Origin of the sequence: Streptomyces sp. NPDC005202 (assembly GCF_040608235.1) — a bacterium.
Taxonomy (GTDB): domain Bacteria; phylum Actinomycetota; class Actinomycetes; order Streptomycetales; family Streptomycetaceae; genus Streptomyces.
Genome location: NZ_JBEXHW010000043.1, coordinates 1 through 47,599, shown reverse-complemented (window position 1 = coordinate 47,599; position 47,599 = coordinate 1). Strand labels below are relative to the sequence as shown.

The window sequence follows — 47,599 nt, the reverse complement described above, 5'->3', positions numbered from 1 at the left end:
GGGTAGGCCGGACGCGTCCTTGGCACGATGAACTCCTCCTTGCGGGGACCAGTGTCCCCAAGCGGGTAGGTGTCCACCAAACCGGAGCAACATCAGTCGACTACGTCTACGTGTGGGCCGACGGCATCCACCTCAGCGTCCGAATGGAGGAGTCCAAAGCCTGTGTCCTGGTCCTCGTCGGCGTCCGCGCCGACGGCTCCAAGGAGCTGATCGCCCTCAAGTACGGCTACCGCGAATCCGCCGAGTCCTGGGCCGACCTGCTGCGCGACTGCGCCCGCCGCGGCATGCGCGCCCCAGTCCTCGCCGTCGGCGACGGCGCCTTGGGCTTCTGGAAGGCCATGGCCGAGGTGTTCCCCGACACCCGCGAACAAAGGTGCTGGGTTCACAAAACCGAGGCTCCCCGACGGAAGAGTTGAGACGTCAGACATCTCGCTCAACCGCCCGGGAACCTTGTCCGTTCTGCACTGATCTCCGCCCACCCGACCGTCACCCGATCGGTGGCCGCCCTGAAAAAGGCTCAATGACTCGCCAAGGGGCGACTGCTATCTGCGGGGACTGATGCTGGACGGTCGCCGCAAGTCCATCCGGGCGATGGCCTCGCGGCTGCCGGACGGCAACGAGCAGAACCTGCAGCAGTTCGTGAACCAGTCCACGTGGGATCCCATGCCGGTGCAGCGGCGGATCGCCGAACGGATGCTTGCGTTGATCACGCCGACGGCCGGGGTGATCAACGATGTGTCGGTGGCCAAGAACGGGCGAACCACTGCCCATTGCTGCCGGGTAAGAGAGTGCCTACTCCCTGAAGCCGGCGTTTACAGTCGGCAGCTCAAGGGCTACGCCCTTACGGGCACTACCACCGGTGAGCCCGAAGCCGCGGGCACTTGACGGCCGCATTGCGGTGCCCGTAAGTTGTCGCCCGAAGGACCGGACAACCGAATACTCTGCTGACGATTCTGCGCGGGAGAGTCCACGTTTTGTAACGGCGTGGCGCCGAAGGAGCAAATCCTCCCCGGAAACTCTCAGGCCTCGTTACCGCGCAGCGGAGGCGGACTCTGGAAAGCAGGCGTTCACGCGCCTCGCCCACGGTGCAAGCCGCGGATCCCCGCGGCGAAGCTCTCAGGCCACATGACAGAGGGGGAGGCTCACTCGGCCGCACAGGCTTCTGCCTGTGCTCGACACTCGAGGAAGCCCCCATGGTTTGTTGTATCCCCGTCGACGTTCGGTGCCTTCGAGCATGGTCTTTCGGAGCCCGGAACACCTAGCCGCTCCGATCTATGACCACGCCGAGATCACCCGTGTCGCTGCAGTCACCGTGGTGTTCGACCTGGTCACGCTCATGACGAAGAACCACTCGCCATCCTTGTGCTCGCGTCCGAGGACCACGCCTGATTGCGGGCGTGACCCAGCAGTCACCAGGTGCCGTCAGGGTGCTGCCCCGCCTTGACGGCAGCACCACCTGACCACTTGGCCAGGCTCGACAACTCGACATCGCGCTGTTCGAACCGAAGCGGGAGAGTCCTCGCCCACCCTTGGCGAGGCGCCGAAGGAGCAACCCTCCCCGGAATCTCTCAGGCCCAACTACCGCTTCGGCGAGGCTCCTCTGGAAAGTCAGGACGCCACGTCCTGCGCCCACGGTGCAAACCGCCGGACCCGGTGGTGAAGCTCTCAGGTACCGATGACAGAGCGGGGAGGTCACCCGTCCACGGTGCCGCGTCCGCGGTGCCTTCAACAGGGAGCCTCCCGCCATGACCTCACCCGCATCCTCCGCGTCCGGCGCGTTCGCCACCCGTCACATCGGCGTCAGCGACGCCGACCGCGCCAAGATGCTGGCCGAAGTCGGCTATCCGACGCTGGCCGGCCTCATCGACGCCGCCGTTCCGAGCGGCATCCGGAGCACCTCCGACCTGAACCTGCCCGCCGCCGCCACTGAGTCCGAGGCGCGCGCCGAGCTGCAGGAGCTCGCGAGCAGGAACACCGTGGCTGTCCCGATGATCGGCCTTGGCTACCACGCGACCACCACGCCCGCGGTGATCCGGCGCAACGTGCTGGAGGACCCGTCGTGGTACACCGCCTACACGCCGTACCAGCCGGAGATCAGCCAGGGCCGGCTCGAGGCGCTGATCAACTTCCAGACCATGGTCGGCGACCTCACCGGGCTGCCGACTGCCAACGCGTCGTTGCTCGACGAGGGTACGGCGGTCGCCGAGGCCGTCACGGTCATGCGCCGCGTCGCAGGCAAGAGCCACCCCCGCGTCCTGGTCGACCGTGACACTCTGCCGCAGACCCTCGACGTCCTGCGCACGCGTGCAGCGGCGGTCGGCATCGAGGTCGTCGAGATCGACGTCGCCAAGCCGCTGCCGGAGGGCGACTTCTTCGGGGTGGTGCTGTCCTACCCCGGCTGCTCGGGCGCGGTCCGCGACCTGCGCGAGGTGACTGCTGCGGCGCAGGCTCGCGGGGCGCTGGTCACCGTGACCGCCGACCTGCTGGCGCTCACCCTGCTGGTGCCACCGGGTGAGTACGGCGCCGACATCGTCGTGGGCTCGTCCCAGCGCTTCGGTGTCCCCCTGTTCTACGGCGGGCCGCACGCCGGCTACATCGCGGTCCGCGCAGGGCTCGAACGCCATCTGCCCGGCCGGCTCGTGGGCATGTCCGTGGATGACGCCGGCCGACCGGCGTACCGCCTCGCTCTGCAGACCCGCGAGCAGCACATCCGGCGCGACAAGGCGACCTCCAACATCTGCACGGCGCAGGTTCTGCTCGCCGTGGTCGCGTCGATGTACGCCGTCTACCACGGCCCCGACGGTCTGACCGAGATCGCCCGACGGACGCACCGGCACGCCACGCTCATCGCCGCGGGTCTGCGGGCGAGTGGGATCACGGTGGTGCACCGTGAGTTCTTCGACACCCTGCTGGTGCGGGTCCCTGGCCGTGCCGAGGAGGTCGTCGCGGCCGCGCACGACAAGGGCCTGCGGCTGCGGCTGGTGGACGGCGACCACGTCGGCATCTCCTGCTCCGAGGGCACGACGGAGGACCACGTCCGCCTCGTGCTCGACGCCTTCGGCTGGGCCGGCGACGACCTGGACGGGCTGGCGGCCGGCGCTCCGGCGGCGCTTCCGCCGGGACTGCGCCGTACCTCCCCCTTCCTCACCCACCCGGTCTTCCACCAGCACCGGTCGGAGACCGCGATGCTGCGTTACCTGCGCAAGCTCTCCGACCGTGACTTCGCGCTGGACCGCGGCATGATCCCGCTCGGGTCCTGCACGATGAAGCTCAACGCAACCACGGAGATGGAGCCGGTCAGCTGGCCCGGGTTCGTGGACCTGCACCCGTTCGCGCCCCTCACGGACGCGGCTGGGTACCTGGCCCTGGTCGAGCAGCTCGAGACGTGGCTGGCCGAGGTCACCGGTTACGCCAAGGTCTCCATCCAGCCGAACGCCGGATCGCAGGGCGAGCTCGCGGGCCTGCTGGCGATTCGCGCGTACCACCGGAGCAACGGCCAGCCCGGACGCGACGTGTGCCTGATCCCGGCCAGCGCGCATGGCACCAACGCCGCCTCGGCCGTGATGGCCGGGATGCGCGTCGTCGTGGTGGCGTCGCGGCCCGACGGCACGGTCGACCTCGACGACCTCGAGGCCAAGTGCGCGAAGCACTCCGACGACCTGGCCGCGATCATGGTGACGTACCCCTCGACGCACGGCGTCTACGAGGAGAGCATCACCCGGCTGTGCGAGTTGGTGCACGAGCACGGTGGGCAGGTGTACGTCGACGGCGCCAACCTCAACGCGCTGCTCGGGATCGCCAAGCCCGGTGAGTTCGGTGGCGACGTGTCACACCTCAACCTGCACAAGACGTTCTGCATCCCGCACGGCGGCGGTGGGCCGGGCGTCGGCCCGGTCGCGGTGGCCGAGCACCTCGCGCCGTACCTGCCCACCCACCCGCTGCACCCCGATACCGGGCGTCGCGACGGGATCGGGGCGGTCAGCGCAGCGCCGTTCGGCAGTGCCGGCATCCTGCCGATCCCGTGGGCCTACATCCGGATGATGGGTGCGGAGGGGCTGACCGAGGCGACCCGGACGGCCGTGTTGAGTGCCAACTACGTCGCCCGCCGGCTCGCGCCGCACTTCCCCGTCCTGTACGCCGGGGAGGCCGGCCTCGTCGCGCACGAGTGCATCCTCGACGTACGCCCGATCACCGCCGCCACGGGTGTGACGGTCGACGACATCGCCAAACGGCTCATCGACTACGGCTTCCACGCCCCGACGATGAGCTTCCCGGTCGCCGGCACGCTGATGGTCGAGCCGACGGAGAGCGAGAGCCTGCAGGAGTTGGACCGCTTCTGCGAGGCGATGATCGCGATCCGCGCGGAGATCGACTTGGTGGACAAGGGCGTCTGGGCCGTCGAGGAGAGCCCGCTGCGACGGGCGCCACACACCGCAGCCGCGATCGCCGGCGAGTGGACCCGGGCCTACTCGCGTGAACGGGCCGTGTTCCCGGCGGGCGTCACGTCCGACAAGTACTGGCCGCCTGTCGGCCGGATCGACCAGGCGCACGGTGACCGGAACCTGGTCTGTTCCTGCCCGCATCCCGAGTCGTTCGCGTCGTGACCCGGCCCGCCATGGTCCGAAGAGGAACCATCATGTCGAAGAAGACACCCCTGCACGACATCCACATGGAGCTCGGTGCGTCGTTCACCGACTTCGCCGGCTGGTCCATGCCACTGCGCTACACCTCCGAGCTGGTCGAGCACCACGCCGTACGGACCACCGCCGGAATCTTCGACCTCACCCATATGGGAGAGATCGAGCTGTCCGGTCCCGAGGCGGGCCGGGCTCTCGACCACGCCCTGGTCGGGCGGCCGTCGAAGATCGCCGTCGGCCGCGCGCGCTACTCCATGCTGGTCCACGAGACCGGCGGAGTGCTCGACGACCTCGTCGTCTACCGCCTGGCCGAGGAGAGGTACCTCGTCGTGGCCAACGCCGGCAACACGCTGGTCGTGCTCTCCCAGCTGCGTGATCGGATCGACGGCTACGTCACCACGATCCGGGACACCTCAGGCGAGTGGGCGTTGATCGCGGTCCAGGGCCCGACGTCACCGGCGATCGTCAGCGAACTGGTCGACGTCGAGGTGCCGTTGCTGAAGTACTACGCGATCGACCGGGCGCGGTTGGCGGACCGCGAGGTGCTGCTCGCGCGCACCGGCTACACCGGCGAGGACGGCTTCGAGATCTACTGCCGTCCCGAGGATGCGACGGCCGTCTGGCGGTCCGTCAGCGCGGTGGGCGCGCGGCACGGGCTGGTCCCGTGCGGCCTGGCCTGCCGTGACACGCTGCGCCTCGAGGCCGGTATGCCGTTGTACGGCCAGGAGCTCACCGTCGGCACCACGCCGTTCGACGCGGGACTGGGCCGAGTCGTGGTGTTCGGGAAGCCCGGCGGGTTCGTCGGCGAGGCGGCCCTGGCTGCCCGTCGTGACGAGGGGCCCACCCGCGTGCTGGTCGGGCTGGCCTCGACCGGTCGACGAGCTCCGCGCACCGGCTACGCCGTACTCGACCCGGACACCGGCGAGCGCATCGGCGAGGTCACCTCGGGCGCTCTGTCGCCCACCCTCGGCCACCCCGTGGCGATGGCATACCTGCCGACCGACCGGAGCGAACCCGGCACCAAGGTGCTCGTCGACATCCGGGGCAGTCAGGAGTACGCCGAGGTCGTTCCGCTGCCCTTCTACCGCCGCCGAGCCTGACCACCTCCCGAGGAGAACAGATCATGAGCCTGCCCACCGACCTGATGTACACCAGCGACCACGAGTGGATTGCCAGCGAGGGAGACCTGTCGACCGTCGGTGTCACCGCCCACGCAGCAGACGCGCTCGGCGACGTCGTCTACCTGGACCTGCCTGCCGTCGGCGCGACGATCAAGGCTGGCGAAGCGTGCGGAGAGATCGAATCGACCAAGTCCGTGAGCGACCTGTTCGCTCCTGCGGACGGCGAGGTCGTCGATATCAACGAAGCTGCGGTGGCCGACCCCGGCCTGGTCAACACTGACCCGTTCGGAGCGGGCTGGCTGTTCCGGATGCGGATCACCGGTACGCCGGATCTGCTGGACGCCACCGCCTACGCGGCTCTCACGGCAGGAGCCTGAGATGTCTGTGCTGGACCGTCGGCTCGCCGACTTCGACCCCACCGTGTACACCGCCGTACGTGCCGAGTTGGAGCGTCAGCAGAGCACGCTGGAGATGATCGCGAGCGAGAACTTCGCACCGGTCTCGGTGATGGAGGCGCAGGGCTCCGTCCTGACGAACAAGTACGCCGAGGGCTACCCGGGCCGTCGCTACTACGGCGGGTGTGAGCACATCGATGTCATCGAGCAGCTCGCCATCGAACGGGTGAAGGCATTGTTCGGTGCGGCCTTCGCCAATGTGCAGCCGCACTCGGGAGCCCAGGCGAACGCCGCCGCGATGACGGCGCTCCTCCAACCGGGAGACAGCATCCTGGGCCTGGACCTCGCGCACGGCGGGCACCTCACCCACGGCATGCGCATCAACTTCTCCGGCAAGCTCTACAATGTCGTCGCCTACCACGTCTCCGCGGAGGACAACCGCGTCGACATGGCGGAGGTGCAGCGACTTGCCGATGAGCACCGGCCGCAGCTGATCATCGCGGGCTGGTCGGCGTACCCCCGGCAGCTGGACTTCGCCGCCTTCCGGCGGGTCGCGGACCAGGTCGGCGCGTACCTGATGGTGGACATGGCGCACTTCGCCGGCCTGGTGGCCGCGGGCCTGCACCCGAACCCGGTGCCGTACGCCGACGTGGTGACCACGACCACGCACAAGACACTCGGCGGCCCGCGCGGCGGAGTGGTGCTGACCAACCGTGAGGACGTGGCGAAGAAGGTCAATAGTGCGGTCTTCCCCGGCCAGCAGGGCGGACCGCTGGAGCACGTGATCGCGGCCAAGGCGGTCGCGTTCAAGATGGCGTCCGAGCCGGAGTTCCGTGAGCGCCAGGAGCGCACCCTCGCGGGCGCTCGACTCCTCGCGGAACGGCTGAGTGCTCCCGATGTCACGGACGCGGGGGTGTCCGTGCTGTCGGGTGGTACGGACGTCCACCTGGTGCTGGTCGACCTGCGTGAGTCGGAGCTCGACGGGCAGCGGGCGGAGGACCGCCTGCACGACATCGGCATCACGGTGAACCGCAACGCTGTGCCGTTCGACCCCCGCCCGCCGATGGTGACCTCGGGACTGCGGATCGGTACGCCGGCGCTGGCCAGCCGCGGCTTTGGGGAGGCCGAATTCGCGGAGGTCGCCGACATCATCGCGGAGGCCCTCAATCCGGCGTACGCCCCGAGTCTCGCCGCGAAGCTGCGGGCCCGTGTGGCCGCGCTCGCCGATGCACACCCGTTGTACCCGGAGCTGTGAGATGAGCGGCGCCCTCACACCTTCCGCCTCGCCTGACGGCCGCAGGTTGCTGCGGCTGGAGGTGCGGAACAGCCAGACCCCGATCGAGCGCAAGCCCGAGTGGATCAAGATTCGGGCGCGGATGGGGCCGGAATACAACGCGTTGCGCTCGCAGATGAAGGCCGAAGGGCTGCACACGGTGTGCCAGGAGGCGGGCTGTCCGAACATCTTCGAGTGTTGGGAGGACCGTGAAGCCACCTTCCTCATCGGCGGCGACCAGTGCACCCGGCGCTGCGACTTCTGCCAGATCGACACCGGCAAGCCCCGGCCTCTGGACCGGGAGGAGCCGCGCCGGGTGGCGGAGTCGGTGGCGAAGATGGGGCTGCGGTACGCCACCATCACCGGGGTGGCCCGCGACGACCTGCCCGACCGTGGTGCCTGGCTGTACGCCGAGACGGTCCGACAGATCCACGCCCTGAACCCGGACACCCGTGTGGAGAACCTGGTCCCGGACTTCAACGGTGTCCCCGAGTTGCTGGCCCAGGTGCTCGAATCGCGCCCGGAAGTATTGGCGCACAACGTGGAGACGGTGCCGCGGATCTTCAAACGGATCCGGCCCGCGTTCCGCTACGACCGGTCGCTCGGTGTGCTTACCGCGGCGCGGGAGTTCGGGCTGGTCACCAAGTCGAACCTGATCTTGGGCATGGGGGAGACCCGGGCGGAGATCTCGGCCGCGCTGAAGGACCTGCACGCTGCCGGGTGCGACCTGGTCACCATCACCCAGTACCTGCGGCCCTCGGTGCGGCACCACCCGGTGCACCGGTGGGTCAGGCCCGAGGAGTTCATCGAGCTCAAGGAAGAGGCCGAGGAGATCGGCTTCGCCGGAGTGATGTCCGGACCCCTGGTCCGGTCCTCCTATCGCGCCGGACAGCTCTATCAGCAAGCACTCGACAAGAGGCCTCGGCAAGAACCGAACAACTGAATACACCGCTGACGATTCTGCGCGGGAGAGTCCACACTCCCCAAAGGTGTGGCGCCGAAGGAGCAAATCCTCCCCGGAAACTCTCAGGCTTCGTTACTGCGCGGTGGAGGCGGACTCTGGAAAGCAGGCGCTCACGCGTCTCGCCCACGGTGCAAGCCGCGCACAGCTGCGCGTGGTGAAGCTCTCAGGCCAATGACAGAGGGGGAGGCTCAATCAGCCGCGCGGGTCCGTGCCCGCGCTCGACTTTCGAGGAGCCCCTCGTGTCCATGACGGTGCATCCCCTCCGGACGCAAGTGATTGCGCCTGGGGGGCCGGAACAGTCAGACCCCCATCGAGCGCAAGCCCGAGTGGGTGAGGCCCCAGGCGAAGATGGGCCTGGAGTACAACCAACTGCAGAGCCTGGTCACGGCGGAGAATGTCATGTCCCCTCGTCCGCGCCCCGGCCGCGAGTTCGTCCTCACCCCTTTGACTGGCATCGGCGCGGGCGTGACCGTGACGAGCAGTACGCACTCAGGGGGCTCCCTGGAAGCCGTCCCCGGCCCGAGATCGAGCCGGGCGCGTGCCAACGCAGGGTGCAGCGCAGCAGGTCAGCCGGGGGGCGGGGCAGCGCGGTGGGAAGGGGGCCCGTGCGGGCGCGCGGGGGAGTGTGGCGACTACCTGTGTGCCATTGTCAGACGCCCGAACGTGAAGATCTGGGCCCGGACTTCCGGACCTGCTCCGCAGTTACGTCACGGAGGAGATAGCACCTTGAGCAGTACCGAACAGACCGCCGCGTCGGCCGGATCCCGCCTCCCGTACCACGGCGCGGCGGCCCCGGTCGGCGACGCCCTGACCCGGGAGGCTGCCGCCGCGGGCCGGATCTGGTCCGTGTCCGAGCACCTCGACGACATACTCGCGCACATCCGCCCGCTGGAGCCCCGCGAGCTGCGCCTCCTCGACGCCCAGGGCTGTGTCCTCGCCGAGGATGTCACGGTCCCGGTCGCGCTGCCGCCGTTCGACAACAGCTCCATGGACGGCTACGCGGTGCGTACCGCCGATGTGCAGGGCGCCTCCGAGGAGTACCCGGCCGTCCTCACCGTCATCGGAGACCTCGCCGCGGGCAGCGGCGAGCTGCCGACCGTCGGCCCCGGCGAGGCCGCCCGCATCATGACGGGCGCCCCGCTGCCGCCCGGCGCCGAGGCCGTCGTTCCGGTCGAGTGGACCGACGGCGGTACGGGCCGAGGGCCCGCCACCACCATGCGCGCCCACTCCTCCGCTCCCGAGGGCGCCGGCGGCGAGGTCCGGGTCCACCGCGCCGCCGAGGCCGGGCAGCACATCCGCCTCCGCGGCAGCGACGTGCAGGCCGGAGACCTCGCCCTGGAAGCCGGTACGGTCCTCGGCCCGCCCCAGATCGGACTGCTCGCGGCCATCGGCCGCAGTACCGTCAGGGCCCGTCCGCGCCCGCGCGTGGTCGTCATGTCCACCGGCAGCGAGCTCGTCCAGCCCGGCGAGGAGCTGACCCCCGGCAGCATCTACGACTCCAACAGCTTCGCGCTCACCGCCGCCGCCCGGGACGCCGGAGCCATCGCCTACCGCGTCGGAGCCGTCGCCGACGACGCCGAGACGCTGCGCACCACCCTCGAGGACCAGCTGACCCGCGCCGACCTCGTCGTCACCAGCGGCGGTGTCAGCGTCGGCGCGTACGACGTGGTGAAGGAGACGCTCTCGGAGTTCGGCGGGCGTGCGGACGAGGGCTCCTCCGCCGCGGAGGGCCGGGTCGAGTTCCGCAAGATCGCCATGCAGCCGGGCAAGCCGCAGGGCTTCGGCCGCATCGGCCCCGACCGCACCCCGTTGCTAGCCCTCCCCGGCAACCCGGTCAGCTCCTACGTCTCCTTCGAGCTGTTCGTCCGCCCCGCGATCCGCGCCCTCATGGGGCTCGAACCGCGTGAGCGCAGGGTGGTCCGGGCCCGCCTCGAGATCGGCGAGCCGCTCACTTCGCCGGCCGGTAAGCGGCAGTTCCTGCGCGGCAGGAACGAGCCGCCCGCGCAGGGCGAGGCGGTCGGCCGCGTCACTCCCGTCGGGGGAGCCGGGTCGCACCTGGTCGCCGCCCTGGCGCGCGCGGACGCACTGATCGTGATCCCGGAGGACACCACGGCGGTCGAGCCCGGTGTCGAACTGGACGTCGTCCTCCTCGGCTGAGCTTCCTCGGCTGGGGGCTGGTGAAGGCGATGCCCGAATCCTGGGGCGACGATCTGGCCATTGCCGGTGATCCCGACGAGTGCGCGGAAAAGCTGGGCCGCCTTCTTGCCGCAGGGTCTGACTCCGGCGACGTCTTGCCCGGCTCAGAAAGCAAGGACTCTGATGACACACCGCGTCTTCTTCCTCACGTCGGATCGAGCACACCCGAAAAGACGGCTGCGTCCATCGCTGCGGAAATCATCCAGATGCGCCAAGGCGGAAAGGCGGAACGGGCCGGCGCCGGCACCACCATGCTCGGGCCATGGGACGTGGCAGCCGGGCGGGAGCGCGCCAGGTGAGGAGCCCGTGGTGTGGCCGCCGCCGTGTCCTGTGGCGGGGCAGCTTTTCCTTCCGGAAACAGCGTCCGCCGTCGGGGCACGGCTGCCGTGCACGCCGCCCGAATGTCGGCGGATCCCCGACCACCACGACGTCCCGCAATGCGGCCCAAAGACGCGCCGCGCTCCCAGCCATTGCGGCCGTGCCCCGCGTAACCCTGTTGCATCCACGAGGAGTTATCGATGACCACCCCTTCGCCCGCGACCGCGCTGGCCGAGACCATCGCGTCGCTGATGCCGCGCGCCAGGACTGAGCTCGCCGAACTGGTTGCATTCCAGTCCGTGGCCGACCCCGCCCAGTTCCCGAAGAGCGAGTGCGAGGCCGCCGCGAAGTGGGTCGCCGACCTGCTCCGCGCGGAGGGGTTCAGGGACGTCGCGCTGTTGGACACCCCGGACGGTACTCAGTCCGTATACGGGTATCTTCGCGGCCCTGCGGATGCCCCGACCGTGCTGCTTTACGCCCACTACGATGTGCAGCCACCACTTGACGAGTCCGCCTGGCTCTCGCCCCCGTTCGAGCTTACCGAGCGCGACGGGCGCTGGTACGGGCGTGGTGCGGCCGACTGCAAGGGCGGCCTGATCATGCACATGCTCGCGCTGCGTGCACTCAAGGCCAACGGCGGGATACCGGTCGGTGTCAAGGTTGTCGTAGAAGGCTCGGAGGAGCAGGGCACCGGAGGCCTGCAGCAGTACGCCGAGCAGCACCCGGAACTGCTTTCGGCCGACACGATCGTCATCGGTGACGCCGGCAACCTCCGTGCCGGGCTGCCGACAGTCACCGCGACTCTGCGCGGCATGGCGTTGATGCGCGTGGAGGTGAACACCCTTGAGGACAACCTCCACTCAGGCCAGTTCGGTGGAGCCGCGCCCGACGCGCTCGCCGCGCTGATCCGCGTCCTTGACTCGCTGCGGGACGAGGACGGCTCGACGACCGTGGAAGGACTGGCCGCGGACGGAGTGTGGGAGGGGCTGCAGTACCAGGAGGAGAACTTCCGGCGGGACGCCGGGGTTCTCGAAGGGGTGGCACTGACGGGTAGCGGAACGATCGCGGACCGTCTATGGGCGCGGCCGTCCGTCACTGTGCTCGGCATCGACTGCCCGCCGGTGACCGGCGCCACGGCGTCCATTCAGGCGTCCGCATGCGCACTGGTCAGCCTGAGGGTCCCGCCAGGGACGGAAGTGGCTGAGGCCGCCGCACTGCTGACCGCGCACCTCGAGGCCAAGGTCCCCTGGGGTGCGCGGGTCGCGGTGGAGCAGGTTGGCCAGGGGCAGCCGTTCCAGGTGGACACCACCAGCCCGGCATACACGTCGATGGCGGAGGCCATGCGGGTCGCCTACCCGGGAGAGGAGATGCAAGTCGCAGGACAAGGCTTCTCAATCCCGCTGTGCAACACACTGGCCTCGCTTTACCCGAAGGCAGAGATCCTATTGATCGGCCTGAGCGAGCCGAAGGCGCAGATCCACGGAGTGAACGAGAGCGTGTCGCCTCAGGAGCTGGAGCGGCTCTCGCTCACCGAGGCGCTGTTCCTGATCGGCTACGCGGATTCGAAGAGGAGTTGTCCGGATCAGTCGGACGAGGGTCAACACCGCTAACCTCGCGCTTTCGCGAGGTGGGCTGTCCGGTCCTTGAGCAAACAAGCGAGCGGTGCGTTTGACTTGCAATGCCGGTGAGTCAGGAAGTTTCCGCACGTGAAGGGCATGTTGATGCCCGTTTTGAGTGTGAAAGGACCCTCGGCGCGGTCGGGTGCTCACCACGATCTGATGATTCGCCGGACTGCTGCCGGCCCGGGCGGTGGTGTACTTCGTTCTGGCGCTGTGTCTGTTCAGCAGCTCGGACAGTGCCGGTCCTCCGGGATACCGGGTGGTCCTGCGGTCCTTGACCGAGAAGCTGCGGCACCTGCCGGGCGGATTCGTGCAGCGGCAGCCCACCAGCTCGGCGCTCACCAGGGCCCGTCAGCGTCTGGGCGGCAAACCGCTGCAGGCGCTCTTCGAGCGCCGATGCGGCCCGCTGGCGCCGCCTGCCTGCCCGGCGCACCGGCCCCAGGACCGGCCGGCGCAGGCGGAGAAGTTTCGCCTGGCGACCAGTCCCCTGGATCACCGGCACGCGCCCGCACGGCAGTTGGCCCAGCTCTACCACCAACGCCGGGAGATCGAGAACGGCTTCGCCGAGCTCAAAAACCGCCTGCGGGGCGCCGGCTTCATCCTGCGCTCCAAGACCCCCGAGCTCGTCTGCCAGGAGATCTACGCACTCCTCACCGTCTATCAAGCCGTGTGCGCACTCAAGGCTCACGCCGCCGAACAAGGCGAGGTCGATCCCGAGCGGTCTCGGTCACCACCACGGTCCAGCTCGCCCGGCTCAAGAGCTCACACGTCCCGGTCTCCAGGTGTCCACGATCAAGGGGAAGCTTCACCACGCCGATCCTCCTGGCCTCCCCACGCACAGACCGTTCCTCCGTCCCCATCCCACCCCGAGAACCCGTACGTCAGCCCGTAGCATCGGGCGACAGAGCCACCGGGGCGGCGATGAACCACCGGCCGGACCCACCTGCGGACTCACCAGCAGTTGACCGGCCTGCGCAGACCGGTCAACTGCTGGTGAAGTACCAGCCCAGGAATGCCAGGAGGACGATGAGCAGTGCCGCGCCGGCAACCCTGGGCACGATCCGCCTCGCCACGGGACCGACCGCATCGAGCAGATCCAAGTGGTCGTCCGCGGCACGGAGGTGAGTCCCAGAGGCGGCGGGAGCCGTGAGCTTGGTCGCAACGCCGCTGCCGTTGGACACCGGTGTGGGGGTCTGCGACACACCACCCTGGTGGGAGTCTGTCTGGCCTTGCGAGTCTGTCTGGCCTTGCGGCCCAGAGGTAGCGAGCTCGGCGGACAGGGCCTGGGCGAACCGGTCGATGAGCGTTGACGACACATCCTGTATGGCGCCGCGACCGAACTGCGCCGGCTTCCCGGTCAGCTTGAGCACGGTGACTACACGGACCTCGGTCTCGTTGCCGCGGTCGTACAGGGACGTCTGCACCGTCGCACTCACGGTCCCGGCGCCCTTGCTGTCCTTTCCGGACGCCTCGATGACGACGCGGCGAGCGGCCTCGTCCCTCTCCACGAAACGGGCCCGGCCCCGGTAAGTCATCATGATCGGACCGAGCTTCACACGCATCCGGGCCGTGATGTCATCGCCGTCGACTGAGTCCAGCGTCGCCCCGGGTACGCACGCCACCACCCGCTCGACATCGAGCAGAACCGGCCAGGCCTGGTCAGCGGGCAGGGGTACGGTGAACGTGTTTTCGAGCTGCATGGATTACTCCCTGAGATCTGCCTCTGCCAGTGATGCGGTCGGTCGGGCACTTGCGCGGTGAATGGGGCCGTCGGTCCTCGACAGTCGCTCGCCGGTTCCACCCGTGCGGGTCTGGATGATCTCCGCCGCGATGGATATCGCGGTTTCCTCCGGGGTGTGCGAACCGATGTCCAGACCGATCGGCGATGCGAGCCGCTGCAACTCGTCGTCGGTGACCCCTTGCTCCCGGAGCCGGTCGATCCGGTCGCGGTGGGTCCGTCTGCTGCCCATCACACCGATGTAGGCGGCTCGCGTCCCGAGGGCGACCTGGAGCAGCGGTACGTCGAACTTGGGGTCGTGGGTGAGCACGCAGATCACTGTGCGCTCATCGACAGCCGTCCGGGCCAGGTACCGGTGCGGCCACTCGCAGACCACCTCATGAGCCTCGGGGAACCGCCTGCGCGTGGCGAACACCGGTCTGGCGTCGCACACGGTGACGTGGTAACCGAGGAAGACTCCGATCCTGGCCACCGCGGAGGCGAAGTCGATCGCGCCGAACACCAGCATCCTGGGAGCGGGCGTGTAGGACTGCACGAACACCGACACTTCGTCGTGACGCCGCTCCCCGTGCAGCCCGTAGTGCCGAATGCCGGTCTGCGCCTGGGCCAGCATGGCGCGGGCGTCCTCGGTGACCGCGTGGTCGAGCCGCTCGTCGCCGAGTGATCCGGAAGCGTGGTCCGGCCACAGTACGCGACGGGCGCCGATCCGGCCGTGACCGTCGACCACGGTCGCCACCGCGACCGGCTCGCTCCGCTCGATCGACGCGACGACCTCCCCGAACTGCGGGAACGTCGTCCGGTCGACCGGCTCCACGAAGACGTGGATGATCCCGCCGCAGGTGAGGCCGACAGCGAAGGCCTCGTCGTCGCTCACTCCGTACTTCTCGAGCGCCGGTTCTCCGGTCTGGACGGCGAGTTGGGCGGCTTCGTACACGGCGCCCTCGACGCAGCCGCCCGACACGCTGCCCACCACCTCGCCGCTGCCGGAGACGGCCATGGCCGCTCCGGGGCCGCGGGGCGCGCTGCGGGAGGTATGAACCACGGTGCCGAGTGCGAACCGCTCCCCGGAGTCGTACCAGCCGGAGACGGCGTGCAGGACGTCACGCATGGGTCGCTTCCTTGTGCCGAGGGGGCGCCGAGCGGCGGCCGGTCACTCGATCACTCCACCGTGGACCGCCTCGGAGGAGGCGATGAACTCCGACCATTCGCCGAGGAGTTGCTTGAACTCCGGCGTGTCCAGCGCCTGCCGGTACTCCTCGATTCCGACGACTTCCAGCACCTCGAGGTAGTCGTAGGAGGGGGAGCCGTCGTCCAGCGTCGACTCGAGCCTGGTGACCTCGTAGCGCTGGATCGCCGGGTTCGCGCGAGCGACGGGGTAGTCGGTGCGCCGGATCCAGCTCTCGTAGTCGGCCGGGTCGACACCTTCGCGGAGCTTGTTGAGGAAGAAGACGCGGTACGGCATGAGGGTCCTTTCGTCAGAGCCGGGGGAGTACTTCGCGGGCAGTCAGCTGGGCGACCTCGCCGGCCTGGTCCGCCGGGAACAACCACAGCCCGATGGAGTCGGAGCCCGCATCGAGCAGGCGGCGCAGCTTCTCGGCGCATTCGTCGGGGTCGCCGGCGACCGCCAGGTCGTCGACCCAGGCGTCGGGCATGTCCCGCGCGACGGCTTCGGCTCCGCCGGCCGCCAGCAGCTCATTGAGCTCGTCCTGGATTCCGTACACCTGCGACAGGGCGCTGTTGGGCATCGCCGCGAGGTAGAAGGCGATGGATTCCCGCACCGCGGCCCTGGCGACCTTGGAGTCGGAGTTGACCGAGAAGAGCGTGTAGGTCACCAGCCGGTGCGGGTCGGTGCGCTGGGCCTTTTCGGCGCCTTCGGTGATCCGGGCCCTGGCCCACTCGACGTAGGCCGGGCTGGCCAGGACCGACAGGATCGTGCCGTCGGCGACGGCGCCCGACACCCGAAGCCCCCTCTCGTTCACCACCCCGGTGTAGAGCGGCACGCGGGTGGCCGCCGGGTACGTCAGCTCAATGTTGTCGAACTTGAAATGTCCCTCTTCGGTGAGCGATTTGCCGTCGAGCAGCTGCCTGACCGCGGTCACGCATTGGCGGAGGGTTTTCAACGGCGCTGGCGGCATGAGGCCCATCTGGTCCAGCCAGGCAGGCACGCCGTGCCCAATGCCGCCATAAATGCGGCCCGGAAACAGTACGTCGAGAGTGGCGAGTTCCATGGCCAGGATCGCGGGGTGCCGAGTCACCGCGGAGACGATTCCGAGACCGAGCGGCAAGTGGTTGGTCCCGGCAAGCGCCGCGGCGGCTCCGGCAATTCCACCGGAGAAGAAACAGTCCTCGGAGAACCACATTTCTCCGAAACCGAGATCTTCGGCCTGGCGGGCCATCGCCACGATGTCCTTGGCGGGCATGTGGCTTCCGAGGACCAGTCCCACCGGCATGTCAGTCGCGGCGCTCATCGCACGCCCACCCGTGGGTGCCGCATCGCAGGTTGCTCAAGCATCGCTCCTCCTGAAGTGAGGGGGCCGGGGACAGACGCCGAAGGGGATCAGCGGTGGCCGGGGAGGTGCCCCGGCCCCATGTCCCGGAAAGTTAGGGGCCGCCGGACCTGCTGGTCTTCGGTGTTTCCCACAATTCCTCGCGAGATCTTGTGCATCTCGCAAGGATGGCTCGGCGGGGCCGAAGCGGGGCATCCGCAGCCCGGCCGAAGCAGCGCCCCGCGTGGCCGCGGGCATGCCGCCGACGCGGTCCGAGCCCCTCACTCTGCGTGACGCCGCTGGTCGGCAGGCCGCGTCGGGCGGGTTGCACAATTTCCGGCTTCACTGGTCGCAGAAAGCACAATGACCCGTCGGTGCGCCGAATCTAAGGTCAATTCAGGCCGTCGGCATATGCGTTCGTCCGCGGACAAGCCGCGAGGCTGAGGCTGCGGCTACGGCTGCGGACAAGGTACGAGGTCGAGGTCTGCTGGACACAACAATGGAGAGCCGATGCGCATTGGCATTGACGTAGGTGGAACAAATACCGACGCGGTCCTCATGGACGGCGATCGGGTGTGCGCACATACCAAGATTGCAACCACCGAAGATGTGACGACGGGCATCGCCGAGGCCTTGAAGACCCTCCTGTCGGGCACGCAATACGAACCATCGGCGATCCAGGGCGTCATGATCGGCACGACGCATTTCATCAATGCGATCGTGGAGGGAAACCGCCTCGCCCCGACGGCCGCCATCCGGCTGGGGCTGCCGGCGACCGCCGCCCTGCCCCCGATGTCGAGTTGGCCCGAGCGCCTGGTGCGGGCGATCGACGGCCGGGCCTACATGTGCCACGGCGGGCACGAGATCGACGGGCGGCGGATCGCTCCCATGAGCCGCGACGAGCTGGCCAGGGTGGCCGAGGAGATCGCCGCGCAGGGAGTGCGCAGCATCGCGATCTCATCGGTGTACTCCCCGGTGAACGAGGAGTGCGAACGTGAGGCCGCCGAGATCCTCAAGGAGCTCCTTCCCGGGGCGTCGCTGAGCCTGTCCCACGAGATCGGGCGTATGGGCCTGCTGGAGCGTGAGAACGCCACCATCATCAACGCCTGCCTGAGCGAACTCGCCGACCACATCTGCCGCGGCCTGGCCGAGGCCGTGAGCGGCGCGGGGATCCACGCGCCACTGTTCCTCAGCCAGAACGACGGCACGCTCATGGACGTCGACTACGCGCGCCGCTACCCGGTCGCCACCTTCGCTTCCGGACCGACCAACTCGATGCGCGGCGCGGCCTTCCTGTCCGGCCTGCGCGACTGCGCCGTGGTGGACGTCGGCGGTACCACGACGGACGTGGGCATGCTCCGCAACGGCTTCCCGCACGAAGCCTCGACCGAGGTCAGCGTGAGCGGCATCCGCACCAACTTCCGTATGCCCGACGTCCTCTCGATCGGTATCGGCGGAGGCAGCCGCGTACGGTCCGAGCCGTTCGGCGTCGGCCCCGACAGCGTCGGCTACCGGCTGACCGAGAAGGCACTGGTGTTCGGGGGCGACACGTTGACCTGCACCGATATCGCGGTGGCCGCCGGGATCGCCGACATCGGGGACCGGAGCCTGGTCCGTCATCTGGACCGGTCGTTCATCGACGCCGTGCTGCAGCGGATCTCCGAGGACATGACCAACGTGGTGGACCGGGTGCGCACCAGCTCCGAGCCCATCGCCGTGGTGGCCGTCGGCGGCGGCAGCATCCTCGTCCCGGAGAGCCTTCCCGGCGTCGGTGAGGTGCGGCGGCCGGAGTTCTTCGCCACCGCCAACGCGATCGGCGCGGCGATCGCGCAGGTGGGCGGCGAGGTCGACCGCATGTACTCGATCCAGCCCGGCCAGCGGGACGCCGTGCTCGACGAGGCCAAGCAGGAGGCCGTCGACAAGGCGGTGTCGGCCGGTGCGAGCCGCTCGTCGGTGCAGATCGTGGATGTCGACGAAGTCCCCCTGGCCTACCTGCCGGGCAACGCGACACGGATCCGGGTCAAGGCAGTGGGAGATCTCGTCCTCGCCCGGTGAGGCGGTGCGGTATCGGGCGATCGAAAGGACAGAGGGAGACATGGCATACACGCTTGAGCTCGACGACTTGGAAGACCTGGCGCGGGGCGCCGCCCTGCTGGGGACCGGGGGCGGCGGAGATCCCTACATCGGGACCCTGCTGGTGGCCGAGGAACTGCGGCGCGGCCGCACCATCCGGCTGATCGAGCCGGACGAGGTCGACGACGAGGCGCTCGTCATCGCCAGCGCCTTCATGGGCGCACCGACCGTCGTCATCGAGAAGATCCCCGGCGGGGACGAGCCGGTGACGGCGCTGCGCCGGCTGGAACAGCATCTCGGCAGGAAGGCCGACGCCATCATTCCGATGGAGTGCGGCGGCCTGAACTCGATGGTTCCGCTGCTGGTCGCGGCGCGCACCGGGCTGCCGATTGTCGACGGCGACGGGATGGGACGCGCCTTCCCCGAGCTGCAGATGGAGACCTTCGGGGTGTACGGGGTCGCGGGCTCACCGATGGCGATCTGCGACGAGCGTCAGAACGTGACGATCATCGACACCGGCGATGACAACCGCAGCATGGAGTGGTTCGCGCGCGGAGTGACGATTCGGATGGGCGGCGTCTCCTACATCGCCGAATATCCCATGAGCGGCACCGACGTGAAGCGCACCGCGATCCCGGGGACCATGACGCTGGCCCTCCGGCTCGGCAGGGTGATCCGGGAAGCCAGGGAGAGCCAGCAAGATCCGTTCCAGGCGTTGATCGACTACCTGTCCGGCACCATCTACGAGCACGCACGCATCCTGCTCGAGGGCAAGGTCGTCGACATCGAGCGCCGCAGCGCCGACGGGTTCGTCCGCGGCACCGCGACCATCGCGACGTTCGACGGCGCGACGAAGGTGGAGCTCACCTTCCAGAACGAGCATCTGGTGGCCCGCAGCGACGGAAAGCTGCTCGCGATCGTCCCGGACCTCATCTCGGTGCTCGACGCCGAGACCGCGACGCCGATCACGACCGAGGCGCTGCGCTACGGGCAGCGCGTGCGGGTGATCGCCATCTCCACGCCGGCGATCATGCGCACCCCCGAGGCACTGGACGTCTTCGGTCCCCGGGCCTTCGGCCTGGACGAGGACTGGACGCCGGTCGAGAAGCTCGCGCCGCTGTGACCCGGACCATTCACCCCCAGGAGCACCCATGCAGTCGCAGACTTACTCCATCGGCGTGATCGGTGGCACGGGCCCGCAGGGCAAGGGACTGGCGTACCGGTTCGCCCGCGCCGGACACCGGGTCTTCCTCGGATCCCGCTCGCCCGAGCGGGCACAGGAGGCGGCCCAGGAGCTCAACGCCAGACTTCCCACGGACCAAGCAGTCTCCGGGACGTCCAACGCCACGGCCGCATCGGTCAACGAGGTCGTACTGCTGGCCGTTCCGTGGAACGGCCACGCCGAGCTCGTGGCAGATCTGCGCGACCACCTGGCCGGCAAGATCGTGATCAGCTGCGTCAATCCGCTGGGGTTCGACAAGCGCGGCCCCTACGGCCTGCCGGTGAGCGACGGCAGTGCCGCCGAACAGGCCGCAGGGTTGTTGCCGGACAGCCGTGTGGTCGGGGCCTTCCACCACGTGTCCGCGGTAAGCCTGCTCGGCGACGCCGAGTACCTCAAGGACGAGGACGTCCTCGTCTGCGGTGACGACGCGGCCGCGAAGGGCGTCGTGCAGGAGCTCGTCCGTGCGGTCACCGGCCGGATCGGAGTGGACGCCGGGGCGTTGCGTCTGGCCCGCCAGCTCGAACCGCTGACGGCGGTGCTCATCTCGATCAACAAGAAGTACAAGACGCACTCCGGCCTCGCTGTCACCGGCTTGACCAGAAGTCACTGAACGAGGAGGTGCACATGTCTCTCATCCTCAAGCCCGGCACGGCCTGGGCGGACGCCTACGCACGCTGCGTGGCCGTCGCCCCGGAGGCATTCCACGACGACCGGGTACTCAACCTGTGGGGCGGCCAGTGGCGTCGCGACGGTGCTCCCATCCCCGCGACCTCCGCGGTCGACGGCACTGAGATCGCCGGGCCGCCGTTTCTGAGTCTTCAGGAGGCCTCCGCCGCGGTCGCCGCCGCCGCGCAGGCGCACCGCGAGTGGCGTCAGGTGCCGCTCGCGGAGCGCAAGGCCAAGGTCACGGCCGCGCTGGACGCGCTTCAGACCCACCGGGACCTGCTGTCCCTGCTGCTGGTGTGGGAGATCGGCAAGCCGTGGCGTCTGGCCACCAATGACGTCGACCGCTGCATCGACGGAGTGCGGTGGTACGTCGAGGAGATCGACCGGATGCTCGTCGGCCGCACGCCTCTGGCCGGACCGGTCAGCAACATTGCGAGCTGGAACTACCCGATGAGCGTGCTGATGCACGCCATGCTCGTCCAGTTGCTCGCCGGCAACGCCGTGATCGCGAAGACGCCGACCGACGGCGGACTGGCCTGCCTGACGCTGGCCTGTGCGCTGGCGGCACGCGAGGGCCTGCCCATCACGCTGGTCAGCGGTTCCGGGAGGACGCTCTCCCCGGCCCTGGTGGCGGCACCGGAGATCGGCTGCGTCTCGTTCGTCGGCGGACGGGCGGCCGGCAGCCAGGTGGAGAGCCTCGTCGACCAGGGGAAGCGGCACATCCTGGAGCAGGAAGGTCTGAACTGCTGGGGGGTGTGGGAGTTCAGCGACTGGAAGACACTGTCCGGTCATCTGCGCAAGAGCTTCGACTACGCCAAGCAGCGGTGCACCGCCTACCCCCGCTACGTGGTGCAGCGCTCGCTGTTCGACGACTTCCTCGCGGCCTATCTGCCCGTGCTGGACGAGGTCCGGTTCGGGCACCCACTCGCGGTCGCTTCACCGGACGATGCGCTGCCCGATCTCGACTACGGGCCACTCATCAACGCCGCCAAGGTCAAAGAGCTGAACGACGCCGTGGCGGAGACCCTCGACCGGGGCGGTGTCCCCCTCTACCGGGGCGACGTCGGCCGCGGCCGCTTCATCGACGGCCAGGACCGCTCCGCCTACCTGGCGCCGGTCGCGGTCCTGAGCCCGCCGAGCTCGTCCGCGCTCTTCCACGCCGAACCGTTCGGCCCCGTCGACACCATCGTGCTCGTGGACACCGAGGCCGAGCTGCTCGCCGCGATGAACGCCAGCAACGGAGCGCTCGTCGCGTCCCTCGCCTGCGACGACGAAGCGACGGCCCAGCGGCTGGGCAGGCAGCTGCAGGCGTTCAAGGTGGGGATCAACAAGCCGCGGTCCCGCGGCGACCGCGAGGAGGTCTTCGGCGGCAACGGAGCCTCGTGGCGCGGCGCATTCGTGGGAGGTGAGCTGCTCGTGCGCGCGGTGACCGACGGCGCGCCCGACGACCCGCTGCACGGGAACTTCCCGTCCTACACCCTGCATCCCGCAACCTGAGACGAGGAACCGCATGGGCCGGATCACCGGTCAGGCACCGATGCTCATCGACACCTACGGTCGGGTGGCGACCGACCTTCGGGTGTCGCTGACGGATCGTTGCAACCTGCGCTGCACATACTGCATGCCCGCCGAGGGACTGGACTGGCTTCCCAAACCCGAGCTGCTGACCGCGGACGAGATCGTCCGACTGATCCGCATCGCGGTGACGCGGCTCGGCGTCCGGGAGGTCCGCTTCACCGGCGGCGAGCCACTCCTGCGGCGCGACCTGCTCGATGTGATCGGCCGGGTCGCCGCGCTTCAGCCGCGGCCCCAGATCTCGTTGACCACCAACGGCATCGGCCTTCCCCGACTCGCCCGGCCGCTGCGTGAGGCGGGCCTCGACCGCGTCAACGTCTCCTTGGATACGTTGGTGCCCGAGAGGTTCCGCAAGCTCGCGCGGCGGGACCGGCTGGCCGATGTGGTCGCAGGCCTCGCGGCGGCTGACGCCGCGGGCCTGCGGCCGGTCAAGGTGAACGCGGTGCTCATGCGCGGCGTCAACGACGACGAGGCGCCCGAGCTGCTGCGCTGGTGTCTGGAGCGCGGTTACCAGCTGCGTTTCATCGAGCAGATGCCGCTGGACGCCCAGCACGGCTGGAGCCGTGACGCCATGGTGACCGCCGCGGAGATCCTCGACTCGCTGTCGGCCGTGTTCGACCTGACCCCGGAGGACGAAGGGATTCGTGGCAGCGCCCCGGCGGAGACATGGCTGGTGGACGGTGGTCCGGCACGGGTCGGCGTCATCGCCAGCGTGACCCGGCCGTTCTGCGGCTCCTGCGACCGGACTCGGCTCACCGCGGACGGTCAGATCCGCAACTGCCTGTTCGCGCGGGAGGAGTCCGATCTGCGCACCCCGCTGCGGGGCGGAGCCACCGACGAGGAGCTCGCCGAGCGCTGGAGAGCCGCGATGTGGACGAAGAAGGCGGGCGCGGGCATCGACGACCTGGGATTCCTGCAGCCATCCAGGCCGATGTCCGCCATCGGGGGCTGAGAGCTGCTCCCGGGCAGAGGAAGAGGACATGCATGCAGATCCGCGTGCTGTATTTCGGTGCGCTGCGCGAACGGTTCGTCGGTACCCACCAGGAGGACGTCACCGTGACCGACGGAACGACTCTGGGCCGGCTCATCGACCGGTTGTGCCACCTGCACCCCGGCCTGGAGGGTGTCCGCCGCCACGTCAAGGCGGCCGTGAACGAAGACTTCGCGCCACCCGAGCGGCCACTGACCGACGGTGACGTCGTCGCCCTGATCCCCCCGGTGGCCGGTGGTGCCGAGCCCTACTGCCGCCTCACCGAACAGCCCCTCAGCGTGGACGAAGTCCTGGCCGCTGTCACCGGCCCGGGGCAGGGGGGCACCGTCGTGTTCATCGGCACCGTGCGCGACCACAGCCACGGCAAGCAGGTGACCCGCCTGGAGTACGAGGCCTACCCCGGCATGGTCCTCAAGACCCTGGCCGACATCATCCACCGGTGCCAGTCCATCGCGTCCGGTGTCCGCGTCGCGGTCGCCCATCGCACCGGCCGGCTCGAGATCGGCGACGCTGCCGTCGTCATCGCCGCATCCGCCCCGCATCGGGCAGAGGCCTTCGAGGCGTCCCGGATGTGTATCGAGTTGCTCAAGGAAGAAGTGCCGATCTGGAAGAAGGAGATCTCACCTGACGGCGCCGAGTGGATCGGCATGGGTCCATGAGCCCCGGGGTTCCGGACCCCTCGGTGCGGCAGCGGGTGTCGCCGCTCTGGCCACGTCTCCGCTGGAGACTCCACAACGAACAACACCGCGAGGTGATGTGGTGAGTACGACCACGAAAGGCTGCGAAGTACTACCGGCCACCTCGGTCGACGAGGCGGTGCGCGCACTGGCCGATCTCGGTGACCGCGGAGCGGCCCTGGCCGCCGGAACCTGGGTGATGCGCTCGTCCTTGCGAGGTGAGGACCTGCGTCCCCGCTACGTCTCGCTGAACGGCATCGCAGAGCTGCGCGCGATCGAGTCGGGCGAGGAGGTTTCGCTGGGGGCGCTCACCACGCACACCGACCTCGCGTCGCGCGAACTGCCCGCCGCGCTGGCGGGGCTGGTCGGCGCGGCGGGTCAGTCCGCGTTCCCCCAGGTGCGGAACGTGGCGACACTGGGCGGCAACATCGGCGCGACCGGATTCGCGGAGGCGGATCTGGTCCCTGCCCTGCTTGCTCTCGACGCCCGGCTCGAGACCGCCTCGCTGCGGGGCCGGGCGACCGTGCCGCTCGGCGAATACCTGCTGGAGCGCGCTCAGCGGCCTGCGGACGAGATCGTCGTGCGGGCGCTGGTTGCGGCGCCGGCCACCCGTCGCTCCGCGTTCGCCCGCCTGACCGTGCGCGGCGGGGGTGAGTACGCCATCGCCAATGTCTGCGTCTGCGTGGATCTCGATCCCGACGGAGTCGTCACCGCGGCGCGCGTGGCGATCGGATCCGTGGAACCTGTCGCGCGGCTGTCGCACGCCGCGGCCGATGCGCTGGTCGGCAACCGGCCGTCGGCGGCCGCCGGTGAGGAGGCGGGCCGGCTGGCCGCAGCCGACTGCACGCCGAGGGACGGTCTTGACGCCCCCGGTTGGTACCGCCGCGAGGTGCTGCCGTCGCTGGTGCGCCGCGCCTGCGCCGAGCTTGCCGTCTAGGAGGATGTTGTGTCGTACGCGTTCACGCTCAACGGCCGTGGCGTCGATGTCGACGTTTCAGGGCTGACGCCGCTGCTGGAGGTGCTGCGTGAGCACTTCGGCCTCACCGGAGCCAAACCCGGCTGCGGCGAGGGACGGTGCGGCGCCTGCACCGTCCTGCTCGACGATCAGCCCGTCGTGTCCTGCCTGCTCCCCGTGTCCGCCGTGGAGGGATGTTCGGTGCGCACCGTGGAGTCGCTGGCCGGAGCGGACGGCCCGCTCAGCCCCGTCCAGGACGCGCTGCTGGACGCCGGCGGGGTGCAGTGCGGGGCCTGCATACCGGGGATGGCGATGACTCTGACCGCGGTTCTGGAGCAGAGCCGCGACCTGTCGGAGGAGACCGTGCGCCAGTCCCTGACCGGCAACATCTGCCGCTGCACCGGCTACCAGAAGATCGTCGATGCGGCACTGCGCGCCGCCGGAACCGACGGAGGCCACCGATGACAGTGGTGGGTACCAGCGTCCGCCGAGCGGACGGGGACGCCAAGGTGCGCGGAACCGCGGTCTACGGCATGGACTACACCGAACCGGGCGCACTGGTGGTCCGGGTGTTGCGCTCCAGCGTGCCGGCCGCGCGGATCACCCGGCTGGACACCAGCCGAGCGGAGAAGATCCCGGGGGTCCGGGCGGTCGCCACCGCGGCCGACACCCCGGGGCTGTCCGGCATGCTCGTCCTCAAGGACCAGACGGTGTTCGCCCGCGACGAGATCCGCTACGTCGGCGAGCCGATCGCCGCTCTCGCCGCGGACACCACCGAGCAGGCCGACGCGGCGATCGCCGCGATCGAGTTGGAGGTCGACCCGCTCGAACCGGTCTACGATCTCGAGGCGGCACTCGCCGACGACGCCAGGGTCATCCACCCCGACTGGGAGAGCTACGAGACCCTCCTCGACGGGCCTCGCGGCGGGAACCTGGCCTGGGAGGCCCGTGTCGAACAGGGCGACGTGGAGGCCGCTTTCGCCTCGGCGCACCTGGTGGTCGAGGACGAGTACCGCACCCCCCGCCAGCATCAGTGCTCGATCGAGCCGCACGCCGCCGTCGCCCGCTACGAGCAGGGCCGCTACATCGTGCACACTCCGACCCAGTTTCCCTTCCTGGTGCGGGGGCGGGTCGCGGAACTGCTCGGCGTCCGCCCCTCCGACGTGCGGGTCGTGGTCCCCACCATCGGCGGCGGATTCGGCGGCAAACTGGACGCGATGCTCGAGCCGATGGCCTGCGTCCTGGCACGCAAGGCGGGGCGTCCGGTCCGCGTGGTGAACAGCCGCGCCGAAGAGCAGGCCACCTGCGGTCCGAGGGAGAACGCCATCGTGCGTCTGCGCACCGCGGTGGCGAAGGACGGCACCATCCTCGCCCAGGAGGGCGTGATTCTCTGCGACAACGGCGCGAACTCCAGCGGTGAGACCGTGGCGTGCGCAAACCTGGCACCGCTCGCCCTCGGCGGAACCTACCGGATCCCGAGCGCCCGTTACGTCAGCAAGGTCGTCTACACCAACACCGCGCCCACCGCTGCGTTCCGGGGCGTCAACGGCAACTACTGCGTCTTCGCCCAGGAGATGCACCTGGACCACATCGCCAGGGAACTGGGGATCGACCGGCGGGAGTTGCGGCTGCGCAACGTACTGAAGGCCGGCGAGCAGATGGTCAACGGCCAGCAACTCGACGACGCCTTCCTCGAGCAGGCACTGGCCAAGGCCGACGAGATCGCGCCTTGGGACGAGCTGACCGCCGCGCGCCGGCCGCTGCGAGGCGTGGCGGTGGTGCCGATGACCTGGATCACCAACCCCGGTCCGTCCGGAGCGACGGTCAAGCTGGGCGAGGACGGCACCGTCACGGTGACCTGCGCGGCCGCCGAGATCGGCACCGGCGGGGTGGCGACCGGAATCCGCCAGATCGTCGCCGACGAGCTGGGCGTGCCGTTCGAGGATGTGCTGGTCACGCCGGCCGACACCGACGCGGCGGGCTACGACCACGGCGCCCAGGGCAGCCGGACGACCTTCGGGACGGGCAGCGCGGCGCTCGACGCCGCGGCGCAGGTCCGCGAGCAGGTGCTGGATGTGGCCGGCGGGATGCTCGAGGCCTCCCCGGAGGACCTGGAGCTGGTCGACGGCCACGTGGGTGTGGTGGGCGCCCCGAGACGACGGGTGAGCCTCGCGGCGGTCGCCGCGACCGCGCTGTGGTCTTCCGGACCGATCTCGGCGGCCGGCAAGTTCGTCGCCCCACCGGTGCCGTTCGACGCAGGCTGCATGGTGGGTGCGGCGTTCACGCACTTCAGCGCGGCCTCCTACCACGCACACCTGGCCGAGGTGGAGATCGACCCCGACACCGGGCGGGTATGGGTCACCCGCTACGTGGTCGTGCAGGACGTCGGCCGGGCCATCAACCCGCAGATGATCGAGGGTCAGATACAGGGGGGTGTGGCGCAGGGCATCGGCTACGCCCTCTACGAGAACCTGCGGATCAGCGACGGGGTCGTCGTGGACAGCGGCCTGGAGACCTACCGGCTGCCGACCGCACTCGACGTGCCGCCGATCGAGATCGCGATCCTGGAGAACCCCTGCTCTTACGGCCCCTTGGGGGCCAAGGGAGTCGCGGAGCCGTCCATCATCCCGGTGGCCGCCGTCATCGGCTGTGCCGTCGCGGACGCGATCGGCACGCCGCTGCAGTCGCTCCCGCTCACGCCGTTCGACGTGCTCGCCGCGCTGCGCCACCGGGACCAGGAGATCAGCCCCCGCGACTGACCGCTGATCACCATCGAGCTCGACACGAACAGGAGGCGGCGACACCCGTGTTCGCACCCATGTCGAGGAAGAGGCCGGCCGATTCGATCGCCGGCGCCGCGAGCGGGCAGCAGGATGACACCGTCTCCCTCGAACAGCTGCTGGCGCAGTTGGGCAACGGCCTCCTGGAGGTCGTCAGCGCACCGGCCGGTCTCGACCGGCGGGTGCGCACGGCGGTGATCTGGGATGCCGCCAACCCCGTCCGTATCGACCGGGACGACATCGTTTTCGCGGTCGGGGTCTCGGGGAATTCGCCCGGTCTGGTCCAGCTGATCGACACGGCCGCCAAGGCCGGGGCGTCCGCTGTGCTGTTGAAGGGCCTGGAGCAGCACGCATGGGCCCGGGCGGTGGCCGACCGCGCGGACGTCGCGGTTCTGGTCGCGCCGCCCGACCTGGCCTGGGAGTACCTGCATGCGCAGGTGCGGGCGGCGGTCGCCACCGGCCACGCGTTCCGTACCGACCACGAGGGCACCGTGTCCATCGGTGATCTCTTCGCACTGGCCGACGCCGCGGCTGCGGACCTCGGTGGCGAGGTGGAGATCGACGACGCGAGCATGCACGTGCGGGCCTTCTCCACCCGTGGCGGCGAGATCGATGAGCTGCGGCGCGCATCCATCCTGCGCCGCTTCCCGCCGCAGAGCTTCATGCAGTGGCTGCGTGGTTCGGGCTCGATGGGCAGGATCCGTGAGTCGTCGCGCCCGGTGCGGCTGGATCCGCCCGGCCAGCGCCCCCGGCTGGTGGCCGCCATTCGGGCGGGCATCGAGGTGCTCGGCTATGTGTGGCTGGTGCAGGGCGCCCAGCCGTTCGGGCCCGATGCGGAGGCCGCGCTGATGGAGGTCGCTCGCATCGCGGCCGCGCAGATCGTCCGGACGAGGGCGGCCGAGAACATCGACCGCCGGCTGCGGGCCGAGTGCCTGCGCGGTGTGCTGGAGGGGACCGGGTCGGCCTCGCTGCTGGCCGCCCGGCTGGAGGTGTCCGGCGGGGAGCGGTTCCGCGTGCTCGCGTTCCGGCCGCGCGACGGATGGTCCGATGACCGGGCGGAGCGGCTGTCCGTCCACGATCTCGTGGCACTACGGGCCGAGATGAGGGACCGACGGGGAGCCGCGGTGGCCGCGGGCGATCATGTCTACGCGCTGATCTGCGACACGCCCTCGCGGGAGGCCGGCGCGCCACTGGCACAGGAGATAGTGACCCTGACGGGCAATCAGCTGGGTGTCCGGCTGGTGGCCGGTATGAGCGGTCTGATCGACTCCCTCGATGCGCTGCCCGCGGCCCGCACGCAGGCCGACCGGATCGTGCGCCTGCTCGTGAGCACCGACGAGCCGGACATCGCCTCCCCGGACGATCTGCGACCGAGGGCGGTGCTGGCGGAGATCCGCGAGCTGGCCCATGAGCGCCCGCAGCTTCTGCAAGGCAGCATCGACGTGCTGCGTGAGCTCGACGAGAAACGCAACTCCAACTACATCGCGACGCTGCTCGCCTACTTCGATGCGGCGTGCGACCTCACCGAGGCCGCCAAGCTGCTCTACGTCCACCGCAACACGCTGCGCTACCGGCTGCGGCGGATCCAACAGCTTTCCGGGTTGAACCTGGACGACCCGGTGGAAAGGCTCGTCGCGGAGCTCCAACTGCGGCTCGCCCTCGGCGACTGATCCCGGCCGTTCCCGGCTCGGCCCGCGATACCGGACGCCGGCGCAGCGGCCTGGCCAGGGCCGCATCGCCGCGCCACCACCGACGTGAAACCCCCTCGGTGGTGGCGATGCAGGGCGCGAACAGGTCAGCGACCAAGGGCCGGCAGCACGGACTTCGCGACGAGTTCCAGCTCCTGGGCCGCGCTCTCCGGGTTGGCCGGCGACAGCACGACACTGGTCGCGCCCGCCTTGAGCAGCTGCTCGATGCGCGCGCCGACCTGGTCGGGATCGCTGGCCACGGCCAGCTCGTCGATCCATTCCTCCGGCATGTCCCGCACCAGTCGGTCGGTGCCGCCCTCGCTCAGCAACTCGGCCAGGTGGTCGTTGTAGCCGAAGGCCTCCGTCAGCGCGTTGTGCGGGCCGACGGCTTCGAGGTAGAAGGCCAGCAGCGGCCGGACCGCGGCGCGTGCGGCCTGGCTCTCCTTGTTGACGCTGAACAGCGCGAAGGTCGGCAACAGGTGTGAGCTGCTACCGGCCTCCGTCATCCCGGTGCGGATGTGCTGGAGTGGTGACTCGATGTAGTTGGTGCCGGCCAGCACGCTCATCACGGTGCCGTCCGCGATCTTGCCCGACAGGCGCAGGGACTTGGGCCCGAGCACGCCGGTGAGCAGCGGGACCTGGGTGTCGGGCATAAAGCTCAAGGACACGTCCCGGAAGGTGAACTGCCGGCCCTCGTTGTCGACGGTCCCGCCGGACAGCAGCCGCCGGATGCCGGTCACACACTCGCCCAGGGAGGTGAGCGGCGAGCGGGGGGTCAGTCCCATCTGGTCGGTCCAGGCCGGCACTCCGTGGCCTATGCCCGGCAGAAATCGGCCCGGGTGGACCCGCGCCAATGTGGCGATCTCCATTGCGGTGATCGCGGGGTGACGGGTCATCGAGGAAATGATGCCGAGACCGACCGTGATGTCCGTGGTGGCCTGCAGGGCCAGCCCGGCCGAGGTGAAGCCGCCGTAGTGGAAGCAGTCCTCGGCGACCCAGACCTCGCCGAAGCCGAAGTCCTCCGCCTGGCGGGCCAGCGGACCGATCCGGCGGCGTCGTCGCCGTCGCGATGAACACACCAACCGCCACCTTGCTCATGACTCGCTCCTGTGGGGTCGACGCCGACAGCACCTTCCAAGGGCACCACTGTCGCTTCGGCCACGACCGGGGGGAACAGTCGAGCCGGGCAAAGTTCGGCCCCACATATGTCTGATCCGGAGACATCGACCGGCACTCGCCGGGGGCACCATCTGCCGTGCGTCCCGCCCGACCGCTCTCGGATGCGCCCATCGAGCGGGCCGGCGACGCCTGACCGCGGCGCTCGCGAACCCCTCCGCCTTCTCCTTCGTGGGGTTGCCGCGTGGACGCATGGACCCCAGCCACCCAGGGAGCGGATGCATATGAAAGTCGACCCGACCAGATCGACCGATCTCGAGGTGATCTACACCGACGATCCCGAGGTCGTGCGCGAGGCCGCCACCGAGGACTACACCCAGCATGTCGTGCCGCGCTCGTGGCGGATGAGTCCGCTGCCACTGGCGAGCGCCTGGTGGGCACTGGCCAGCGCCATGTTCTGGCTGATTCTCGGCGCGCTGGTGGCGCTCGCCGTCGGCACGGTGGACGCCATCATCGGCATGGTGCTGGCCGTGATCGCCTACGGTGCCGTCAACTACGTGCTGTCCGCCTACGCGGCCCGCACGGGCACGACCGTCAACCTCTTCTCCCGCGGGTTGTTCGGCTACGCCGGCGGGGTCCTGGCGCCGCTGCTGGTCACCGTGATCTCGATCTACTTCTGCACCTTTGAAGGCTCGGTGATCGCCGTCGCCTTCCATGAGTACTTCGGCGGCGTCGACCTGAAGATCTGGTACCTGATCGTGGTGGCCTACAGCGTGCCGCTGGTGTTCGGCGGCGTTCGGGTCTTCCTGGACAAGTTCAACGGGCTGCTGTTCCCGTTCTACGTCATCGGGCTGGTCGTCGCGGTGGTCTGGACGATCCAGGCGCACGGCACCGGCGGGGACTGGCTCACCTGGCGCCCGGCCGAGGTCCAGGTGAGCGGGCCCGGTTGGTTCTGGGCGTTCACCGTGTACATGGGTGACTGGGTGCTGATGATGTTCACCTGGGACTACGCACGGTTCGGCCGGACCTCGCGCCGCGACATCCGCCGCAACGGCTGGTTGACCTTCGGCCCCGGCTTCTACCTGTTCACGATCCTGGCGAATGGTCTGATCGGCATCTTCATCGCCCTGACGATCCCCAGCAAGGGGCAGTTGACCGAGCTCTCCGGTGTGCTGGGCATGGTGCAGATGATGGGCCTGACAGCGGTCATCCTGGTCTGGGTCAGTCAAACCAGGATCAACACCGCCAATTTCTATGTTGCGACCACCAACCTGGAGAACGTGGCCGCCCGCGTCTTCAAACTGAAGTTGTCGCGGGTGACGTGGGCGATCGTCGTGGGCGTCATCGTGTACGTGGTGATGCTCAGCGATGTCTTCTCGTTCCTGCTAGCCGCGCTGCGGTACCAGTCGGTGCTGACGGTCACCTGGACGGCGTGCGTGCTGGTCTGGATCGCCTGGGGCCGGCTGCGCGGGCCGTCCTCGGAGCACACCGAGTGGCGGCCGGGCCGGGTGACGCTGTTCAACTGGGGCGGGCTCGGCGCCTGGGCGGCCGGAACGGCCGTCGGAATGGTGCTGCTCAGCGTCGGCGACGACAGCTCGTGGACCGCGACCTGGGCACTGCCGCTCTCATTCGTGGTGTCGGCGCTGGCGGAGCTGCTGGTGCTCGCCACATCCGGGCCGGAGCGGACGGTCATGCGGCGGCCGCGTGACCCGCGCGAGGAGGTCGACGACCCGTGGGAGGCGAGGATCCGCTGCCACCACTGCGGCAGGTTCTACCTGGCCGTGGAGATGGACCGGGATCCGGGGCACGGGCATCAGGCGATCTGTGCGAGTGACGCGCAGGCCAGCTCCACGTTCTACCGGCATGCTCGCTCGGAGGCGCACGGTTCCGCCGGTCGTTGAGCGTGGATGAACGGATGAACGGACGCCGGGTGTGCTTCCGCAACGCCACCCGGCATCCGTTCATGGCGTTGGGCGCCGGCCCGAGGACGCGTGACGCCGTCCGTCACCACGTCACGAGGCCCGTATCCTCCTGCCGGTAACGCCCGTGGTCCTGTGCGCCCTTGTGCCATGCGGCTCAGGCAAGTCCGCGAGCTCGGCAGGCGAGCTGCAGAAGCAGCCAGTCGTCGGGGTTGTCCGGGTCGACGTCGAGTTCCGAGAAGATTCGTTCAATCCGGTAGGCAACCGAGTTGCGATGCAGATGTAGCGCTGCCGCGGTCTTCGACAACGAGCCGTGGTTGTCGAGGTAGACCTGCAACGTCTTGATCGCCTCCTCGGCTTTGCTGTTGCTCATCCGGTCCAATGGTGCGAGCACTGTGGCGATGGCTTTACGCGCGGTGTGCGAGGCGTACCACTCCACGAGTGTGCGCCGCAGGCCCAGGTTGTCGAAGGCCGTGGCGACGCCCGGCCGGTTGCGGGTCCGGGAGGCGGCGACGGCCGCTCTGGCTTCGGCGGCGGAGTTGATCAGCCCGAGCGAACCCGAGTGCGCGGTGCCGACGCCGCAGTACAGCACCGCATCGGGGAACCGGCGTATCGCCTCCTGCAACGCCTGGTTCGCCGACTTCGTGGCCTGGGCTCCGGCGGAGGGCCCTGGATCGTTGCGGCACATGCGGATGACCAGCACTGAGCGATCCGTCCAGGCCAGATGCCAGGTGCCGCCGGTGGACCGGACGGCGTCCAGGACTATCCGGCCGAGCAGTTGGCGTGCCTCGAACCCGGCGACCTCCTCCCGCCACAGCTCCTCGGCGTTGTCGTGCTCGATTCGCACCACGACATGCCAGCCGTCGATCGGCAGGCCCATGGCTCGTGCTCGCCGCAGCAGCTCCGAGCGGCCTTGCTCCGAACTGTCCAGGATCTCGGACAGCAGCTCGGCACGGGACCGGATCGGCAGCTCCTCGGCACGGCGGGCGGCGTCCGCCGCGAGCGCCAGGGTGTCCGCGAGCAGCCTGCCGACCAGTACAAGCTCGGGGCGAGACCGGGCCGAGGCGTCTCGGACGACGACCCACCGGTCCGGTTCGCCGTCCACCTCGACCGGAAACGAGAGTTCGCCATCCGGCTCCGATCTGACGACTATCTCCGCAGCTGCTGCCTTGGCGACGTCTTCGACCATCGCCGCGGGATCCGGGGCCATGGCGGTGGTCCGCTGGAAGGCCTCGACCGCCCGGCGCAGGGCCAGCTCCGCCGACCCGCGCAGTCCGGCATCGAGAGTGGTGACGAGGTCCGCCAGGTTCACCGGATCCGTCTGGCGAAGAATGGCGATCCCGAACCGGCGTGCGGTTTCCACGGAGGTGGAGGTCAACGGGGGCGTGCTGGGCTCGGAGAGGACGAGAGCGGCCACGCCTCGAGCCACGGCCATACGCAACGCGATGTCAAACTGGTAGCCGTCCACGGCCGCGCAGACGTGTGAGCCAAGGACTGCGACGGACTTCGAGGGCGCGTTCTGCAAGTCGAGCAGCCGCTCAGCTACAAAGACGCATTCAACGTCCGGATCGTCGGCGCCACGGGCCACGCATTCGAGCCGTAGCCCGGGCGCGTCCTTCAGGTCGGCGAGCATCGTCATACGACTCTCCCTCGGCGAAGTGCACGAAAACATAGAAGCCTTTTGTGCTCGACGTCAATGAACCCGGGAATGTGAGAGCCCTAGGTTCGATGCCGTGCTGTTGGACACGGCAAACATCGAGGCGTTCGCGCTGGGCTGCGCGATCCTGAGCGCCGGCGGCGGCGGAGACCCCGGCATCGGGCTCGTCATGGCCCGCCACGCCATCGCCGAAAGCGGGCCGGTCGAGATCATCGATCCCGACGCGCTGGATCCCGAGGCCCTGATCATGCCCTGCGGGCTGATCGGCTCACCCACGGTCGCCCAGGAGCGGGTGTGGAGCGGCGAGGAGGGCGCGCAACTGGTGGCTGCTGTCGAAGGCAGCACCCACTCCCCGGTCAGCGCGATGATGTGCTATGAGATCGCCGGGGTGAACGGCCTGCTGCCGGTGATGTGGGCATCCCGGCAGGGGAAGCCACTGCTCGACGCCGACGGCATGGGACGGGCGTTCCCCGAGATGCAGCAGCAGGCGATGCATATCGCCGGCATTGCCGCGAGTCCGGCCCTGCTGACCGATGGCCGGGGCAATGTGATCGTCGTCAACGCGGCCGGGAATCGGGATGCCGAACGCCTCGTCCGCAGCTGTGCCGCCACGTTCGGTGGGACCTGCGCCGGAGCCCTGTACACCATGCCCGCCCGTTCCGCCGCCAAGGCCGCGATCCGTGGATCCGTCTCCAAGGCCCTCCGGATCGGTCAGATGATGACAAAACGCCGCAGCGGATGGCCGGAAGCCCTGGCTGACGAAACCGCCGGCCGTGTCCTGATCGAGGGACGGGTCACCGAGATCGAGCGGCGGACAGGCGCCGGATTCAGCCGCGGTCATGCGGTCGTCGACGGCACCGGCGCCTGCTCAGGGCGGCGACTGCGCCTGGAACTGCAGAACGAGGTGCTGGTCGCTCTCGAGGACGGCGAGGTGCTCGTCACGGTCCCGGACATCATCGCCATGCTCACCCTCGCGGACGGCCACCCGGTGGGTACCGAGCGGTTGCACCACGGGCAGCGGGTCGGAGTCGTGGCCCTCCCCGGACCCGACGTGTGGCGAACCGAAGAGGGCCTGCAAGTGGTCGGTCCGAGGTCGTTCGGATACGACGTGGATTACGTACGGGGAGTCACCGGTGCCGACCACTGAAGAGCTGCGACTGGGCGTCGACGTAGGCGGCACCAACACCGACGCGGTGGTCGTCGATTCGGCGGGGACGCTGGTCGCCAAGGTCAAGATCCCGACCACGGACGACTTGTGCGCCGACGTCGAACAGGGGATCGCGCGGTTGCTCGAGGATCCGGCCGTCGATCCCATGCGGGTCCGCTGCGCAACGCTGGGTGCCAGACGCGCGACCCACGCGATCCGGACCGCCTCGGGCCTGCGCCGCGTCGCCGTCCTGCGCATCGGCGCCCCGCTCACTTTCGCGATACCGCCGCTGGTGGCCTGGCCGCCGGAGCTGCGCCGCGCAGTTCACGCCGGCAGCGCGACGGTCGCCGGTGGATGCGAGTTCGACGGCGAACCGCTCGCGGCCCTTGACGAGGCGGGGATTGTCGCGTTCGCGTCCGCGGTCGGCTCCGGTGCCGCTGCAGTCGCCATCACGTCCGTGTTCTCCCTGGTGAACCCGGCGGACGAGCTGCGGGCAGCTGAGATCATGCGCCGGGAACTGGGGGACATCCCCATCTCGATGAGTCACGAGATCGGCGTCATGGGGCTGGTGGAGCGGGAGAACGCCACCGTGCTCAACGCTGCCCTCTCCGGCGTAGCAGCCGAGGTCGGGCGCTCGTTCCAGACCGCGGTCGAGCGGACCGGCCTTGAGGCGGAGTGCTACATCACCCAGAACGACGGCACCCTCATGGCACTGGAGTACTCGCTGCGGTTCCCGATGCTCACCATCGGCAGCGGCCCGGCGAACAGCATGCGTGGTGGTGCGCACAGCAGCGGAGTCACCGACGCCATCGTCGCCGACATCGGAGGCGCGACGACCGCGGTCGGACGGCTGGTCAACGGCTTTCCCTGGGAATCGCTGCCGCCCAATTCGATAGGCGGTGTCGACACCAACTTCCGGCTGCCGGACGTGCTCAGTATCCCGGTCGGCGGTAGCTCCGTCGTCCTGGGCGCGGCAGAGCAGTGGGCGAACGGACGGATGAACGTCGGCAGCTCACTGGTCACCGAAGCGCTCTGTTTCGGCGGATCGACACCCACCATCACGGATGCGGCCGTCGCCGCCGGGCGCGCCACGACGGGCACCTGCCCCGTCCCGGCCAAATGGCACGCCGGCCTGGCCCAGCACTTGGAGCTGTGGGACGGATTGCTCGCCGAAGCCGTCGACCGGGTCCGGCTGGGGGCCGACGATCTCCCCCTGATCGTGGTCGGCGGAGGCGGCGACATCGCACCGGACAGCTTCTCCGGCGTCCGCGAAGTCATCCGGCCACCGCACTTCGAGGTCGCGAACGCACTCGGCGCCGCCATCGCCCCGGTCAGCGGGCACGCCGAGCGGATCTGCGCGAGCCGTCCCGACCGGCTTCGGGCGGCCGTGGACGAGGTCTCGACAGAAGCCGTGGGGCGGGCCATCCAAGCCGGCGCCGACCCGGCACATGTACGGGTCGTCGACGTCGAGGAGATCCCGCTGACATACCTCCGCGACCCCGCGGTCCGGATCAGGGCTCGGGCGGTAGGACCTCCCGTGACCTTCACCCCAAAGTCATCAGGAAGCGCAGAACGAGCCAGGAGGCACTTGGCATGACCTCGCTCATCGGCCAGAAGTTCGTCCGAGGGGACGGGCTGGAGAAAGTGACCGGTCAAGCCCGGTACACCGCTGACTTGGCGTTCACCGGCCTGCTGCATGCCAAGTTCTTGTACGCCGAACGGGCGCACGCCCGGATCGTGGACATCGACACCACTGCGGCGCGCGCCATGCGCGGGGTACACGCCGTGGTCACCCAGGCCGATGCCCCGATGGTGCGGTATGGCATGTTCGTCAAGGACCGGACGCTGTTCGCCCATGAGGTGGTCCGGTTCGAGGGCGAGATCGTGGCCGCCGTCGCGGCCGAGACCCCGGAGCAGGCCGAGGCCGCCTGCGCCGCGATCCGCGTGGTCTATGAGGATCTCGACCCGATCCTCGACGTCGAGGAGGCTCTCAAGAGTTCCTCGCCGCTGGTGCACCCGGACTGGAAGAGCTACCAGACGCAGAACGGCGTGGAGCGGGGCCCGAACGATTGCGGCCATATGACATCGGTCAAGGGGGATGTCGAGGCGGGATTCGCCGAAGCGGACCACATTCTGACCGAGACCTACCAGAGCGACATGGCACACGCCGTCCCGATCGAGCCGCATGCCGTCGTCGCGCAGTGGCAAGGTGACAAGGTCACGATCTGGAGCACAAGCCAGGTGCCGTTCCCTGCCCGCGCCGGCGTGGCGGAGACGCTGCAGATCCCGCAGAGCAAAGTACGGCTCGTGGTTCCGCACCTCGGCGGAGGATTCGGCGGGAAGTGCGACTTCCACTTCGAGGCCCATGTGGCACTGCTGGCCAGGCAGGCCCGGCGACCGGTCCGGCTCGTCTTCACGCGCCGCGAGGAGTTCGTCGCAACGGACAAGGTGCGACACGCGTCGAAGATCGAGCTGACCACTGGCGTCAAGGCGGACGGGACCATCACCGCCCGGCGCGCGCGGATATTGCTGAACTCCGGCGCGTACTGCGGAGACGCACTGTTCACGACGGAGATCGGCCTGATGATGGTGGCCGGGCCCTACCGGGTGCCGAACCTCCACGCCGAGGTGCACACCGTCTACACCAACCGGACCCCGGCTGGCAGCGTCCGCGCCCCCGGCGGGCCGGAGACCTGCTGGGCGGTGGAGCAGCACACCGACGAACTCGCCAGGCGCGTGGGATTGGATCCGCTGGAGTTCCGCCGCCGCAACCTCGTCCAGGCCGGAGACACAGGTCAGACCGGTCAGCGGTTCATCAGCTCAAGTGCGAAGGAGTGCCTGGAGCGCGCGGCGGAGATCGCCGGGTGGCCCGGCAAGGACCTCGCTCCCGGCGAGGCCCTGGGGATCGCGGTGGGCTGGTGGTTCAGCCTGCCCGCGAGCTCCGGTGCGTACGTGAAGCTCAACGCCGATGGAACGGGCACGATCGTCACCGGCGCGCAGGAGAACGGCAGCGGCTCGGTGATGGGCCTGGCCACGCTTGCCGCCGAGGAACTCGGCATGCGGCCCGACCAGTTCTCGATCGTCTACCAGGACACCGAGTCCGGACCTTTCGACCTTGGCAGCGCCGGCAGCCAGACCACGTTCAACAACGGACGGGCGGTGATCGAGGCCGCCGGAGAGGTCCGCACAAAGCTCCTGCGCAAGGCGGCCGAGATGCTGGAGGCCGCTGAGGAGGACCTTGAACTCGTCGACGGCGCTGCCCGCGTCCGCGGCGTTCCGTCCAAGGCGCTGCCGATCGCGAGCGTTGCGGCGGCGTCGCAGACATCGTCCCTGCTGATCGGCAGCGGCTCGGGCAACCCGCCATCACTGCCCGAGCACGACCTGAGCGGTTGTGGGGGCCGGCTCGGGTACTCCGCCTTCCTCGCGCCCTCCTTCTTCTGCCACATCGCCAGGGTCCGCGTCGACGAGGAAACGGGCACCGTCTCGGTGCCCGAAGTGACCGCCGTGCACGAGTTCGGCCGCGTCCTCAATCCGCTCGGCGCTCAGGGCCAGGTCGAGGGAGGGGTGATCCAGTCCATCGGCATGGCGGTGCTGGAGGGCAGCCAGTACGACGGCGGCCGCCAGCTCAACCCCGGCCTGCTCGGCTACAAGCTGATCACCGCCGCTGACGCTCCCCGAGTCAACGTCGAGTTGCTCGAGGACCCCGTTGACCACGGGGGACCGCACGGTGCGAAGGCGGTGGGCGAACCGCCAGTCGTCGGCACCGCCGCGGCGATCGGCAACGCCATCGCGGCAGCGGCCGGCACCCGGGTCCGCGCCCTGCCCATGACGGCCGAACGAGTGTGGACGGCACTTCACGAGCAAGAAGGAGAGCTGGCATGAGCCGCTATTTCGCGCCCACCACCGCTGCGGAGGCCGCCGCGCTGCTGGCTGAGCACGAGGGCGCGCGCGTGGTCGCGGGAGGCACCGACCTGGTCGTGGCCGCCAGAGGCGGCAAACACCGGATGCCCGAGGTGCTGATCGCCATCCACGGCGCGACCGACCTGGCTTCCCTGGTGGAGAACGAAGACGGTTTGCGCCTGGGAGCGCTGACGTCGCACGCGTGGATTGAACGATCACCTCTGATCGGCTCCCATTGGTCCGCGCTGGCCGACGCGTCCGCCCTGGTCGGCTCACCTGCCACCAGAGCCAACGGCACACTGGGCGGCAACCTGATGAACGCCTCGCCCGCGATGGACACCGGTGCCCCGCTCCTCGTCTTCGAGGCCGACGTCGAACTGCTGAGCCTTCGCGGGACTCGCACCGTGCCGGTCGCGGATCTGCTGGCCGGACCCGGCCGCACCACGGCAGAGCCCGACGAACTGCTCACCTCCGTGCGCCTGCCGGATCTGCCCCCCGCGACGGGGAGTGCGTATGTCCGTCTGGAACACCGGCGCGCGATGGAGATCGCGGTCGTCGGCGCCGCCGCGCTGGTCACACTCGGGGACGACGGCCGGGTGGCCAACTCCCGGATCGCACTGAGCGCGGCAGCACCCACGTGCGTGCGGGCGCGCGAGGCCGAAGACCTCTTGCGCGGACTCCGGCCGGACTGCGCCTCCTTCCGCGACGCGGCGGCACTCGCGACCGGGGCCGTACAGCCCATCACCGACGTCCGGGCGAGCGCCCGGTACCGCCGGGCGATGATCTCGGTCGTCGTGAGCCGGGCGCTGGCGGTTGCCGTCGCGCGCGCCGCGGGCACCGACATCGCCGTCCCCGCCAACCGCAATCTGCCCACGGTCACCGCCGGGAGTACAGGATGAAGTATCCGCTGAATGTGAGGGTCAACGGCGTCGAAACGTCGGTGGACGTCGAGCCGCACCGATCGCTGCTGAACGTGCTGCGGGAGGACATCGGCCTGACCGGGCCGAAGGAGGGGTGCGACGACTCCGAGTGCGGCGCATGCATGGTGCTCGTGGACGGGCGGCCGGTGAACTCCTGCTCCTATCTCGCCCTGCAGACCGACGGGCGGGAGATCACGACCATCGAAGGTGTGTCGGAGCCCTCCTGCCCGCACCCGATCCAGCAGGCGCTGCTGGAGGAGGGCGGTGTGCAGTGCGGCTTCTGCACACCGGGCATCGTGATGTCCGCCAAGGCCCTGCTGGACGCCAACCCGTCGTGCGACGAGGACGAGGTCCGGCTGGCGCTGGGCGGAAACCTGTGCCGCTGCACGGGCTACCAGAAGATCGTCCGGGCCGTACTGCGGGCAGCTGAACAGCTGCAGGACCGGGCCGGCACGACTGGATAGCCAAGGGCAAACCGCAGCAAACCCACCCAAAGTCCCCCGAGCGCACCGTCTCGGGGGACTTTGCAACGTGCCCTGCGTACGGCGACAGTGACGTCGCTCACGGCCGACAGGGGGAACGCCTTGTGCAGATCAGACAAGTGGCCTTCCCAGCTTCGGCTGAACGCCTAAAGATGCAATGTCGCCGGGCCACTAATCTCGCAGGTCATCAGCTCAATCCGGTCCGGCGGGCCCCTGTCGAGTGATGTACGTGAGCTCGCCTGAAAGCTTCCGAATCCGAGCGCTCGCAACCTGGGAGACCACCACCCATGAAGCCACCTCCGTTCAAGTACCACGCCTGCCGAACGATCGATGAGGCAGTCGGCATCCTCGATTCCGACCCGGACGGCTCGAAGGTGCTGGCTGGAGGCCAGAGCCTTGTTCCCGTGCTGAATCTCCGGCTGGCCGCTCCTGACAACCTCGTGGATATCAACTCCATCGAGGGTCTGGACTACATCCGTGTCCAACCGGATCATGTGGCGATCGGTGCGGGGACACGACAGTACGTCGTGGAGCGCTCCGACCAGCTCCACTCGGTGCTGCCCGTGGTGCGGGAGGCGCTTTCCCATGTCGGCCACTCGCAAATCCGCAACCGCGGCACGGTCGTCGGGAGCATCTGCCACGCGGATCCCGCCGCCGAAATGCCGGCGGTTTTCCTGACCGTCGGCGGTGAGGTGACCGCCCGCAGTGCCGCGGGAACCCGCACCATCGGCTCGGACGACTTCTTCGAGTCCTATCTCACCACCGCGCTCGAACCCAACGAGATTGTCACTCAGGTGAAGTTCGACATTCCGAGCGGGCGGACCGGGTGGTACTTCGAGGAGGTCGCCCGGCGCCATGGCGACTTCGCCATCCTCGGCGTGGTGGCCCTCGTCTCGCTCGAGGGTGACACCGTGAGCAGGGCGCGGATCACCATTTTCGGCGGGGGTGCCACCCCGCTTCGGATGACCGCCGCCGAGCAGTTGATCACTGGCGCGAAGGCCGGTGACATCGGCGGTGACCTCCTCGAACGTGCGGCGAGCGAAGCCTCAGCCGCGGTGCGGCCGACCGACGACATCCACGCCAGCGCGGACTACCGGCGCCACGTCGCGGGACTGCTGACGAAGCGGGCCATCACCCGGTCACTCGAACGTGCGGGATCTCCCGCGTGACCACCTCGCGCACGGCGCACAGCCCGCTCGCGATGTCCGACCAAGGCGAAGGAGAAGCACCATGGCAATGAGCTCGAAGCAAATCGTGGAGCTGAATGTCAACGGCATTCCGCACCAGCTGCTGGTCGAGCCGCGGAAGACGCTCGCTGACGTTCTCCGTGACGATCTCGGCCTCACCGGCACCAAACTCGGTTGCGAACACGGCGTCTGCGGGGCGTGCACCGTCCTGGTCGACGGCCGTGCCATCCGGGCCTGCCTGATGTTCGCCGTCCAGGCCCAGGGATCAGAAATCACCACCGTCGAGGGACTCGCCTCGGACGGCGAACTCGACCACATCCAGAAGGCTTTCGCGGAAAACCATGGCCTGCAGTGCGGATACTGCACGCCCGGGATGCTGATGACCGCGCACGCCTTCCTCGCCGAGAACCCGGAGCCCACTCGGGAGCAGATCTGCGAGGGGATGAACGGAAACCTCTGCCGGTGCACCGGCTACCAGAACATCATCAAGTCGACCGCGGCAGCCGCGGCAGCCGCGAAGGCGGCGAAGTAGGAAGTCCGGTTTTCATGACCGCAATTCCCCCGGTGCAGAGCAGGGCGACGGCAACACCTTCCGGCGAGAGGAAGAGCTCACATGTCTGAAACGTTGGACCTCAGGGAACAGGCGATCCGGAAATGGGGAAGCGACAACCGCGCGATCCGTAAGGGAAAGTGGATCGGAAAGCCGGCCAGGCGTCTTGAGGACCCGCGGTATCTGACGGGCGCTGCCCGCTACGTGGCGGACCTCGAACTGCCCCAGATGCTGCACGCCGTGTACGTCCGCTCCCCCCACCCGCACGCCCGCATCGTCTCCATCGACAAGTCCGTGCTGCCAGGGCTCGGCAAGACCGTGTTCGCCTTCACGGGCGAGGACCTGCGCGATGTGCCGCCGCTGATCGACCACGTCGCGCTCGACAACCTCCTGAGGACTCCCCAGCCGGTCATCGCGATCGGCAAGGTCCGGTTCGTCGGCGACGCGGTGGCGATCGTCCTCGCAGCGGACCGCTACGCGGCGGAAGACGCGGCTGAGCTGCTCGGCTCCGCCGTCGAATACGAGGAGCTGCCGCCGGTGCCGAATGTGGCGGCCTCCGGTGCGTCGGACGCCGCGCTGCTGTTCGAGGAACTCGGCACGAACGAGATCTACCGCGAGGCGATCACGCACGGCGAGGTCGACGAGGCGTTCGCCAAGGCCGACCGCGTGTTCAGTGCCCGGTTCGACCACAACCGCTATATGGCGGCACCCATGGAGACCAGGGGTGTGCTGGCCAACTACGACCGGGCCGACCAGCAGCTGACCGTCTGGTCCTCGACCCAGATGCCGCACTTCCTGCGCTCGGTGATCGCCGGCCAGCTGGGCCTGCCCGAGAACAAGGTCCGGGTGATCGCGCCCGAGGTCGGTGGCGGGTTCGGCATGAAGATGTGCACGGTGCCCGAAGAGATCGCCATTCCGTTCATCGCGACCCAGCTCGGGCGTCCGGTCAAGTGGATCGAGGACCGGCACGAGCACCTCATCGCGGCCACGCACGCCAAGCAGCAGTCCATCAACCTCGAGGTCGCCGTCACCAACGACGGCAAGGTGCTCGGTGTCCGCGGAGAGTTCGTCGGTGACGGCGGCGGCTACTCCTTCAACACCGAGAGCGCGCTGATCGAGCCGGCGCTGGCCGCGAAGGCGCTGCCCGGCCCGTACCGGATCGAGAACTACCGGGAGGAGGTCGGCGCCTTCCTGACCAACAAGAGCCCCGTCGCGGCGTACCGCGGAGTGGGCTGGACCGCCGCGAACACCGCGCGGGAGCTCCTCTTCGACGAGGCCGCGCGCGGCCTCGGCATCGACCCGGCGGAGTTCCGCCGCCGCAACATGCTGCGCTCCGACGAGCTGCCGTACCTCTCGTGCACCGGTCAGGTCTACGACAGCGGCAGCTACCTGGAGTCTCTCGACAAGGCCCTTGAGGCCGTGGACTACCAGGCGTTCCGCCAGAGGCAGGAGGAACTGCGCAAGCAGGGCCGCTACATCGGTCTGGGCATCAGCTCCTATGTGGAGCAGACCGCGTGGGGCAGCGAATCCTCGGCCCAGGCCGGAACACCGCTGCCGTCGCACGACAACGCCACCGTCACCGTCGATCCGTCGGGCAAGGTGACCGTCGCGGTCAGCGTGTCCAGCCACGGCCAGGGACACGAGACCTCGCTCGCCCAGATCGCCGCCGACGGCCTCGGGGTGGACATCAAGGACGTCGTGATCCTGCACGGCGACACCTCGAACACGCCGTACGGCCTGGGCACCTACGCCAGCCGCAGCGCGGTCATCGGCGGTGCCACCGTGGCCAGGGCCGCCGCGGACGTCCGCGAGCAGATCCTGCAGGTGGCCGGGAAGATGCTCGAGGCCAGCCCGGAGGACCTGGTGATCGAGGACGGGAAGGTCTCCGTCGCGGGCACCCCGTCGCGGTTCAAGACCCTGGCCGATGTGGCCTACGCCGCGCACTGGGACTCCGAGGTGCGCAACAGCGAACCGCTGCTGTCGGCCACCCGGTTCTATGACCCGCCGGCCAACTACGCCAACGGCTGCGTCGTGGCGCTGTGCGAGGTGGACGCCGACACCGGCGTGGTCACCCTGGACCGCATCGTCGCGGTCGAGGACTGCGGCATGGTGATCAACCCCATGATCGTGGAAGCGCAGGTGCACGGCGCCATCGTCCAGGGACTCGGCGGCGCGATGCTCGAGCACCTGATCTACAGCGACGAGGGCCAGCCGCTCACCACGACCTACATGGACTACCTGGTGCCCACGTTCTCCGATGTGCCGCCGATCGAGGTGATCAGCATCGAGACGCCGTCTCCCTTCACCGTGGGCGGTATCAAGGGTATGGGCGAGGGTGGCCAGATCGCCGCTCCCGCCGCCCTGGCCAATGCGGTGGCGGACGCTCTCGCCCCGTTCGGAGCCCGCATCGAGAAGCTGCCGATCACGCCCGACTACGTGCTGCGGCTGATGGGCAAGATCGGCTAGCCGGAGAACGCGGCGAGTGCACAGCAATTGCAATCGAGCAAAGTCGGTGCCGGGGTTGCCGAGGCCGAGGTCACGGCAACCCCGGCATCAGCCGGAGGGGCAGCGATGAGCATCGAGCAGCACCAGGGCGGCGGGCCGTCCGGTCTTCCGTTCGACACCGTCGACGAAGTGCAGGAGGTCCTGCGCGGCCGCAACTACCTGGCGGGGCGTGGCTTGGCTACCGCGATCCTGCTCTCCCTCAAGATGGGCCGGCCACTGCTGCTCGAGGGTGAGGCCGGGGTCGGTAAGACGGAAATCGCCAAGACACTCGCCGGTGTCCTCGATACCGAGCTCATCCGCCTGCAGTGCTATGAGGGCATCGACGCCTCGCAGGCGCTCTATGAGTGGGACTACGGACGTCAGTTGTTGTTCGCCCGCGCCCTGCAGGACGGCGACGTCGATGCCGCGGACCGGGTACGGCAGCTGTACGGCCCGGACTTCCTGCTCGCCAGACCGTTGCTCCAGGCCATTCGGGCCGAGAAGCGGGTCGTACTGTTGATCGACGAAATCGATCGGGCCGACGACGAGTTCGAGGCCTTCCTGCTGGAGGTGCTCTCCGACTTCACCGTGACCGTTCCCGAACTGGGCACGATCCGGGCGGTGTCACCGCCCGCGGTGATCCTCACGTCCAACCGCACCAGGGAACTGCACGACGCGCTCAAACGGCGGTGCATGTACCAGTGGATCGAGTTCCCGGAGCTCGAGCGGGAGGCGGAGATCGTGCGGCTGCGGGCCCCGAACGTGTCGGAGCCACTTGCTCGCTCCGTCGTCACCGCCATCGCGCGCCTGCGCGAGCTCGACCTGATCAAGCGGCCGGGCAGCGCGGAAGCGATCGACTGGGCCAATGCGCTTGCGCTGCTCGGAGCTGAGGCCGTCACCAGTGAAGAGGGTCGCCTGACGCTCGGCTGGGCCATCAAGAACCAGGACGACATGCGCCTGGTCGAACCGCGACTTCACGAGCTCCTCAGTGAGTGACCCGGTAGAGCTCGCCACCCGTTTCTGCAGGGTGTTGCGTGCGGAGGGCTTGGCCGTGGGCACCGGCCAGATCATAGACTTCTGCCGCGCTGCGGCCGAACTCGGAGAGCTCTACTGGGCAGGCCTGGCCACGCTGGTCAGCGATCGGGAGGAAATCGCTGTCTATGACCGCGTCTTCCGGGCCTTCTTCAGCGGCCATGAGTCCATGTCCATGCCCGAACCGCAGCCGGACGCTCCAGCCGTCATGCGGACCGCGCACACCGCGGGGCTGGCCGACCCGTCCGATGAGGACGCCGACCAACAGGTGGCCATGGCCAGCCACGTCGAGCTGCTGCGAAAGAAGTCCTTCGCCGACTGCACCGAGGACGAGCTCCACGCGTTGTTCGCGGCCGGCGCTCGCCTGCCGGTGGCCACCCGGCGTTCCCGGCGGTACCGGGCCGCCCGCAAGGGGTCACCCGACCTCCAGCGCACTCTGCGGGCCTCCTTCCGTACCGGAGCGGAGCCGGTACGCCGTGCGTGGCGTGTGCGCAGGCTCCGCCCCCGCAGGGTCGTCCTCCTCCTCGATGTCTCCGGTTCGATGGCGGCCTACTCGCGCGCGCTGCTCTTCTTCGCCCACGCCGGAGTGCGAGCGCAGCGGGGATGGGAGGTGTTCTGCTTCGGTACCCGGCTCACGCGCGTGACGCGCGAGCTGGCGCAGGGCACGCCGGATGAAGCGCTGCGACGGGCCGCCGACGAAGTCGTCGACTGGGACGGTGGCACGCGTATCGGCGAGTCCCTCAAGCGCTTCCTCGACGGATACGGCCACGGCGGTCTCGCCCGAGGGGCGTGGGTGGTCGTTTGCTCGGACGGGCTCGAGTTCGGTGACCCGGAGCTGCTCGGACAGCAGATGCTGCGGCTGTCCCGCCTCGCCCACCGAGTGGTGTGGCTCAACCCCCTCAAGGAGGACCCGGCGTACGAGCCGCTCGTACGCGGAATGCAGGCCGCACTGCCCCACATCGATGTCTTCTCCAGTGGACACAACCTCGCCGGCCTGGTCGAGGGATTGGCCGGGGCGCTTGGCCCACGATGACTTTCCTCGGTCCTTCAGGCCCTGTCCGGCCGATCCATGTCTGACAGAATTGCGGGCGTGCTGCATGAAAGATGTGAATGATGACGTGGTGGACACCAACGGTGGTCAGCGGTCGACGATCACCGTGGTGGCAGCGGCGATCGTAGAGCAGGGGCGGCTGCTCTTGGTCAGTAAGAAGGTCGCTCCAGAGATCTTCTATCTGCCTGGTGGCAAACCCGAGGCGGGGGAGAGCGCCGAGGAGACACTCATCCGTGAACTTGATGAAGAGCTCGGTGTGACTCCCACCAGTCTCACCCTGTTGGGCGACGTCGAGGATGTCGCCGCGATCGAAGGCGTGCCGATGCATATGACGGTTTTCAGGGCCGAGATCGACCAGGTCCCTCGGCCGGCCGCCGAACTGGCTGACCTGCGATGGATCAACCGCAGCGACGAGCACGCACCAATGCTCGCTCCAGCGGTACGGAACCACGTCCTTCCTCTCCTCGTCCGATCAGGCTTTATGCCAAGCCCGGGAAGTCAGTGAACCGCTGTGGGTGGGTCTGTGGTTGCGTCCTGGGAAGTGGTGTACGGGTTCCGCCTGATCCGGGGCGACTACGAGACCCTGCCCGCCATGCACGAGGCCATGGTGCTGTGGTCCATGACCATGCTCATGAGCAGCCGCCTGGCCGGGCGCCGCCCGGGCGCCTTCATCCCACGGCGGCCGGCGCCGTCCCCGTGACCGCGGTGAACACGTTCGGCCGTACCTCTGTGGCCCAGCCCCGGGCGGCCAGCCGCTTCACCCGCGAGCGCACCCCCTCC

At 69.1% G+C, this 47,599-nt stretch carries 38 protein-coding genes, 3 pseudogenes and 4 riboswitches; of the genes and pseudogenes, 35 read left to right on the top strand and 6 right to left on the bottom strand.

Annotation, left to right across the window (positions count from 1 at the left end; genetic code table 11):
* Window positions 1-98 precede the first annotated feature (98 nt).
* The 12 genes and pseudogenes from ABZV31_RS34505 to ABZV31_RS34450 form a co-directional block, all read left to right on the top strand.
* A pseudogene (locus ABZV31_RS34505) lies at window positions 99-389 on the top strand (transposase); the annotation flags it as partial.
* 142 nt (window positions 390-531) lie between these two features.
* Window positions 532-765: pseudogene (locus ABZV31_RS34500) on the top strand (transposase); the annotation flags it as partial.
* A 183-nt stretch (window positions 766-948) separates the two neighbouring features.
* A riboswitch (glycine riboswitch) is annotated at window positions 949-1,045 on the top strand.
* A 453-nt stretch (window positions 1,046-1,498) separates the two neighbouring features.
* Window positions 1,499-1,594: riboswitch (glycine riboswitch) on the top strand.
* 151 nt (window positions 1,595-1,745) lie between these two features.
* The gene (gene gcvP, locus ABZV31_RS34495) at window positions 1,746-4,604 is read left to right on the top strand and encodes an aminomethyl-transferring glycine dehydrogenase (protein WP_355900796.1); all 2,859 of its coding nucleotides are present in this window, start codon (window positions 1,746-1,748) and stop codon (window positions 4,602-4,604) included.
* Between the two features lie 32 nt (window positions 4,605-4,636).
* Window positions 4,637-5,737 (top strand): glycine cleavage system aminomethyltransferase GcvT, encoded by a 1,101-nt coding sequence (gcvT, locus tag ABZV31_RS34490; RefSeq protein WP_355900795.1) that lies wholly within the window; start codon window positions 4,637-4,639, stop codon window positions 5,735-5,737.
* Between the two features lie 23 nt (window positions 5,738-5,760).
* Window positions 5,761-6,135, top strand: coding sequence for a glycine cleavage system protein GcvH (gene gcvH / locus ABZV31_RS34485; protein WP_355900794.1), 375 nt, complete (start codon window positions 5,761-5,763; stop codon window positions 6,133-6,135).
* A 1-nt stretch (window position 6,136) separates the two neighbouring features.
* Window positions 6,137-7,408, top strand: a complete 1,272-nt coding sequence (gene glyA / locus ABZV31_RS34480) for a serine hydroxymethyltransferase (protein WP_355900793.1) — start codon at window positions 6,137-6,139, stop codon at window positions 7,406-7,408.
* A gap of 1 nt (window position 7,409) precedes the next feature.
* Window positions 7,410-8,369, top strand: coding sequence for a lipoyl synthase (lipA, locus tag ABZV31_RS34475; RefSeq protein ID WP_355900792.1), 960 nt, complete (start codon window positions 7,410-7,412; stop codon window positions 8,367-8,369).
* A 12-nt stretch (window positions 8,370-8,381) separates the two neighbouring features.
* Window positions 8,382-8,478, top strand: a riboswitch (glycine riboswitch).
* Window positions 8,479-8,483: 5 nt separating this feature from the next.
* A riboswitch (glycine riboswitch) is annotated at window positions 8,484-8,570 on the top strand.
* A gap of 627 nt (window positions 8,571-9,197) precedes the next feature.
* Entirely contained in the window at window positions 9,198-10,547 is a 1,350-nt protein-coding gene (gene glp / locus ABZV31_RS34470; RefSeq protein ID WP_355900799.1) for a gephyrin-like molybdotransferase Glp, read from the top strand.
* Between the two features lie 29 nt (window positions 10,548-10,576).
* Entirely contained in the window at window positions 10,577-10,885 is a 309-nt protein-coding gene (locus tag ABZV31_RS34465) for a hypothetical protein (RefSeq protein WP_355900791.1), read from the top strand.
* 219 nt (window positions 10,886-11,104) lie between these two features.
* Window positions 11,105-12,514, top strand: a complete 1,410-nt coding sequence (locus ABZV31_RS34460) for a dipeptidase (protein WP_355900790.1) — start codon at window positions 11,105-11,107, stop codon at window positions 12,512-12,514.
* A gap of 181 nt (window positions 12,515-12,695) precedes the next feature.
* Window positions 12,696-12,902 (top strand): annotated as a pseudogene (locus ABZV31_RS34455) (transposase domain-containing protein); the annotation flags it as partial.
* Entirely contained in the window at window positions 12,882-13,415 is a 534-nt protein-coding gene (locus ABZV31_RS34450; protein WP_355900798.1) for a transposase, read from the top strand. The pseudogene ABZV31_RS34455 and the gene ABZV31_RS34450, both read left to right, overlap by 21 nt.
* A gap of 91 nt (window positions 13,416-13,506) precedes the next feature.
* On the opposite strand, the gene ABZV31_RS34445 is transcribed toward ABZV31_RS34450, so the two are convergent.
* The 4 genes from ABZV31_RS34445 to ABZV31_RS34430 are packed head-to-tail and all read right to left on the bottom strand — an operon-like array spanning window position 13,507 to window position 16,729.
* A complete protein-coding gene (locus tag ABZV31_RS34445) occupies window positions 13,507-14,223 on the bottom strand; it encodes an SRPBCC family protein (RefSeq protein ID WP_355900789.1) in 717 nt (238 codons plus the stop codon).
* A 3-nt stretch (window positions 14,224-14,226) separates the two neighbouring features.
* Complete coding sequence (locus ABZV31_RS34440) at window positions 14,227-15,369, bottom strand: XdhC/CoxI family protein (protein ID WP_355900788.1); 1,143 nt, start codon at window positions 15,367-15,369, stop codon at window positions 14,227-14,229.
* A 42-nt stretch (window positions 15,370-15,411) separates the two neighbouring features.
* Window positions 15,412-15,723, bottom strand: a complete 312-nt coding sequence (locus ABZV31_RS34435; RefSeq protein WP_355900787.1) for a hypothetical protein — start codon at window positions 15,721-15,723, stop codon at window positions 15,412-15,414.
* 13 nt (window positions 15,724-15,736) lie between these two features.
* Window positions 15,737-16,729 carry an LLM class flavin-dependent oxidoreductase gene (locus tag ABZV31_RS34430; RefSeq protein WP_355900786.1) on the bottom strand — a complete coding sequence of 331 codons (993 nt, stop codon included), beginning with the start codon at window positions 16,727-16,729 and terminating at the stop codon, window positions 15,737-15,739.
* 528 nt (window positions 16,730-17,257) lie between these two features.
* On the opposite strand from ABZV31_RS34430, the gene ABZV31_RS34425 reads away from it, so the two are divergent.
* The 10 genes from ABZV31_RS34425 (at window position 17,258) to ABZV31_RS34380 (ending at window position 29,356) form a co-directional block, all read left to right on the top strand.
* A complete protein-coding gene (locus ABZV31_RS34425; RefSeq protein WP_355900785.1) occupies window positions 17,258-18,802 on the top strand; it encodes a hydantoinase/oxoprolinase family protein in 1,545 nt (514 codons plus the stop codon).
* 40 nt (window positions 18,803-18,842) lie between these two features.
* Window positions 18,843-19,943, top strand: coding sequence for a DUF917 domain-containing protein (locus ABZV31_RS34420; protein ID WP_355900784.1), 1,101 nt, complete (start codon window positions 18,843-18,845; stop codon window positions 19,941-19,943).
* Window positions 19,944-19,971: 28 nt separating this feature from the next.
* On the top strand, window positions 19,972-20,652 hold the full coding sequence (gene npdG / locus ABZV31_RS34415; protein WP_355900783.1) for an NADPH-dependent F420 reductase: 681 nt from the start codon (window positions 19,972-19,974) through the stop codon (window positions 20,650-20,652).
* A gap of 14 nt (window positions 20,653-20,666) precedes the next feature.
* On the top strand, window positions 20,667-22,205 hold the full coding sequence (locus ABZV31_RS34410; protein ID WP_355900782.1) for an aldehyde dehydrogenase family protein: 1,539 nt from the start codon (window positions 20,667-20,669) through the stop codon (window positions 22,203-22,205).
* 40 nt (window positions 22,206-22,245) lie between these two features.
* The gene (gene moaA / locus ABZV31_RS34405; RefSeq protein ID WP_355900797.1) at window positions 22,246-23,235 is read left to right on the top strand and encodes a GTP 3',8-cyclase MoaA; all 990 of its coding nucleotides are present in this window, start codon (window positions 22,246-22,248) and stop codon (window positions 23,233-23,235) included.
* Window positions 23,236-23,267: 32 nt separating this feature from the next.
* Window positions 23,268-23,933: a molybdenum cofactor biosynthesis protein MoaE gene (locus ABZV31_RS34400; protein ID WP_355900781.1), complete on the top strand. Its 666-nt coding sequence runs from the start codon at window positions 23,268-23,270 to the stop codon at window positions 23,931-23,933.
* A 100-nt stretch (window positions 23,934-24,033) separates the two neighbouring features.
* On the top strand, window positions 24,034-24,888 hold the full coding sequence (locus ABZV31_RS34395; RefSeq protein ID WP_355900780.1) for an FAD binding domain-containing protein: 855 nt from the start codon (window positions 24,034-24,036) through the stop codon (window positions 24,886-24,888).
* Between the two features lie 9 nt (window positions 24,889-24,897).
* The gene (locus ABZV31_RS34390) at window positions 24,898-25,371 is read left to right on the top strand and encodes a (2Fe-2S)-binding protein (RefSeq protein ID WP_355900779.1); all 474 of its coding nucleotides are present in this window, start codon (window positions 24,898-24,900) and stop codon (window positions 25,369-25,371) included.
* The gene (locus tag ABZV31_RS34385) at window positions 25,368-27,665 is read left to right on the top strand and encodes a xanthine dehydrogenase family protein molybdopterin-binding subunit (RefSeq protein WP_355900778.1); all 2,298 of its coding nucleotides are present in this window, start codon (window positions 25,368-25,370) and stop codon (window positions 27,663-27,665) included. Before ABZV31_RS34390 ends, ABZV31_RS34385 begins: the two co-directional genes overlap by 4 nt.
* 59 nt (window positions 27,666-27,724) lie before the next feature.
* Window positions 27,725-29,356 carry a helix-turn-helix domain-containing protein gene (locus ABZV31_RS34380; protein WP_355900777.1) on the top strand — a complete coding sequence of 544 codons (1,632 nt, stop codon included), beginning with the start codon at window positions 27,725-27,727 and terminating at the stop codon, window positions 29,354-29,356.
* A gap of 125 nt (window positions 29,357-29,481) precedes the next feature.
* On the opposite strand, the gene ABZV31_RS34375 is transcribed toward ABZV31_RS34380, so the two are convergent.
* Window positions 29,482-30,453 carry an LLM class flavin-dependent oxidoreductase gene (locus ABZV31_RS34375; RefSeq protein WP_355900776.1) on the bottom strand — a complete coding sequence of 324 codons (972 nt, stop codon included), beginning with the start codon at window positions 30,451-30,453 and terminating at the stop codon, window positions 29,482-29,484.
* A 321-nt stretch (window positions 30,454-30,774) separates the two neighbouring features.
* Between ABZV31_RS34375 and ABZV31_RS34370 the strand changes: the two genes are divergently transcribed.
* Window positions 30,775-32,391 (top strand): hypothetical protein, encoded by a 1,617-nt coding sequence (locus tag ABZV31_RS34370; protein ID WP_355900775.1) that lies wholly within the window; start codon window positions 30,775-30,777, stop codon window positions 32,389-32,391.
* 175 nt (window positions 32,392-32,566) lie between these two features.
* Here ABZV31_RS34370 and ABZV31_RS34365 read toward each other — a convergent pair whose 3' ends face one another.
* Window positions 32,567-34,048, bottom strand: coding sequence for a helix-turn-helix domain-containing protein (locus ABZV31_RS34365; protein ID WP_355900774.1), 1,482 nt, complete (start codon window positions 34,046-34,048; stop codon window positions 32,567-32,569).
* Between the two features lie 94 nt (window positions 34,049-34,142).
* On the opposite strand from ABZV31_RS34365, the gene ABZV31_RS34360 reads away from it, so the two are divergent.
* The 12 genes from ABZV31_RS34360 to ABZV31_RS34305 all read left to right on the top strand — a co-directional run bounded on the left by ABZV31_RS34360 (window position 34,143) and on the right by ABZV31_RS34305 (window position 47,519).
* Entirely contained in the window at window positions 34,143-35,213 is a 1,071-nt protein-coding gene (locus ABZV31_RS34360) for a DUF917 domain-containing protein (protein WP_355900773.1), read from the top strand.
* On the top strand, window positions 35,200-36,810 hold the full coding sequence (locus ABZV31_RS34355) for a hydantoinase/oxoprolinase family protein (RefSeq protein WP_355900772.1): 1,611 nt from the start codon (window positions 35,200-35,202) through the stop codon (window positions 36,808-36,810). Before ABZV31_RS34360 ends, ABZV31_RS34355 begins: the two co-directional genes overlap by 14 nt.
* Entirely contained in the window at window positions 36,807-39,095 is a 2,289-nt protein-coding gene (locus ABZV31_RS34350) for a xanthine dehydrogenase family protein molybdopterin-binding subunit (protein WP_355900771.1), read from the top strand. Before ABZV31_RS34355 ends, ABZV31_RS34350 begins: the two co-directional genes overlap by 4 nt.
* A complete protein-coding gene (locus ABZV31_RS34345; RefSeq protein ID WP_355900770.1) occupies window positions 39,092-40,012 on the top strand; it encodes an FAD binding domain-containing protein in 921 nt (306 codons plus the stop codon). Before ABZV31_RS34350 ends, ABZV31_RS34345 begins: the two co-directional genes overlap by 4 nt.
* Entirely contained in the window at window positions 40,009-40,497 is a 489-nt protein-coding gene (locus ABZV31_RS34340) for a (2Fe-2S)-binding protein (RefSeq protein WP_355900769.1), read from the top strand. Before ABZV31_RS34345 ends, ABZV31_RS34340 begins: the two co-directional genes overlap by 4 nt.
* Before the next feature lie 305 nt (window positions 40,498-40,802).
* Window positions 40,803-41,684, top strand: coding sequence for a xanthine dehydrogenase family protein subunit M (locus ABZV31_RS34335; protein WP_355900768.1), 882 nt, complete (start codon window positions 40,803-40,805; stop codon window positions 41,682-41,684).
* 67 nt (window positions 41,685-41,751) lie between these two features.
* Window positions 41,752-42,234, top strand: coding sequence for a (2Fe-2S)-binding protein (locus ABZV31_RS34330; RefSeq protein WP_355900767.1), 483 nt, complete (start codon window positions 41,752-41,754; stop codon window positions 42,232-42,234).
* Window positions 42,235-42,315: 81 nt separating this feature from the next.
* Window positions 42,316-44,718, top strand: coding sequence for a xanthine dehydrogenase family protein molybdopterin-binding subunit (locus tag ABZV31_RS34325; RefSeq protein ID WP_355900766.1), 2,403 nt, complete (start codon window positions 42,316-42,318; stop codon window positions 44,716-44,718).
* 105 nt (window positions 44,719-44,823) lie between these two features.
* Window positions 44,824-45,732 carry a MoxR family ATPase gene (locus tag ABZV31_RS34320; protein WP_355900765.1) on the top strand — a complete coding sequence of 303 codons (909 nt, stop codon included), beginning with the start codon at window positions 44,824-44,826 and terminating at the stop codon, window positions 45,730-45,732.
* Window positions 45,733-45,787: 55 nt separating this feature from the next.
* Window positions 45,788-46,801, top strand: coding sequence for a VWA domain-containing protein (locus ABZV31_RS34315; RefSeq protein WP_355900764.1), 1,014 nt, complete (start codon window positions 45,788-45,790; stop codon window positions 46,799-46,801).
* A 64-nt stretch (window positions 46,802-46,865) separates the two neighbouring features.
* Window positions 46,866-47,324: an NUDIX domain-containing protein gene (locus tag ABZV31_RS34310; RefSeq protein WP_355900763.1), complete on the top strand. Its 459-nt coding sequence runs from the start codon at window positions 46,866-46,868 to the stop codon at window positions 47,322-47,324.
* Between the two features lie 18 nt (window positions 47,325-47,342).
* A complete protein-coding gene (locus tag ABZV31_RS34305; protein WP_355900762.1) occupies window positions 47,343-47,519 on the top strand; it encodes a hypothetical protein in 177 nt (58 codons plus the stop codon).
* Window positions 47,520-47,599: the final 80 nt, after the last annotated feature.

What these genes read in the sequence shown, in the direction of transcription:
- ABZV31_RS34365 (WP_355900774.1), bottom strand. Translation starts at nt 34,048, where the DNA reads ATGACGATGCTCGCCGACCTGAAGGACGCGCCCGGGCTACGGCTCGAA.
- ABZV31_RS34400 (WP_355900781.1), top strand. Translation starts at nt 23,268, where the DNA reads ATGCAGATCCGCGTGCTGTATTTCGGTGCGCTGCGCGAACGGTTCGTC.
- ABZV31_RS34325 (WP_355900766.1), top strand. Translation starts at nt 42,316, where the DNA reads ATGTCTGAAACGTTGGACCTCAGGGAACAGGCGATCCGGAAATGGGGA.
- ABZV31_RS34340 (WP_355900769.1), top strand. Translation starts at nt 40,009, where the DNA reads ATGAAGTATCCGCTGAATGTGAGGGTCAACGGCGTCGAAACGTCGGTG.
- ABZV31_RS34425 (WP_355900785.1), top strand. Translation starts at nt 17,258, where the DNA reads ATGCGCATTGGCATTGACGTAGGTGGAACAAATACCGACGCGGTCCTC.
- ABZV31_RS34310 (WP_355900763.1), top strand. Translation starts at nt 46,866, where the DNA reads ATGAAAGATGTGAATGATGACGTGGTGGACACCAACGGTGGTCAGCGG.
- ABZV31_RS34445 (WP_355900789.1), bottom strand. Translation starts at nt 14,223, where the DNA reads ATGCAGCTCGAAAACACGTTCACCGTACCCCTGCCCGCTGACCAGGCC.
- gcvP (WP_355900796.1), top strand. Translation starts at nt 1,746, where the DNA reads ATGACCTCACCCGCATCCTCCGCGTCCGGCGCGTTCGCCACCCGTCAC.
- ABZV31_RS34330 (WP_355900767.1), top strand. Translation starts at nt 41,752, where the DNA reads ATGAGCTCGAAGCAAATCGTGGAGCTGAATGTCAACGGCATTCCGCAC.
- moaA (WP_355900797.1), top strand. Translation starts at nt 22,246, where the DNA reads ATGCTCATCGACACCTACGGTCGGGTGGCGACCGACCTTCGGGTGTCG.
- ABZV31_RS34420 (WP_355900784.1), top strand. Translation starts at nt 18,843, where the DNA reads ATGGCATACACGCTTGAGCTCGACGACTTGGAAGACCTGGCGCGGGGC.
- ABZV31_RS34435 (WP_355900787.1), bottom strand. Translation starts at nt 15,723, where the DNA reads ATGCCGTACCGCGTCTTCTTCCTCAACAAGCTCCGCGAAGGTGTCGAC.
- glyA (WP_355900793.1), top strand. Translation starts at nt 6,137, where the DNA reads ATGTCTGTGCTGGACCGTCGGCTCGCCGACTTCGACCCCACCGTGTAC.
- ABZV31_RS34380 (WP_355900777.1), top strand. Translation starts at nt 27,725, where the DNA reads ATGTCGAGGAAGAGGCCGGCCGATTCGATCGCCGGCGCCGCGAGCGGG.
- ABZV31_RS34370 (WP_355900775.1), top strand. Translation starts at nt 30,775, where the DNA reads ATGAAAGTCGACCCGACCAGATCGACCGATCTCGAGGTGATCTACACC.
- ABZV31_RS34335 (WP_355900768.1), top strand. Translation starts at nt 40,803, where the DNA reads ATGAAGCCACCTCCGTTCAAGTACCACGCCTGCCGAACGATCGATGAG.
- lipA (WP_355900792.1), top strand. Translation starts at nt 7,410, where the DNA reads ATGAGCGGCGCCCTCACACCTTCCGCCTCGCCTGACGGCCGCAGGTTG.
- gcvH (WP_355900794.1), top strand. Translation starts at nt 5,761, where the DNA reads ATGAGCCTGCCCACCGACCTGATGTACACCAGCGACCACGAGTGGATT.
- ABZV31_RS34385 (WP_355900778.1), top strand. Translation starts at nt 25,368, where the DNA reads ATGACAGTGGTGGGTACCAGCGTCCGCCGAGCGGACGGGGACGCCAAG.
- ABZV31_RS34345 (WP_355900770.1), top strand. Translation starts at nt 39,092, where the DNA reads ATGAGCCGCTATTTCGCGCCCACCACCGCTGCGGAGGCCGCCGCGCTG.
- ABZV31_RS34430 (WP_355900786.1), bottom strand. Translation starts at nt 16,729, where the DNA reads ATGAGCGCCGCGACTGACATGCCGGTGGGACTGGTCCTCGGAAGCCAC.
- ABZV31_RS34440 (WP_355900788.1), bottom strand. Translation starts at nt 15,369, where the DNA reads ATGCGTGACGTCCTGCACGCCGTCTCCGGCTGGTACGACTCCGGGGAG.
- ABZV31_RS34465 (WP_355900791.1), top strand. Translation starts at nt 10,577, where the DNA reads ATGCCCGAATCCTGGGGCGACGATCTGGCCATTGCCGGTGATCCCGAC.
- ABZV31_RS34410 (WP_355900782.1), top strand. Translation starts at nt 20,667, where the DNA reads ATGTCTCTCATCCTCAAGCCCGGCACGGCCTGGGCGGACGCCTACGCA.
- ABZV31_RS34350 (WP_355900771.1), top strand. Translation starts at nt 36,807, where the DNA reads ATGACCTCGCTCATCGGCCAGAAGTTCGTCCGAGGGGACGGGCTGGAG.
- ABZV31_RS34460 (WP_355900790.1), top strand. Translation starts at nt 11,105, where the DNA reads ATGACCACCCCTTCGCCCGCGACCGCGCTGGCCGAGACCATCGCGTCG.
- ABZV31_RS34320 (WP_355900765.1), top strand. Translation starts at nt 44,824, where the DNA reads ATGAGCATCGAGCAGCACCAGGGCGGCGGGCCGTCCGGTCTTCCGTTC.
- gcvT (WP_355900795.1), top strand. Translation starts at nt 4,637, where the DNA reads ATGTCGAAGAAGACACCCCTGCACGACATCCACATGGAGCTCGGTGCG.
- npdG (WP_355900783.1), top strand. Translation starts at nt 19,972, where the DNA reads ATGCAGTCGCAGACTTACTCCATCGGCGTGATCGGTGGCACGGGCCCG.